The organism is Paracoccus sp. S4493, assembly GCF_000967735.1.
Taxonomy (GTDB): Bacteria; Pseudomonadota; Alphaproteobacteria; order Rhodobacterales; family Rhodobacteraceae; genus Paracoccus; species Paracoccus marcusii.
This window is the reverse complement of sequence record NZ_JXYF01000010.1, coordinates 1-56,948: the sequence shown is the minus strand read 5'-3', so window position 1 is coordinate 56,948 and position 56,948 is coordinate 1. Positions and strand designations below refer to the sequence as shown.

At 66.7% G+C, this 56,948-nt stretch carries 50 protein-coding genes and 1 pseudogene (1 of these 51 running past the window's edge); 22 read left to right on the top strand and 29 right to left on the bottom strand.

Going from position 1 to position 56,948, the window contains the following annotated elements:
* The 4 genes from ppk2 to TW83_RS02740 form a co-directional block, all read right to left on the bottom strand.
* Nucleotides 1-502: the 5' portion of a polyphosphate kinase 2 gene (ppk2, locus tag TW83_RS02755; protein ID WP_045981239.1), read on the bottom strand. Its footprint begins 383 nt before the window's first position; the window shows 502 of its 885 coding nt (coding positions 1-502); the start codon lies at nucleotides 500-502; its stop codon lies off the left edge, out of view.
* A gap of 4 nt (nucleotides 503-506) precedes the next feature.
* Nucleotides 507-1,433, bottom strand: a complete 927-nt coding sequence (gene metA, locus TW83_RS02750) for a homoserine O-succinyltransferase (protein ID WP_045981238.1) — start codon at nucleotides 1,431-1,433, stop codon at nucleotides 507-509.
* Nucleotide 1,434: 1 nt separating this feature from the next.
* Entirely contained in the window at nucleotides 1,435-2,298 is an 864-nt protein-coding gene (locus TW83_RS02745; protein ID WP_045981237.1) for a hypothetical protein, read from the bottom strand.
* Nucleotides 2,299-2,605: 307 nt separating this feature from the next.
* Complete coding sequence (locus TW83_RS02740) at nucleotides 2,606-3,763, bottom strand: outer membrane protein transport protein (RefSeq protein WP_045981236.1); 1,158 nt, start codon at nucleotides 3,761-3,763, stop codon at nucleotides 2,606-2,608.
* Nucleotides 3,764-3,974: 211 nt separating this feature from the next.
* Between TW83_RS02740 and guaB the strand changes: the two genes are divergently transcribed.
* Entirely contained in the window at nucleotides 3,975-5,423 is a 1,449-nt protein-coding gene (gene guaB / locus TW83_RS02735) for an IMP dehydrogenase (RefSeq protein WP_045981235.1), read from the top strand.
* An 88-nt stretch (nucleotides 5,424-5,511) separates the two neighbouring features.
* On the opposite strand, the gene katG is transcribed toward guaB, so the two are convergent.
* The gene (gene katG, locus TW83_RS02730; protein ID WP_045981338.1) at nucleotides 5,512-7,698 is read right to left on the bottom strand and encodes a catalase/peroxidase HPI; all 2,187 of its coding nucleotides are present in this window, start codon (nucleotides 7,696-7,698) and stop codon (nucleotides 5,512-5,514) included.
* A 250-nt stretch (nucleotides 7,699-7,948) separates the two neighbouring features.
* On the opposite strand from katG, the gene TW83_RS02725 reads away from it, so the two are divergent.
* Together TW83_RS02725 and TW83_RS02720 are read left to right on the top strand one after the other, a co-directional pair.
* Entirely contained in the window at nucleotides 7,949-9,097 is a 1,149-nt protein-coding gene (locus TW83_RS02725) for an RsmB/NOP family class I SAM-dependent RNA methyltransferase (RefSeq protein WP_045981234.1), read from the top strand.
* Nucleotides 9,098-9,160: 63 nt separating this feature from the next.
* Entirely contained in the window at nucleotides 9,161-11,275 is a 2,115-nt protein-coding gene (locus TW83_RS02720; RefSeq protein ID WP_045981233.1) for an ATP-binding protein, read from the top strand.
* An 8-nt stretch (nucleotides 11,276-11,283) separates the two neighbouring features.
* Here the strand turns inward: TW83_RS02720 and TW83_RS02715 are convergent, their stop codons facing one another.
* Nucleotides 11,284-11,871, bottom strand: a complete 588-nt coding sequence (locus TW83_RS02715; RefSeq protein ID WP_045981232.1) for a hypothetical protein — start codon at nucleotides 11,869-11,871, stop codon at nucleotides 11,284-11,286.
* Between the two features lie 241 nt (nucleotides 11,872-12,112).
* Between TW83_RS02715 and recA the strand changes: the two genes are divergently transcribed.
* The 4 genes from recA (at nucleotide 12,113) to TW83_RS02695 (ending at nucleotide 17,134) form a co-directional block, all read left to right on the top strand.
* A complete protein-coding gene (gene recA / locus TW83_RS02710; protein WP_045981231.1) occupies nucleotides 12,113-13,192 on the top strand; it encodes a recombinase RecA in 1,080 nt (359 codons plus the stop codon).
* Nucleotides 13,193-13,332: 140 nt separating this feature from the next.
* Complete coding sequence (gene alaS / locus TW83_RS02705) at nucleotides 13,333-15,984, top strand: alanine--tRNA ligase (RefSeq protein ID WP_045981230.1); 2,652 nt, start codon at nucleotides 13,333-13,335, stop codon at nucleotides 15,982-15,984.
* Nucleotides 15,981-16,280 (top strand): DUF1330 domain-containing protein, encoded by a 300-nt coding sequence (locus TW83_RS02700; RefSeq protein WP_045981229.1) that lies wholly within the window; start codon nucleotides 15,981-15,983, stop codon nucleotides 16,278-16,280. Before alaS ends, TW83_RS02700 begins: the two co-directional genes overlap by 4 nt.
* A 59-nt stretch (nucleotides 16,281-16,339) precedes the next feature.
* Nucleotides 16,340-17,134, top strand: coding sequence for a class II glutamine amidotransferase (locus tag TW83_RS02695; RefSeq protein ID WP_045981228.1), 795 nt, complete (start codon nucleotides 16,340-16,342; stop codon nucleotides 17,132-17,134).
* A gap of 3 nt (nucleotides 17,135-17,137) precedes the next feature.
* Here the strand turns inward: TW83_RS02695 and TW83_RS02690 are convergent, their stop codons facing one another.
* Nucleotides 17,138-17,455 (bottom strand): DUF4177 domain-containing protein, encoded by a 318-nt coding sequence (locus tag TW83_RS02690; protein ID WP_045981227.1) that lies wholly within the window; start codon nucleotides 17,453-17,455, stop codon nucleotides 17,138-17,140.
* 29 nt (nucleotides 17,456-17,484) lie between these two features.
* Complete coding sequence (gene gatB, locus TW83_RS02685; RefSeq protein WP_045981226.1) at nucleotides 17,485-18,996, bottom strand: Asp-tRNA(Asn)/Glu-tRNA(Gln) amidotransferase subunit GatB; 1,512 nt, start codon at nucleotides 18,994-18,996, stop codon at nucleotides 17,485-17,487.
* Between the two features lie 277 nt (nucleotides 18,997-19,273).
* Here gatB and TW83_RS02680 point away from each other — a divergent pair, with 277 nt between their 5' ends.
* Nucleotides 19,274-19,885, top strand: a complete 612-nt coding sequence (locus TW83_RS02680; RefSeq protein ID WP_045981225.1) for a transglycosylase SLT domain-containing protein — start codon at nucleotides 19,274-19,276, stop codon at nucleotides 19,883-19,885.
* Between the two features lie 50 nt (nucleotides 19,886-19,935).
* Here TW83_RS02680 and TW83_RS02675 read toward each other — a convergent pair whose 3' ends face one another.
* Complete coding sequence (locus TW83_RS02675; RefSeq protein ID WP_045981224.1) at nucleotides 19,936-21,321, bottom strand: M20/M25/M40 family metallo-hydrolase; 1,386 nt, start codon at nucleotides 21,319-21,321, stop codon at nucleotides 19,936-19,938.
* Between the two features lie 163 nt (nucleotides 21,322-21,484).
* Between TW83_RS02675 and hemA the strand changes: the two genes are divergently transcribed.
* On the top strand, nucleotides 21,485-22,714 hold the full coding sequence (gene hemA, locus TW83_RS02670; protein ID WP_045981223.1) for a 5-aminolevulinate synthase: 1,230 nt from the start codon (nucleotides 21,485-21,487) through the stop codon (nucleotides 22,712-22,714).
* 169 nt (nucleotides 22,715-22,883) lie between these two features.
* Nucleotides 22,884-24,128, top strand: coding sequence for a helix-turn-helix domain-containing protein (locus TW83_RS02665; RefSeq protein WP_239441269.1), 1,245 nt, complete (start codon nucleotides 22,884-22,886; stop codon nucleotides 24,126-24,128).
* Nucleotides 24,129-24,156: 28 nt separating this feature from the next.
* Here the strand turns inward: TW83_RS02665 and TW83_RS02660 are convergent, their stop codons facing one another.
* Nucleotides 24,157-25,203, bottom strand: coding sequence for a membrane dipeptidase (locus TW83_RS02660; RefSeq protein ID WP_045981222.1), 1,047 nt, complete (start codon nucleotides 25,201-25,203; stop codon nucleotides 24,157-24,159).
* Nucleotides 25,204-25,326: 123 nt separating this feature from the next.
* Here TW83_RS02660 and TW83_RS02655 point away from each other — a divergent pair, with 123 nt between their 5' ends.
* Both TW83_RS02655 and parA read left to right on the top strand, forming a co-directional pair.
* Nucleotides 25,327-25,647, top strand: coding sequence for an antibiotic biosynthesis monooxygenase family protein (locus TW83_RS02655; RefSeq protein ID WP_045981336.1), 321 nt, complete (start codon nucleotides 25,327-25,329; stop codon nucleotides 25,645-25,647).
* A gap of 75 nt (nucleotides 25,648-25,722) precedes the next feature.
* On the top strand, nucleotides 25,723-26,355 hold the full coding sequence (parA, locus tag TW83_RS02650; protein ID WP_045981221.1) for a ParA family partition ATPase: 633 nt from the start codon (nucleotides 25,723-25,725) through the stop codon (nucleotides 26,353-26,355).
* A 28-nt stretch (nucleotides 26,356-26,383) separates the two neighbouring features.
* Here the strand turns inward: parA and TW83_RS02645 are convergent, their stop codons facing one another.
* Nucleotides 26,384-26,686, bottom strand: coding sequence for a hypothetical protein (locus TW83_RS02645; RefSeq protein ID WP_052714596.1), 303 nt, complete (start codon nucleotides 26,684-26,686; stop codon nucleotides 26,384-26,386).
* Nucleotides 26,687-26,816: 130 nt separating this feature from the next.
* Complete coding sequence (locus tag TW83_RS02640; protein WP_045981220.1) at nucleotides 26,817-27,011, bottom strand: cation transporter; 195 nt, start codon at nucleotides 27,009-27,011, stop codon at nucleotides 26,817-26,819.
* A gap of 64 nt (nucleotides 27,012-27,075) precedes the next feature.
* Here TW83_RS02640 and TW83_RS02635 point away from each other — a divergent pair, with 64 nt between their 5' ends.
* From TW83_RS02635 to lepA, 4 genes are all read left to right on the top strand, one after another.
* The gene (locus TW83_RS02635; RefSeq protein WP_045981219.1) at nucleotides 27,076-27,777 is read left to right on the top strand and encodes an HAD family hydrolase; all 702 of its coding nucleotides are present in this window, start codon (nucleotides 27,076-27,078) and stop codon (nucleotides 27,775-27,777) included.
* On the top strand, nucleotides 27,774-28,679 hold the full coding sequence (locus tag TW83_RS02630; RefSeq protein ID WP_239441268.1) for a DMT family transporter: 906 nt from the start codon (nucleotides 27,774-27,776) through the stop codon (nucleotides 28,677-28,679). Before TW83_RS02635 ends, TW83_RS02630 begins: the two co-directional genes overlap by 4 nt.
* A gap of 201 nt (nucleotides 28,680-28,880) precedes the next feature.
* Nucleotides 28,881-29,576: a type 1 glutamine amidotransferase domain-containing protein gene (locus tag TW83_RS02625; protein ID WP_045981218.1), complete on the top strand. Its 696-nt coding sequence runs from the start codon at nucleotides 28,881-28,883 to the stop codon at nucleotides 29,574-29,576.
* Between the two features lie 65 nt (nucleotides 29,577-29,641).
* Entirely contained in the window at nucleotides 29,642-31,441 is a 1,800-nt protein-coding gene (gene lepA, locus TW83_RS02620; RefSeq protein WP_045981217.1) for a translation elongation factor 4, read from the top strand.
* Here the strand turns inward: lepA and TW83_RS02615 are convergent, their stop codons facing one another.
* From TW83_RS02615 to guaA, 8 genes are all read right to left on the bottom strand, one after another.
* The gene (locus TW83_RS02615) at nucleotides 31,442-31,828 is read right to left on the bottom strand and encodes a hypothetical protein (RefSeq protein WP_052714594.1); all 387 of its coding nucleotides are present in this window, start codon (nucleotides 31,826-31,828) and stop codon (nucleotides 31,442-31,444) included.
* A 141-nt stretch (nucleotides 31,829-31,969) separates the two neighbouring features.
* Nucleotides 31,970-32,116 (bottom strand): entericidin A/B family lipoprotein, encoded by a 147-nt coding sequence (locus TW83_RS19555; RefSeq protein WP_064503532.1) that lies wholly within the window; start codon nucleotides 32,114-32,116, stop codon nucleotides 31,970-31,972.
* A 63-nt stretch (nucleotides 32,117-32,179) separates the two neighbouring features.
* Nucleotides 32,180-32,563, bottom strand: coding sequence for a D-ribose pyranase (rbsD, locus tag TW83_RS02610; protein WP_045981216.1), 384 nt, complete (start codon nucleotides 32,561-32,563; stop codon nucleotides 32,180-32,182).
* Between the two features lie 9 nt (nucleotides 32,564-32,572).
* A complete protein-coding gene (locus TW83_RS02605) occupies nucleotides 32,573-33,754 on the bottom strand; it encodes a membrane dipeptidase (protein WP_052714593.1) in 1,182 nt (393 codons plus the stop codon).
* A gap of 58 nt (nucleotides 33,755-33,812) precedes the next feature.
* The gene (locus TW83_RS02600) at nucleotides 33,813-35,633 is read right to left on the bottom strand and encodes a M3 family oligoendopeptidase (RefSeq protein ID WP_045981215.1); all 1,821 of its coding nucleotides are present in this window, start codon (nucleotides 35,631-35,633) and stop codon (nucleotides 33,813-33,815) included.
* 70 nt (nucleotides 35,634-35,703) lie between these two features.
* Nucleotides 35,704-36,501: a GNAT family N-acetyltransferase gene (locus TW83_RS02595; protein WP_045981214.1), complete on the bottom strand. Its 798-nt coding sequence runs from the start codon at nucleotides 36,499-36,501 to the stop codon at nucleotides 35,704-35,706.
* 62 nt (nucleotides 36,502-36,563) lie between these two features.
* Nucleotides 36,564-38,084 carry a cryptochrome/photolyase family protein gene (locus tag TW83_RS02590; protein WP_045981213.1) on the bottom strand — a complete coding sequence of 507 codons (1,521 nt, stop codon included), beginning with the start codon at nucleotides 38,082-38,084 and terminating at the stop codon, nucleotides 36,564-36,566.
* A gap of 75 nt (nucleotides 38,085-38,159) precedes the next feature.
* Nucleotides 38,160-39,719, bottom strand: coding sequence for a glutamine-hydrolyzing GMP synthase (gene guaA, locus TW83_RS02585; protein WP_045981212.1), 1,560 nt, complete (start codon nucleotides 39,717-39,719; stop codon nucleotides 38,160-38,162).
* A gap of 123 nt (nucleotides 39,720-39,842) precedes the next feature.
* Between guaA and TW83_RS02580 the strand changes: the two genes are divergently transcribed.
* Nucleotides 39,843-40,355 (top strand): CAP domain-containing protein, encoded by a 513-nt coding sequence (locus TW83_RS02580; RefSeq protein ID WP_052714591.1) that lies wholly within the window; start codon nucleotides 39,843-39,845, stop codon nucleotides 40,353-40,355.
* A gap of 46 nt (nucleotides 40,356-40,401) precedes the next feature.
* Here the strand turns inward: TW83_RS02580 and TW83_RS02575 are convergent, their stop codons facing one another.
* From TW83_RS02575 to proS, 6 genes are all read right to left on the bottom strand, one after another.
* A complete protein-coding gene (locus tag TW83_RS02575; protein WP_045981211.1) occupies nucleotides 40,402-41,736 on the bottom strand; it encodes a branched-chain amino acid ABC transporter permease in 1,335 nt (444 codons plus the stop codon).
* A 12-nt stretch (nucleotides 41,737-41,748) separates the two neighbouring features.
* Nucleotides 41,749-42,756: a branched-chain amino acid ABC transporter permease gene (locus tag TW83_RS02570; RefSeq protein ID WP_045981210.1), complete on the bottom strand. Its 1,008-nt coding sequence runs from the start codon at nucleotides 42,754-42,756 to the stop codon at nucleotides 41,749-41,751.
* 3 nt (nucleotides 42,757-42,759) lie between these two features.
* A complete protein-coding gene (locus TW83_RS02565; RefSeq protein WP_084693643.1) occupies nucleotides 42,760-43,587 on the bottom strand; it encodes an ABC transporter ATP-binding protein in 828 nt (275 codons plus the stop codon).
* Nucleotides 43,584-44,366 carry an ABC transporter ATP-binding protein gene (locus TW83_RS02560; RefSeq protein ID WP_045981209.1) on the bottom strand — a complete coding sequence of 261 codons (783 nt, stop codon included), beginning with the start codon at nucleotides 44,364-44,366 and terminating at the stop codon, nucleotides 43,584-43,586. The genes TW83_RS02565 and TW83_RS02560 overlap by 4 nt, the downstream gene beginning before the upstream one ends.
* A 114-nt stretch (nucleotides 44,367-44,480) precedes the next feature.
* Entirely contained in the window at nucleotides 44,481-45,665 is a 1,185-nt protein-coding gene (locus TW83_RS02555) for an ABC transporter substrate-binding protein (RefSeq protein WP_045981329.1), read from the bottom strand.
* A 445-nt stretch (nucleotides 45,666-46,110) separates the two neighbouring features.
* The gene (gene proS, locus TW83_RS02550) at nucleotides 46,111-47,472 is read right to left on the bottom strand and encodes a proline--tRNA ligase (protein ID WP_045981208.1); all 1,362 of its coding nucleotides are present in this window, start codon (nucleotides 47,470-47,472) and stop codon (nucleotides 46,111-46,113) included.
* 129 nt (nucleotides 47,473-47,601) lie between these two features.
* On the opposite strand from proS, the gene TW83_RS02545 reads away from it, so the two are divergent.
* From TW83_RS02545 to TW83_RS02530, 4 genes are read left to right on the top strand one after another with little or no spacing between them, the layout of a single operon-like run.
* Nucleotides 47,602-48,813 carry an AI-2E family transporter gene (locus TW83_RS02545; RefSeq protein WP_064503533.1) on the top strand — a complete coding sequence of 404 codons (1,212 nt, stop codon included), beginning with the start codon at nucleotides 47,602-47,604 and terminating at the stop codon, nucleotides 48,811-48,813.
* Between the two features lie 4 nt (nucleotides 48,814-48,817).
* Nucleotides 48,818-49,522 (top strand): chromosomal replication initiator DnaA, encoded by a 705-nt coding sequence (locus tag TW83_RS02540; RefSeq protein ID WP_331497796.1) that lies wholly within the window; start codon nucleotides 48,818-48,820, stop codon nucleotides 49,520-49,522.
* A gap of 28 nt (nucleotides 49,523-49,550) precedes the next feature.
* Nucleotides 49,551-51,716 (top strand): RNA degradosome polyphosphate kinase, encoded by a 2,166-nt coding sequence (locus tag TW83_RS02535; RefSeq protein WP_045981326.1) that lies wholly within the window; start codon nucleotides 49,551-49,553, stop codon nucleotides 51,714-51,716.
* A 54-nt stretch (nucleotides 51,717-51,770) separates the two neighbouring features.
* Nucleotides 51,771-53,294 (top strand): Ppx/GppA family phosphatase, encoded by a 1,524-nt coding sequence (locus tag TW83_RS02530; RefSeq protein ID WP_045981207.1) that lies wholly within the window; start codon nucleotides 51,771-51,773, stop codon nucleotides 53,292-53,294.
* Nucleotides 53,295-53,375: 81 nt separating this feature from the next.
* Here TW83_RS02530 and groL read toward each other — a convergent pair whose 3' ends face one another.
* Together groL and TW83_RS02520 are read right to left on the bottom strand one after the other, a co-directional pair.
* The gene (gene groL, locus TW83_RS02525) at nucleotides 53,376-55,022 is read right to left on the bottom strand and encodes a chaperonin GroEL (protein WP_045981206.1); all 1,647 of its coding nucleotides are present in this window, start codon (nucleotides 55,020-55,022) and stop codon (nucleotides 53,376-53,378) included.
* 45 nt (nucleotides 55,023-55,067) lie between these two features.
* Entirely contained in the window at nucleotides 55,068-55,355 is a 288-nt protein-coding gene (locus TW83_RS02520) for a co-chaperone GroES (RefSeq protein WP_045981205.1), read from the bottom strand.
* 183 nt (nucleotides 55,356-55,538) lie between these two features.
* On the opposite strand from TW83_RS02520, the gene TW83_RS02515 reads away from it, so the two are divergent.
* A complete protein-coding gene (locus tag TW83_RS02515) occupies nucleotides 55,539-56,546 on the top strand; it encodes a TraB/GumN family protein (protein ID WP_045981204.1) in 1,008 nt (335 codons plus the stop codon).
* Nucleotides 56,547-56,552: 6 nt separating this feature from the next.
* Here TW83_RS02515 and TW83_RS21065 read toward each other — a convergent pair.
* Nucleotides 56,553-56,948 (bottom strand): annotated as a pseudogene (locus TW83_RS21065) (hypothetical protein); the annotation flags it as partial.

The following is a 56,948-nucleotide window of genomic DNA, read 5'->3' as shown; positions in this document are numbered from 1 at the left end:
GAAAGAACGCCGCGCGCTGCGTGTCGGTCGAAAACCCGAAGACCCGTTCGACCACGCCGCGGTTGTACCAGCTGCGGTCGAACAGGGCGATCTCTCCGGCGCCGGGCAGCCAGTCGACATAGCGCTGGAAATACCACTGGCCCGCCTCGCGCTCGTTCGGCTTGGGCAGGGCCACGATGCTGGCCGACCGGGGGTTCAGGTTTTCGCGCACGCGCTCGATCGTGCCGCCCTTGCCGGCGGCGTCGCGCCCCTCGAACAGGACCACCAGCCGCTTTCCGCTGTCGATCACATCATGCATCATGCGAACCAGCTGCATCTGCAATGCAGCCATCTGCGGTTCGTATTCGGCCTTGGGCATCTCTGCGCTGTAGGGGAAGTCCGGGTCCAGGATGTCCTTGGACGACCCCTTCTGAACCGCCTTGCGGATCGGCGCCGGGGCCTCGTCCTGCAGATAGGCGGTGATCTTGCCCACCAGCGGCAGGTCCGGCAGTTCGGCGCCCATGTGCTCAGCCCTCTCCGATGCGCGACATGTCGTACCATGTCGTCTGATAGATCTCGTTGATCCAGTTACCGTAGAGCAGGTGCGCATGGCTGCGCCAGCGGTTCGCGGGCGCCCGCGTCGGGTCGTCGCCGGGATAATAGTTGGCGGGCACGTTCACCGGTTTCCCCGCCGCGACGTCCCGGTCGTATTCCTCCTTGAGCGTGGTGCTGTCATATTCGAAATGGTTGAAGACATAAAGGGCACGATGCCCCGGATCGGCCAGCAGGCAGGGCCCGACATCGGCGCTGGCCAGCAGGGTGGTCAGCGCCGGGCGGGCGTCCACGTCGTCCTGACGCACCTCGGTCCAGCGGCTGACCGGGACCAGCACCTCGTCCGAGAACCCGCGCAGATAGGGCGAGGCCGGCGCCAGATTGGTGTGCCGGAAACAGCCGAACGCCTTGGCGGGCAGGGGGTGCTTTGGCAGGCCGTGGAAATGCGCCGCCATCGCCATGCCGCCCCAGCAGACCCCGAAGGTCGAATGCACATGGGTCTGCGTCCAGGCAAAGACGCGGGTCAGTTCGTCCCAATAGGTCACGTCCTCGAACGGCAGATGCTCGATTGGTGCGCCAGTGATGACCAGGCCGTCGAACTTCTCTCCGCTGGCCTCGACGTCGCGGAACGGTCGATAGAAGCTTTCCATGTGGTCGGCGGCGGTGTTACGGCTTTCATGGTCCGACATGCGGATCAACTGAAAGTCGATCTGCAGCGGCGTGGCGCCGATCAGCCGGGCGAACTGGTTCTCGGTCTGGATCTTCTTGGGCATCAGGTTCAGCAGCGCGATGCGCAGGGGACGGATGTCCTGGGTCGCGGCACGGCCCGGCGACATGACCATCACCCCTTCCTGGGACAGGATGCGATAGGCGGGCAGGCTTTCGTTCAACGTGATGGGCATGTCAGCTATCCTTGCGCGCGATGGCGGTCGCGATCAGGTCGGTGAAGTCGTCAGGGGTGCGGATCTGCGCCACCTCCTCGGCCAGGATGGTGACGCCGCGCCGGGCCATCGCCTCATAGCGCGGCTGGCGATGCGCCAGCGCCCGGGCATAGGTCCAGCGGATGAAATCGTCGGGGTTCACCTGGTCAGCCTCCAGCCCCTTTTCCACGCGATAGGCGATCCAGGCGCGTTCCAGGAACTGCGGCTGGTAATACATCGGCTTCGGCGCGCGGTCGAAGCGGCGGACCAGTTCGGCGGTATGCGCGTCGCTGCCCTTGATCCAGACCAGCAGAAGGTCGCGCGACAGGGCGGTCAGGACCGGGTCGTCGGGATCGTCCGGATCCACGACCTCGCAGATCGAGCCACCGCTGTCGCAGACGAAATGCGGCGTGCCGTAGATGTCGCCGGCGCGGTCCATGAAATGGCGGGTGTCCAGAAGCGACGCGATCTCGGCCCGGCGATGTTGATCCTGGCGCTGGCAATAGGCGTCGAAGGGCAGTCCCCCGCGCGACGGGCTGCCGGGCTTGCCCAGATAGGTGGACAGCGGCGCCAGGTTGTCGAAGGTGATATTGCTGGCGATATGCACGCTGTCAGACATCAGCAATTCGCGCAGAAACGGGACCTTCATCGCCTCGCGCTTGAAGTTGTCGGCGATGTATTCGCCCATGTAGCGCGTGCCGATCCGGTAATCGACGCTGTAGTGGAACCAGTCGCCCGTGTCCCGCAGCATCGAGGCCAGATAGGTCTTGCCCAGGCCGGACATGCCGAACAGCACGACCCGCTTGCCTGCGGCGGCCCGCCATTCATCCGCGCTGCCATAGATCATCCGATACCCTTTCCCTGGTCGGCCCCTAGGTAATCGCATGCATGCGGCATGGAAAGAGGCCGACCGCACGGGCGTACCACGCCGCGTCGCGCAGGACCCTCTGCGTCCCGCGCAGGCCGGGGGGCCAGCCCCCCGGACCCCCCGCCGTCGCGGCATTCCGCTAGTTCGTTGCGCATCGTCGGCCTGGCCCCCGCGCAGGGGCGTTTGGACGATGTCGCCGCCCACCGCCACAGGGTTGACGTCCAACGAGAAACGGCCCTGTCGCGGAGACAGGGCCGATCGGTGATGAAGAACGGTCAGGCTGCGATCAGAAGCTGTAGCCGATGCGGATGCCGATCCCCAGCAGGTCGCTGTCTTCCATCTGTGCACGGGGTTCGCCGCCGGTCTGGGGACGCGCGTCGCCCAGCTTGGAGTAGTTGATCCCCGTGGTGATCTTCATGTTGTCCATGGTGTAGACGGCGGCCAGCGTCAGGCCGAGGCGACCATTGGTCGGCGCCAGGGGCGAGACCAGATCGTCGTTCTCGGGCTCGTAGACCAGCGCTGCGGAGCCGGACCATGTCTCGTTGAACTTGCGGCCGACGCCGAGCGTATAGGTCGTCGTGTCCTCCAGCGACACGAGGCCGTCCGTGACGTTGAAGCCCAGCGGATCCGTCGCGGTGGGTGCGCGGGAGAAGATGCGCGGGTTCACGGTGAATTCCGACCAGTTGACCCAGCGGATGCTGCCGAAGACCAGCGTGTCCGCAGCGACGCCGGTCTGCGCTTCGAGGGTCAGCGATTCCGGGGTGTCGACGGTCGTGGTGGAACGTCCCAGGATGGTGCCGTTCACGCTCTCGACCGTGTCGAACTGATGTTCGACCTTGGAATTGTAGGTCAGCGAGACGCGACCCGCGATGTCGGGAATCTCATAGGCCGCACCGACCACGAAGCCGACGCCCCAGTCCTGGTCCAACTGCACGTTGTAGCCGCTGATCGGACCATAGGCCGCGCCGCTCAGCGTCACTTCGGCATCGGCGCGCGAGCCGCGCAGGCCGCCATGGAAGGACAGGTTGTTGGGCAGCTTGTAGCGCATCAGGGCGGTCACGGTCGTCGAATCGACGCGCGCGCGGGTGCCGCCCAGCAGGAACGATCCCCCGTCGGCGGCAGGGGTGTAGGTCACGTCCGCGCCGAAGGGCTGTTCGATGATCAATGCGGCCGACAGCGCGTCGTTGAACTGGTGCTTGTAGCCCAGGCCAACGAACCCATAGCCGTTTGCCACGTCACCCGTATCACGCTGCGGGATCGGTGCGCCCACGGGGGGGCTGTCCGGGCCTTCGACGGTCGGGTCGGCGCCGCCGAAGCTGAGTTCCGCGTAATTGCCCTGTTCGAACAGGATGTTCAGTGACTGGGGCGCGCGTTCGATCCCCCCGGCCAGCAATGGCGCGGTTCCCGCCAGCAGCGCGGCCATGCTCGTGATTGCGAATTTCATGTCATCCTCCCTCGGTCGGGCGAACCGCCCCCTGAACCCACCGTAGCGCACGAACGTTATCGATCAATTACCCAAACACGCTGACGTGACGTCCGCGTCATGTCTGCCCGTATGCCGTGTCGTCCGTGCAACGCCCGCGTGCGGGCTGGACAAAGCGGACAGGGCGTGAAAGGGGAAACTGCCAAACGAGATTGCCGCAAGGACACCCCCCATGCAGATTCGTGAGGCCCTCACATTCGACGACGTTCTTCTGGTTCCGGCAGCATCGACGGTGCTTCCCTCGACCGCTGACGTGACCACCCATGTCACCCGGTCGATCCGGATGAACATTCCGCTGCTGTCATCCGCCATGGACACGGTCACCGAAAGCCGCATGGCCATCGCGATGGCGCAGGCCGGCGGCATGGGCGTGATCCACCGCAACCTGACGACCGAGCAGCAGGCTGACGAGGTCCGCCGCGTCAAGCGGTTCGAGAGCGGCATCGTCTACAACCCGATCACCCTGACGCCGGACCAGACCCTGGCCGATGCCAAGGCGCTGCAGGACCGATACAACGTCACCGGCTTTCCGGTCGTCGATGCGGACGGGCGCGTGCTGGGGATCGTGACCAACCGCGACATGCGGTTCGCCAGCGACATGCGCACCCCGGTGCGAGCCATGATGTCGTCGGACAACCTGGCCATCCTGCGCGAACCGGCCGACCGGGCCGAGGCGATCAGCCTGATGAAGGCGCGCCGGATCGAAAAGCTGCTGGTCACCGACGGGTCGGGCAAGCTGACCGGCCTTCTGACGTTGAAGGATACCGAAAAGGCCGTGCTGAACCCGCAGGCCTGCAAGGACGACCTGGGCCGCCTGCGCGTGGCGGCAGCCTCCACCGTGGGCGACGAAGGCTTCGAGCGCAGCTGCGCGCTGATCGAGGCCGGCGTGGACATGGTCGTGATCGACACGGCCCACGGCCATTCCGCAGGCGTCGCGCGCGCAGTCGAACGGGTCAAGGCGTTCCGCGAGGGCGTGCAGGTGGTTGCCGGCAACGTCGCCACGACCGAGGCCACGCGCGCGCTGATCGGCGCAGGCGCGGATGCGGTCAAGGTCGGCATCGGGCCGGGCTCGATCTGCACCACGCGGATCGTGGCGGGCGTGGGAGTGCCGCAGCTGACCGCGATCATGGATGCCGTGGCCGGTGCGGGCGACATCCCGATCATCGCTGACGGCGGGATCAAATTCAGCGGCGATTTCGCCAAGGCCATCGCCGCGGGCGCCAGCTGTGCCATGGTCGGCAGCGCCATCGCCGGCACCGACGAAAGCCCCGGGGAGGTGATCCTGTACCAGGGCCGCAGCTTCAAGTCCTATCGCGGGATGGGCTCGCTGGGCGCGATGGCGCGCGGATCGGCCGACCGCTATTTCCAGAAGGACGCGGCCAGCGACAAGCTGGTCCCCGAGGGGATCGAGGGGCAGGTGCCCTACAAGGGGACGGCCAACGCCGTGGTGCACCAGCTGGTCGGCGGCCTGCGCGCCGCGATGGGCTATACCGGCTGCGCCACAGTCGCCGAGATGCGCACCAACTGCCAGTTCGTCCGCATCACCGGGGCAGGACTGAAGGAAAGCCACGTCCACGACGTGCAGATCACGCGCGAAAGCCCGAACTACCGTCTGGGCTGAATATCGGCCTCACAGCGAAAAGGCGGCCCCCGCAAGGGGGCCGCCTTTGTCATGGTCGGTCGGGGCGCACGGATGCGCCCCTGCCGGATCAGGCCGCGATGTCGAAGCGGTCGGCGTTCATCACCTTGACCCAGGCGGCGACGAAATCACGGACGAACTTCTCGGCGTTGTCGTCCTGAGCATAGACCTCGGCATAGCTGCGCAGGATCGAGTTCGAGCCCACGGTTACGTCCACGCGCGACGCCTGCCAGCGGACGGCGTCAGTCTTGCGGTCGCGGATCTCATAGACCTCGGCGTCGCCTTGGGCTTTGGTCCAGCGGTTGGCCATGTCCGTCAGGTTGACGAAGAAGTCCTGCGTCAGCGCGCCTTCGCGGTCGGTCAGCACGCCCAGCTTGGACCCGCCATGGTTGGCGCCGATCACCCGCAGCCCGCCCAGAAGAACGGTCATCTCGGCCGCGGTCAGGCCCAGCAACTGCGCACGATCCAGCAGCAGTTCCTCGGCGTTGACGGCGAAATCGGCCTTCAGCCAGTTGCGGAACCCGTCATGCACCGGCTCCAGCGCGTCGAAGGATGCCGCGTCGGTCTGCTCGTCGGTCGCGTCGCCGCGGCCGGGGGCAAAGGGCACGGTGATCGCGTGGCCCGCCGCCTGTGCGGCCTTCTCGATGCCGACATTGCCGGCCAGCACGATGACATCGGCCAGGGGGACGCCGGCCTCATCGGCGATGGGCTGCAGGACGGACAGGACGCGGGCCAGACGCTCGGGTTCGTTGCCGGCCCAGTCCTTCTGCGGGGCCAGACGGATGCGGGCGCCGTTGGCACCGCCGCGCAGGTCGGACCCGCGGAAGGTCCGCGCGCTGTCCCAGGCCGTGGCCACCATCTCGGCCACGGTCAGGTCGGTCGCCGCGATCCGCGCCTTGAGGCCCTCGACGTCGTAATCGGTCCGGCCGGCGGGAACCGGGTCCTGCCAGATCAGGTCCTCGGACGGCACGTCGGGCCCGACATAGCGTGCCTTGGGACCCATGTCGCGGTGGGTCAGCTTGAACCAGGCGCGGGCGAAGGCGTCGTCGAAGCTGGCCGGATCGGCGATGAACTTCTCGCAGATGGCGCGATAGACGGGGTCCACCTTCATCGCCATGTCCGCGTCGGTCATGATCGGCATGGTCCGGATCGACGGATCCTCGACATCGGCGGGCATGTCCTCGGGCTTGATGTCCACGGGCTCCCACTGCCAGGCGCCTGCGGGCGACTTGCGCAGCTCCCACTCATGGCCGAACAGCATGTCGAAATAGCCCATGTCCCACTTGGTGGGGTTGCTGGTCCAGGCGCCCTCGATGCCGCTGACCATCTGGTCGCGGCCGATGCCGCGGCGGCCTTCCTGCGCGTTCCAGCCCAGGCCCTGCTCGTGCAGCGCCGCGCCTTCTGGCTCGGCGCCCATGTTCTCGGCCCGGCCGTTGCCGTGGCTCTTGCCGATGGTGTGGCCGCCGGCGGTCAGGGCGACGGTCTCCTCGTCGTTCATGGCCATCCGGGCAAAGGTCTCGCGGATGTGCTGGGCGGTGGCCGCCGGGTCGGGCTGACCGTTCACGCCCTCGGGGTTCACGTAGATCAGGCCCATCTGCACGGCGGCCAGCGGGTTCTCCATCGTGTCGGGCTTGGTCACGTCCGCATAGCGGCTTTCAGACCCCTCCAGGAACTCCTTTTCGGCGCCCCAGTAGATGTCCTTCTCGGGATGCCAGATGTCCTCGCGGCCAAAGGCAAAGCCGAAGGTCTTCAGGCCTGCCTGCTCATAGGCTATGGTCCCGGCCAGCACGATCAGGTCGGCCCAGCTGATCTTGTTGCCGTACTTCTTCTTGATCGGCCACAGCAGGCGGCGGCCCTTGTCAGTGTTGTTGTTGTCGGGCCAGCTGTTCAGCGGCGCGAAACGCTGGTTGCCGGTGCCCGCACCGCCCCGACCGTCGCCAAGGCGATAGGACCCCGCCGCGTGCCAGGTGACGCGCGCGAACATGCCGACATAGCTGCCCCAGTCGGCGGGCCACCACTCCTGGCTGTCGGTCATCAGGGCGCGGATGTCGTTCTTCAGCGCCTCGACGTCCAGCGACTTCAGCTGTTCGCGATAGTTGAATTCGGGGCCAAGCGGGTTCGTCTTGCGGTCATGCTGGTGCAGGATGTCGAAATTCAGCGCACTGGGCCACCAGTCGGTGTTCGACGCTGCGGTCGAGGTATGGCTGCCATGCATCACCGGGCATTTGCCGGCGCTGTTCATCGGGTTGCCGTCCATCATCATCTCCATCTTGCGGGCCATGCGGGCGATCCGGCGGCATGCCGCGGACCGGTCGCATCGCGGCCGATTCGTCATGGCTGGACAGTAGCTTGGTCGACGCATCAGGTAAATTTCGATTATCTGATCGACACCGTCAGGAATGCTGATGGGGCTGGCCCGGTCCTACGTCATCATGATAGGCCGATGACCTGACAGATCAGCCAAGGGCACCCATGACCCATCACACCCTTTCCGGACGGGCGACATCGTGACGCCCGCCGCCCGCATGAGCGCCGCCATCACCGTTCTGGACCAGATCCTTGCCGGCAGCCCCGCGGAACAGGCGCTGTTGCGCTGGTCGCGTGCCAGGCGCTTTGCCGGGTCGGGCGACAGGGCCGCCCTGCGCGATCTGGTCTTCGGTGCCCTGCGACAGCGCGACAGTCTTGCCGCCTTGGGCGGGGGTCTGACGGGGCGGGGGCTGATGATCGGCCATGTCCGCCAATCCGGCCCGTCGCTGGACGCGATCTTCACCGGAGAGGGCCACGCCCCGTCACCCCTGACGGAGGCCGAGGCCGCCGTGGTTCCCCCCGACCCGCTGCCCGACGACCTGCCCGACTGGTTGCGCCCGGCCTGGCGGCAGGCCCTGGGCGATCAGGCCGATGCCGTGGCGCTAGCCATGACGCAGCGTGCGCCGGTCTGGCTGCGCGTGAACGGGTCGCGCGCGACGCCCGAGCAGGCGGCGGCGGTGCTGGCCGCCGACGGGATCACGGTCGAGGCCGCGCCCCAGCTTGCATCGGCCCTGCGGGTCGTGACGGGCGACCGCCTGGTCGCGCGGTCCAGCGCCTATCTGGACGGCCTGGTCGAGCTGCAGGACCTGTCGCCGCAGATGGCCTGCGCGCGGCTGCCATTGGCGCCCGGCCTGAGGGTCCTAGACTATTGCGCGGGGGGCGGCGGCAAGGCGCTGGCCCTGGCTGCGCGGCAGCCGGGCATTCAGGTGTCCGCCCATGACGTGGCCCCGGCCCGCATGGCCGATCTGCCCGCCCGTGCCGCCCGCGCGGGGGCCAAGGTCCAGATCCAGACGCAGCCGCGCGGAACGTTCGACCTGGTGGTCGCCGACGTTCCCTGTTCAGGATCAGGGACATGGCGGCGGACGCCCGACGCGAAATGGCGTCTAACCGCGGCGCAGTTGAGCGACCTCGTAGCGCTGCAGGCCCGCATCTTGGATCAGGTGGCGGCACTGGTCGCGCCCGGCGGTCTGCTGGCCTACATGACCTGTTCCGTTCTTGAGGCCGAGAACGGCGATCAGGTGGACGCGTTCCTGTCGCGCCATCCCGGTTTCCAGCGCGTCGACCAGCACGCATGGACACCCCTGACCGGGGGCGACGGGTTCTTTCTGGCCCAGCTGCGACAGGGTTAACGCAAATTTAAACAAAGCCACGCTATCCTGGGCAGGATCGGACGGAACAAGGGACGATTCGCGATGGCGCATCTTGACGAACAGGCGGGCCTGCCGCGCGGGGCGCTGGCGGCGCTGCCGCTGCTGCTGGCGCCGATGGTGCTGGGGGCGGCCGTGCTGATAGCGCGACCGGGCGCCGCGACCGGAACGGCGGCCGTCCTTGCCTCGACGGTCGCGGTGGCGTGGTACCTGCTGGGGGGCGCGGTCGCCGTGGGTCACCTGGCGCGCGGACTATCGGCCCGCAAGGCCCTGCGCGCCATCAGGGGAGAGGTGGCGACAGCCGCCGACCCGATCTGGATGTGCGATGCCCGCGGCCAGGTGCTGTTCCAGAACGAGGCCGCCCGGACCGAGTTCGAGGACCTGACCGGTCGCCCGGTCCTGTCGCTGATCGCGCGCCTGCGGGCCGATGCCGAAGGGCAGCTGGCCGACCTGACCGCCCGTGCGCTGCGGGTGGGCAATGCCGATCTGGAACTGGCCGAGGGAGAGATCCTGTCGCTGTCCTGCCTGCCCGACGCGCCGCTGCAGATCTGGTCGCTGCACCGCGCCGGGGTCCAGCCTGACGGGTTCGAGCTGGCCCTGGCGATGGAGGAGGACCAGCCCCCCGCCGATGATTTCGACGCCATTCCCGTCGCGCTGCTGCGTCTGGCGACTGATGGCCGCATCTGCCGCGCCAATGCCGCCGCGCGTCACCTGCTGGACGGCATGCTGTCGGACGAGGGCCAGAACCTGGCCGAACTGCTGGAAGGGCCGGGGCGCCCGTTGGCAGACTGGCTTTCCGACATGTGCGCCGGGCGCGCCACCAACGGAACGGAAATGCTGCGCCTGCGCCATCCCGACAGTCGCCAGGGAGAGATGCGCGACCGCTATTTCCAGCTGTCGCTGGCGCGCGACCCGGCAGAGGCTGGCCGCATGATCGCCGTGCTGACCGATGCCAGCGCCCTCAAGACGCTGGAGGCGCAGTTCGTGCAAAGCCAGAAGATGCAGGCCATCGGCCAACTGGCAGGCGGCGTCGCGCATGATTTCAACAACCTGCTGACCGCGATCAGCGGACATTGCGACCTGCTGATGCTCAAACGCGACAAGGGCGATCCGGATTATGCCGACCTGGACCAGATCAGCCAGAACGCCAACCGCGCTGCGGCGCTGGTCGGACAGCTGCTGGCGTTCTCGCGCAAGCAGACGCTGCGGCTGGAGACGCTGGACCTGCGCGACACGCTGGCCGACCTGACCCACCTGCTGAACCGGCTGGTGGGGGAACGGGTGGGCCTGACCATCACCTACGATCCGGCGCTGCGCGCCATCCGCGCCGACAAGCGGCAACTGGAGCAGGTCATCATGAACCTCGTCGTCAACGCCCGCGATGCCATGCCGCAAGGCGGCGACATCACCGTGCGCACCGAAAACCTTCACCTGGCCGAGGCGATGACCCGTGACCAGGTCACGCTGCCCAAGGGCGACTATGTCCGCATCATCGTGCGCGACCACGGCTGCGGCATCGCGCCGGATCATCTTGGCAAGATCTTCGAGCCGTTCTTCACCACCAAGCGCACGGGCGAGGGGACGGGACTGGGCCTGTCGACGGCCTATGGCATCGTCAAGCAGACCGGCGGTTTCATCTTCTGTGACAGCGTGATGAGCGAAGGGACGACCTTCTCGCTCTATTTCCCGGCCCATGCCCGCGCCCAGATCGCGGCGGTTCCCGCCGCGCGTTCGGCCCCCCGGCCCACCCCGCAGCTGCAGACCGGCCCCAAGGCGACCGTGCTGCTGGTCGAGGACGAGGCGCCGGTCCGCGCGTTTGCCGCACGTGCCCTAAAGCTGAAGGGGTATGACGTCCTTGAGGCCGGATCGGGAGAGGCCGCGCTGAGCCTTCTGGAAGGGCGCGACGGTCCGGTCGATATCTTCGTCACCGATGTCGTGATGCCCGGCATGGACGGCCCCACCTGGGTCCGCGAGGGGCGGCGGATGCTGCCTTCCGCCAAGGTCATCTTCATGTCCGGATATACCGAGGACATCTTCGTGGATGGGCAGGTGCCCATCGCCGACGCATCGTTCCTGGCCAAGCCGTTCACGCTGACCGAGCTGACGCAGATGGTCGAGATGCAGCTGACGCGCCCCTCGGGCAGCGACCGGCTGCACTGACGCGCGGATCAGCTGCGGCTGTGCAAGGACGCGTATACGTCCAGGTCGCGGGCCATCGCGTGGCGCAGCTGCGCCTCGGCCGGTTCGGGCAGATGGACGTCGACACTGGGCGGCACGTTGATGCGCGGCAGCTCGATCGCGCAATCAAGTCGCGTCTCCAGGAAATCCACGAAGCTGGCGATGTCCTCGTAGCGGAAGATGCAGTCGACGCGATGATCGCCGTCCGTCAGAAACGCGCTCTGGCTGCCGATTTCGGGGTGCTGGCCTGCGGCGTAACGCGTTGCGAAACCGGAAAAGCTGATGCCGTCCATGGCATGGCGCGGATCGTCATGATCGTCGCGCAGCTTGAAGCGGTACCAGCTGCGCAGCCAGTCCACCGGCTCTCTCATCAGGGCGACCGTGGTGAAATCCGCACCGGTCTGCGCGGAAAGCCACGGGCCGACGAAACGGCGATAGGTGGCGATATCCGTGTGCTTGAGCGCGTCCGGTCGCAGCAGCGACGCCGAGGCCAGCGACTCGAGCGCAACCTCGATCGCCGTCGAGCCGGCCTTGGGCGTGGCGAGAAACACCAGTCTCTGGTCCCAGAATATCAGCATGCCTGTCGTCCGATCATGGTGTTGCAGATGCACGGAGGCGTTGGATAGCGGGCCTGCCAAAGGCTGTAAACGCTTTGTTAACCCTGTCCGCGCGATGCTGGCGAAGACGAATCGACAATCGTCCACAACATCCTTGAAAACCGGTTAAGGATGGCGCATCTAGTGGTGAACAAGACAAGAACATCCGGTCGGTCGAATTGATTGCCCCGCCCGGAGGGCTGTGAAATAACGTGGGGATCACATGGCACAGGCGAGCATCTTCGACATGACGGACAAACGCGCGGCGGACAAGCAGAAGGCGCTGGACAGCGCCCTGGCCCAGATCGAACGGCAGTTCGGCAAGGGCTCGATCATGAAGCTGGGCAAGGACAATCCCGTGGCCGAGATCGAGTCGACATCGACCGGGTCGCTGGGTCTGGACATCGCGTTGGGCATCGGCGGCCTGCCCAAGGGCCGGATCATCGAGATCTTCGGGCCGGAAAGCTCGGGCAAGACGACGCTGACGCTGCATGTCGTGGCCGAGGAGCAGAAGAAGGGCGGCGTCTGCGCCTTCGTCGACGCGGAACACGCGCTGGACCCGCAATATGCCAAGAAGCTGGGCGTGAACCTGGACGAACTGCTGATCAGCCAGCCCGACACGGGCGAGCAGGCGCTGGAGATCGTGGACACGCTGGTGCGGTCGGGCGCGGTCAGCCTGGTCGTGGTCGACTCGGTCGCGGCGCTGACGCCCAAGTCCGAGATCGAGGGCGACATGGGCGACATGCAGATGGGCAGCCAGGCCCGCCTGATGAGCCAGGCCATGCGCAAGCTGACCGCCAGCATCGGGCGTTCGAACTGCATGGTGATCTTCATCAACCAGATCCGCATGAAGATCGGCGTCATGTTCGGCAACCCCGAGACCACAACCGGCGGCAACGCGCTGAAGTTCTATGCCTCGGTTCGCTTGGACATCCGCCGCACCGGCGCGGTTAAGGACCGCGACGAGGTCGTGGGCAACGCCACCCGCGTCAAGGTGGTCAAGAACAAGGTCGCGCCCCCCTTCCGGCAGGTCGAGTTCGACATCATGTACGGAGAGGGCATCAGCAAGGTCGGCGAACTGATCGACCTTGGCGTCAAGGCCGGCGTGGTCGAGAAGTCGGGCGCTTGGTATTCTTATGGTGACGAGCGCATCGGCCAAGGCCGCGAGAACGCCAAGCAGTTCCTGCGCGACCGCCCCGAGGTGGCCTTTGCCATCGAGGACAAGATCCGCGCCAGCCATGGCCTGGAATTTGGCGTCGGCGAAGGGTCGGACAGCGGCGACGACGACTCGCTGACCGAATAAGGTCGCTGCCATCACAACGGACGGGCGCGGGGGAGACCCTGCGCCTTTTCGCATGCCGGTTGCTGGACAGGGCAGCGGCCGGGCGATAGACCATCGGCAGCCCGGCTTGGCCGGAGACACTTTTGCGATGAAGGCCCGCCATGCCCAGTCTGAATGACATCCGCTCGACTTTCCTTGGCTATTTCGAAAGGAACGGCCACCGGGTCGTGGACAGCAGCCCGCTAGTCCCGCGCAACGACCCCACGCTGATGTTCGCGAATTCCGGCATGGTGCAGTTCAAGAACCTGTTCACCGGGGTCGAGACGCGCGACTACAATCGCGCCACCAGCGCGCAGAAATGCGTTCGTGCCGGCGGCAAGCACAACGACCTGGACAATGTGGGCTATACGGCGCGGCACCACACGTTCTTCGAGATGCTGGGAAATTTCAGCTTTGGCGACTATTTCAAGGACCAGGCGATCGCGCATGCCTGGGAGTTGCTGACCCGCGATTTCGCGATCCCCAAGGATCGCCTGCTGGTCACGGTCTATCACATCGACGATGAGGCCGTGCAGATCTGGAAGAAGGTCGCGGGCCTGTCCGACGACCGCATCATCCGTATCCCGACATCGGACAATTTCTGGCAGATGGGCCCGACCGGTCCCTGCGGCCCCTGCACCGAGATCTTCTTCGATCATGGCGACAAGATCCCCGGCGGCCCTCCGGGCAGCCCGGACGAGGATGGCGACCGCTTCATCGAGATCTGGAACCTGGTTTTTATGCAGAACGAGCAGTTCGAGGACGGCTCGATGCGCGCGTTGGACATGCAGTCCATCGACACCGGCATGGGGCTGGAGCGGATCGGCGCGCTGCTGCAGGGCAAGCACGACAACTATGACACCGACCTGATGCGGTCGCTGATCGAGGCCTCGGCCCATGCGACCAGCGCGGATCCCGACGGGCCGGGCAAGGTGCATCACCGGGTGATCGCGGATCACCTGCGGTCGACCAGCTTCCTGATCGCGGACGGGGTGATGCCCTCGAACGAGGGCCGCGGTTACGTGCTGCGCCGGATCATGCGCCGCGCGATGCGCCATGCGCACATGCTGGGCGCGCAGGACCCGGTCATGCACAAGCTGGTGCCCGTATTGGTGCGCCAGATGGGTGCGGCCTATCCGGAGCTGACACGCGCGCAGGCGATGATCGAGGAGACCCTGCGGTCCGAGGAGACGCGGTTCCGCCAGACGCTGGACCGGGGTCTGCGCCTGCTGGACGACGAACTGGCGCGCCTGCCCGAAGGGGCCGACCTGCCGGGCGAGGCCGCGTTCAAGCTGTACGACACGTTCGGATTTCCGCTGGACCTGACCCAGGACGCGCTGCGCGAAAAGGGCCGCGCGGTGCAGACCGAGGGGTTCGACGCGGCGATGGCCGAGCAGAAACGCATGGCCCGTGCCGCATGGTCGGGTTCCGGTGAGGCCGCGGATGCGACCATCTGGTTCGAGCTGGCCGAAAAGCACGGCGTCACCGAGTTCCTGGGCTATGATACCGAGGAGGCCGAGGGCCAGATCACCGCGCTGGTGATCGACGGCGCCGACGCGGCCGAGGCGGGCGAGGGGGCCAAGGTCGCCATCGTGGTGAACCAGTCGCCCTTCTATGCCGAAAGCGGCGGGCAGGTCGGCGATCATGGCCTGATCCGGACCGAAACGGGCGCGGCGCGCGTCACCGACACCAAGAAGGTTGCCGGCGTCTTTATCCATCAGGCCGAGGTCACGATGGGCACCATCAGCCGTGGCCAGGGGGCGCAGCTGTCGGTCGATCACGACCGCCGGTCGGCGATCCGCGCGAACCACTCGGCAACGCACCTGCTGCACGAGGCGCTGCGCGGGGCCCTTGGCGATCACGTCGCGCAGCGGGGCAGCCTGAACGCGCCGGACCGGCTGCGGTTCGACTTCAGCCACAATCATGCGGTCACCGCCGAGCAGCTTGCGGCGATCGAGGCCGAGGTGAACGGCTATGTGCGCCAGAACAGCCCGGTCGAGACCCGGATCATGACGCCTGACGATGCACGCGCCCTGGGGGCGCAGGCGCTGTTCGGAGAGAAATACGGCGACGAGGTTCGCGTCGTGTTGATGGGCGCGCAGCCCGGCAGCGGCAAGGGCGCCGACGGGGCGACCTATTCGCTGGAGCTGTGCGGCGGCACGCATGTCGCGCGGACCGGCGATATAGGGGCGTTCGTGCTGTTGGGCGACGCAGCCTCCAGCGCGGGTGTCCGGCGGATCGAGGCGCTGACCGGACAGGCGGCGCTGGCGCATCTGCGCGATGCGGACAGCCGCCTGGCCGAGATCGCGGGCATCCTCAAGGCGCAGTCCGCCGAGGTGGTGACCCGCGTCCGCGCGCTGGCCGACGAACGCAAGGCGCTGGCCAACGAGGTCGCGCAGCTGAAGCGGCAGCTGGCGATGGGCGGCGGCGACGAGGCCGAGGAGATCGCGGGCGTCAAGTTCATCGCCCGCAAGGTCGAGGGCGTGGGCGGCAAGGAACTGGGTGCGCTGGTCGACGAGATGAAGGCATCCCTGGGCAGCGGCGCCGTTCTGGTGCTGGCCGAGGATGGCGGCAAGGCCACCGTGGCCGCGGGCGTCACGCCCGATCTGACCGGTCGCATCAGCGCCGTGGCGCTGGTGCAGGCTGCGACGGCTGCACTGGGCGGTAAGGGCGGTGGCGGCCGCCCCGACCGGGCACAGGGTGGCGCGCCCTCTCTGGCGGCCGCGGAAACGGCGTTCCAGGACGCCCGCAAGATCATCGAGGACAGCAAATGACAGCGCTTTGGATTGCCCATGTGACCGTGACGGACCCGGACGCCTATGGCCTTTATGCCAAGGCGGCGGGCCCTGCGATCGCCGCCCATGGCGGTGTGTTCCTGGCCCGCGCCGGCCGCTATCACGTGCTGGAGGGGGCGGACCGCGCCCGCCACGTGGTCGCGCGGTTCCCGTCACTTGATGCGGCCGTTGCCTGTTATCACAGCACCGAGTACCAGGCGGCGCTTGCGCATGCCAAAGGGGCCAGCGAACGCGATCTTGTCATCGTGGAAGAGGCCGCACCCCCTACGGAATAGGTGAAACCTTCAGACTTTCGTGCTAGTCCTGTCACAAAAGAGACGTGAAGGGGCAGGGCATGTGTCGTTGGGCCGCCTATCTGGGCGCACCGATCTTTCTGGAGGATATCGTCAGCCGGCCAGCGCATTCGCTGATCCGGCAAAGCCAGGGTGCAATGCGGTGCCATACGCCGGTGAATGCCGACGGCTTCGGCATCGCGTGGTACGGCGAACGTCCCGAACCGGGGCTGTACCGCGATGTCATGCCGGCCTGGTCCGACCCGAACCTGCGCAGCCTTGTGGCGCAGGTGCGGTCCGGCCTGTTCATGGCGCATGTGCGGGCGTCGACGGGGACGGCGACCAGCCGCAACAACTGCCATCCCTTTGCCGTCGGTCGATGGAGCTTCATGCATAATGGCCAGTTCGGCGGCTATGACGCCTTCCGACGTCATGCCGACGTGCTGATCCCGGACGAATACTATCCCCACCGCAAGGGCGCGACCGACAGCGAGGCGCTGTTCCTGGTCGCCCTGGGATGCGGGCTGGACCAGAACCCCAAGGTTGCGATGGAACGGGCGCTTGGGCTGTTGGGCACATTGGCGCGTCAGCGCGGATGCGCACCGCATGTCCGCGCCGCCTGCGCCCTGTCGGACGGAGAGCGGCTGTACGCTTTGCGCTACAGCAGCGACGACCAGGCGCCGTCGCTGTACCATCGGTGGTCGGAAAGCCGTCAGGGTTGGGCCGTCGTGTCCGAACCGCTGGAGAGTGACGAGGCGGACTGGACCGAGGTTCCCCCCGGCAGCTTCTGCACGTTCGAGCGTGGCCGGGTCGAGGTCGTGCCGTTCTGCCCCGAACCGCTCAGCGCGGCCGCCTGACCCTTACGGGCGGTCGGTCATCGCATCGGGGACCGGGGGCGCGGCCTCGGGTGCCTCGGGCTGGGGCAGGCGGCGCAGTTCGGGATCGACGCTGTGCGGGCGGCGGAACACCAGCACATTATGATAAACCGTGGTGCGCCCGGTCAGGCCGCTGCGCTCCTCGCTTGGCAGGACATCGGCACGCACGTATTCCCAGCCCTCGGCCGACATGCGGTTCAGCTCTGCCGTCAGCGACAGGGCATACCGATCGGTCGGCGTCTTTGCCTCGCGGGCCTTCTCCGTCTTGGTCGGCGCGGGGATGACGGAATATTCAAAGCGCATGTCGGCGTCCTGTCGCGATGGGATAAGGGTCACAGAGCCAGTTTCCGGGCGACCATGTCGTTGACGGCGGCGGGATTCGCCTTGCCGCCGGTGGCCTTCAGCACCTGGCCCACGAACCAGCCCGCCAGCTTGGGGTTGGCGCGCGCCTTCTCGACCTGGGCGGGGTTGTCGGCAATGATCTGATCGACCGCGGCCTCGATCGCGCAAAGGTCGGTGACCTGCTTCATGCCGCGTTCCTCGACGATCCGGGCGGGGTCGCCGCCTTCGGTCCACAGGATCTCGAACAGGTCCTTGGCGATCTTGCCGGAAATCGCATCCGATGCGATCAGGTCGATCACGCCGCCCAACTGCGCGGCGGACACCGGAGAGGTCGCGATGGTCAGACCTTCCTTGTTCAGGCGGCCGAACAACTCGTTGATGACCCAGTTCGCGGCCATCTTCCCGTCGCGGCCCGATGCCACGGCCTCGAAGTAGTCGGCGTTCTCGACCTCTGCGGTCAGCACGCCCGCATCGTATTCCGACAGGCCCATGCCCTGCACGAAGCGGGCCTTCTTCTCATCGGGCAGTTCGGGCATGGATGCCGCGATGTCATCCACCCAGGCCTGCTCGATCTCCAGCGGCAGAAGGTCGGGGTCGGGGAAGTAGCGGTAATCATGCGCCTCCTCCTTCGACCGCATCGACCGCGTCTCTCCCTTGTCGGGATCATAAAGGCGCGTCTCCTGGACGATCTTTCCGCCATCCTCCAGGATCGCGATCTGGCGCCGGGCCTCATAGTCGATGGCCGCCTGGATGAAGCGCATCGAGTTCATGTTCTTGATCTCGCAGCGCGTGCCCAGATGGCCGAAATCGCCGGTCTCCTGGAACCGTTCGTAATCGCCGGGCTTGCAAACGCTGACGTTGACGTCGGCACGCAGGTTGCCGTTCTGCATGTTGCCGTCGCAGGTGCCCAGATATCGCAGGATCTGGCGCAGCTTGACGACATAGGCGGCGGCCTCCTCGGGGCCGCGGATGTCGGGGCGGCTGACGATTTCCATCAGGGCGACGCCGGTGCGGTTCAAATCGACGAAGGACATGGTCGGGTCCATGTCGTGGATCGACTTGCCCGCGTCCTGTTCAAGGTGGATGCGCTCGACGCGGACGCGGCGGGCGACGCCGGGGGCCATGTCGACGATGATCTCTCCCTCGCCCACGATGGGGTGGTACAGCTGGCTGATCTGATAGCCCTGCGGCAGGTCGGGATAGAAATAGTTCTTGCGGTCGAACGCGCTGCGCAGGTTGATCTGGGCCTTCAGGCCCAGGCCGGTGCGGACCGCCTGCGCCACGCAGAATTCGTTGATGACCGGCAGCATGCCCGGCATGGCCGCATCGACGAAGGCCACGTTGCTGTTGGGCTCGGACCCGAAACGGGTCGACGCGCCGGAAAACAGCTTGGCGTTCGATGCGACCTGGGCGTGAACCTCCAGCCCGATCACCAGCTCCCAATCGCCTTGCGCGCCTTGGATCACTTTCGGCTGCGGGGCGGTGAAGGTCAGGTCAAGCATGGCGGGCCTCTTTGGCGGCAAACGGTCTGGCGGCGGTTTTAGGGCAAGGCCACGGCATTGTCACGGCCCCGCCCGCCACTGCCGCGCGAATCATCACGGGCGCCGTGCAATGCGTAAAATTCGAATGAACGGCGGTGTTCGTCCAGGGCCGTCGGCGGATTTCCGACCATGTGCCTTTCGCGTCGCGGCAGGTTCCCGCCGAGGCAAATCCTTCTTCTTGCAGGATATTCGACACACGCTATGGCAGAGGACGACGAAACCACCCTTTGAGGTAACCATGCGCGCCGCGCTTTCCCTTGCCGCCCTAGCCCTGGTGGCCGCCTGTTCCACGACCCCGTCGGGTCCGACCGACGCCCAGGTCGAGGCACAGGAGATGGCCCTGGCCCAGGTGCCCCCGATGCGGTGGGGAGAGCGCAATGGCTCTGACGAATGGACCCGCGCCACGATGGAGGCGCTTGACCGTGAAGGCGTGACGATGCTGTCCAGCGTCCCTCATGACATCGCGGAGTTCTGCCCCAACTATCGCCAGCTTGCTCCCACCGGCCGCAAGGCGTTCTGGGCGGGGCTGCTGTCGGCCGTCGCGCGGCATGAAAGCACCTTCAATCCGCAGGCCGCCGGCGGCGGTGGCAAATGGATCGGCCTGATGCAGATCGCGCCGGCGACATGGCGCAACTATGACTGCACCGGCAACATCCGCAACGGCGCCGACAACATGGCCTGCGCGGTCAAGATCGCTGCGCAGCAGGTGGGACGCGACAACGCCGTCGCCCGTGACGACAACGGCTGGCGCGGCGTCGCGCGGGACTGGGCGCCGATGCGCAGCAGCAAGAAGCGCGCGGACATCGCCGCCTGGACCTCCAGCCAAAGCTATTGCAGCGCGCAGGGCTGAGACCGGATCAAGTTGGGGAAAGGGGGCCGGATCGGGCCCCCTTTTTCATGTCAGCGCAGGGCCGACAGGATGCGCGCCCAGGACCGCGCGCCCTTGGCAAAGCTTTCCACGTCGTACTTTTCGTTCGGTGAATGGATGCGGTCGTCGTCGCGGGCAAATCCCACCAGCATCGAATCCATGCCCAGCAGCTCCTTGAAATCGCCCGCGATGGGGATCGACCCGCCGCCGCCGATATAGGCGGCCTCCTGGCCCCATTCCTGCGTCAGCGCATCCTTGGCCTGGCCGAACGCCGGATCGCTGATGTCCATGACGCTGGCGGGCCCGGCGCCGTGGTCGTGGAATTCCACCCGGCAATCGGCGGGAACGAAGCGGCGGACATGATCCTGGAACGCCTGGCGCACCGCCTGCGGGTCCTGGGTGCCCGTCAGGCGGAAGCTGACCTTGGCGCGTGCCGTCGCCGGCAGAACGGTCTTGAACCCCGCGCCTGCATAGCCGCCGGCGATGCCGTTGATCTCGGCCGTGGGCTGGTTCCACACCATCTCCAACGCGGTGCGGCCCCGTTCGCCGATGGGTTGGGACAGTCCCACGCGCGACAGATAGTCGGCGGCGTCGAAATTCAGTGCCTGCCAGTCGCGCGCCAACTCTGGCGACAGATCCGCCACGCCGTCATAGAAGCCGGGCAGGGTGACGCGACCCGTGTCGTCCTTCAGCGCCGCCAGCGCCTGCGCCAGGATCATGATCGGGTTCGCCGCCAGCCCACCGAAGCTGCCGGAATGCAGGTCGCGATCGGCGGCGTGGATCACGACCTCCTGTCCCACCAGCCCGCGCAGCTGGGTGGTGATGGCGGGCCGCCCGTCGGCATAGCGCGCGGTGTCGCAGATCATCGCCAGATCGGCGCGCAGGCTGGCGGCATGTTCGATCAGGAACGGCCGCAACGACGGAGAGCCGGACTCTTCCTCGCCCTCGAACAGCAGGATCAGGTCGGTGGGCAGGGCGCCATGCACGGCCTTCCAGGCGCGGAACGCCTCGACGAAGGTCATCAGCTGGCCCTTGTCGTCAGACGCGCCGCGGGCGCGGATCACGCGCCCTTGGGGCGTATCCTCGATCGCCGGTTCGAAGGGCGGGCGGTCCCACAGGGACAGCGGATCCACCGGCTGCACGTCGTAATGACCATAGAACAGCAGCGGGCGCGCATCGCCCCGGGGGCTGCGGGCGGTGATCATCGGATGGCCGGGCGTGTCGTGGACCTGGGTGTCGAAGCCCAGGTCGCGCAGTTCCTGTGCCAGCCATTCGGCGGCAGTCCGCACATCGCCCGCATGCGCCGGATCGGTCGAGATGGACGGGATCTTCAGAAAACGCATCAGCCGTGCCAGCGCATCCTCCAACCCCTGGTCCAGATGCGTCAGGATGTCCTGCAGCCTTGCGTGTTCGCCCATGATTCCTACCTCTTGCGGTGTCGATTTCAGGTTTCTGCCTGCGCCTTTCGTCGAATTGCGACGTTTTCGGCCTGTTTTTTTCGCGCCTTGACCTCTATCAAGGCAGAAAGCGCGCGGTCGGAGAATGATCGCACCCAGCCAGCTATGCAAGGGATCGCCCGCCATGAAATATGATGTCGCCTTGGACAAGGCCCTTGCACGTCTGCACGAGGAAGGGCGCTATCGCACCTTCATCGACATCGAACGTGCGCAGGGCCGGTTCCCGCAGGCGGTCTGGAATCGCCCCGACGGCGAACGCCAGGAAATCACCGTGTGGTGCGGAAACGACTATCTGGGCATGGGTCAGCACCCGACCGTCCTGGCCGCGATGCACGAGGCGCTGGACGCCACCGGTGCGGGGTCCGGCGGCACGCGCAATATCAGCGGTACCACGGTCTATCACAAGCGCCTGGAATCCGAACTGGCGGACCTGCACGACAAGCAGGCGGCGCTGGTCTTCTCCAGCGCCTACATCGCGAATGACGCGACGCTGTCGACGCTGCCCAAGCTGTTTCCCGGCCTGATCATCTATTCGGACGAGCTGAACCACGCGTCCATGATCGAGGGGATCAAGCGCAATGGCGGCGCCAAGCGCATCTTCCGGCACAACGATCTGGCGCATCTGCGCGAGCTGCTGGCCGCGGACGACCCGGACGCGCCCAAGCTGATCGCCTTCGAATCCATCTATTCGATGGACGGCGATTTCGGTCCGATCGAGGGGTTCTGCGATCTGGCCGACGAGTTCGGCGCGCTGACCTATCTGGACGAGGTTCATGCCGTCGGCATGTACGGCAAGCGGGGCGGCGGCGTCGCGGAACGCGACGGGCTGTCGGATCGCATCGACATCATCAACGGCACTCTGGGCAAGGCGTTCGGCGTGTTCGGCGGCTATATCGCGGCCAGCGACAAGATGTGCGACGCGATCCGGTCCTATGCGCCGGGGTTCATCTTCACCACGTCTTTGCCACCGGCGGTTGCAGCGGGCGCCGCGGCGTCCATCGCGCTGCTGAAGACCACCGAGGGGCAGAAACTGCGCGATGCGCAGCAGCTGCATGCCCGCATCCTGAAGATGCGTCTGAAATCGCTCGGCATGCCGATCATCGACCACGGCAGCCATATCGTGCCCGTCCATGTCGGTCATCCCGTGCATTGCAAGGCGCTGTCCGACATGCTGCTGCGCGATTACGGCATCTACGTGCAGCCGATCAACTTCCCCACGGTCCCGCGCGGGACCGAGCGGCTGCGTTTTACCCCGTCGCCGGTGCACGATCCGAAGCAGATCGATCACCTGGTCCGGGCGATGGATGCACTGTGGTCGCACTGTGCCCTGAATCGCGCGGAATTGAGCGCGTAATGCAATCCACGGGTGAACTGCTCTCGCCTGCGTGATAACCTTTGGCTAAAGAAGCTTTGGTAGCCTTCGATTCGGAGGCAGCCTATAACAAGCGGATGAGGCATAGGCGATGAGCAGGCTGCGGGCACCTGACCCGGCAGAAGATTTCGTGCAAGTCGGGGATACGGCAGTGTTCCTGGACGATGACACGCGGTTGGGCGATCTGATGCGCGGAGAGCGGGCGACGTTGGGCAAGTCCCTTCTGGACGTCCAGCGCGAATTGCGCATCCGTGCCTCCTATGTCGCCGCGATCGAGAACTGCGACGTCTCGGCCTTTGACGCGCCCAGCTTCATCTCGGGCTATGTGCGCTCCTATGCGCGTTATCTGGGCATGGACCCCGACTGGGTCTTTCGGCGGTTCTGTCAGGAATCTGGCTTTCAGCCGACGCATGGCATGGCTCCTGCCGCTGCCGGGCCCAAGCCGGGCCGCCGTCCGTCCGACCCTGCCGAAGCGCTGGCCAATCCCCGCGCCTTGTTCATCCCTCAGGAACGCGGATTCCTGTCCGAGGTCGAGCCGCGGGCCATCGGCGCGATCTTCGTGCTGATGGCGCTGATCGGTGGGCTGGGCTATGGCGGATGGGCCGTCCTGCAGGAGGTCCAGCGCGTCACGCTGACCCCGGGTGACGATCTGCCCACGGTGGTCGCCGAACTGGACCCGACGCATGGCGCGGGGCTGTCAGACCCTGCCATCGACGGCGGACAGGGCAGCGACATCGCGCTGAGCCTGCCCCAGCCCGAGGCGCTGGATCGTCTGTACCGTCCGCAGATCCTCGAGGCACCGGTCCTGACCGCGCGCGACGGGCCCATCGCGGCGATCGATCCGGGTCTGCTGGACAGTTCCGCCACGGTCGAGGATGTGATCGCCTCGGCGGGACAGGTCGCGCAGGTGCCGCTTCCCCAGAATGCACTGGCCCAGCAGGCCGGCGTGGCACAGGTGCCGACCGGAACGCCCGGCGCCATCGGCGCCTTGCAGACCGCCCAGCCCGCCGCCGTGGAAAGCGTCGTGCGCACGCTGGCCCCGGATGCGCCCCCGTTGGAGCTGATGGCGGCGCGTCCGGCCTGGGTGCGCGTGACATCGGCGGACGGCACGGTGCTGCTGGAAAAGATCATGGATGCGGGCGAACGCTTTGCGCTGCCGCCGCTGGAACAGCCGCCCGTGCTGCGGACCGGAAATTCGGGCGCGGTCTATTTCGCGGTCAGCGGCCAGACCTATGGGCCGGCGGCGCCCGGCGCGCAGGTCATCAGCGGGGTGGAACTGTCCCCCGCCAACCTGACCGAGCGTTATGCCCTGGCCGATCCCGCGGCCGACCCCGAACTGGCGCAGATGATCGCGGTGGCGCAGGTCGCGACGCCCGGCCAGACCGAAACCGAGTGAGACACGCAGGGCCGGAACCCTGGCCCGCCTAGCGCCAGGTGCGTTCCAACAGGCCGATCCAGTTGTCGCAGGCGATCTTGCGGATCAGGTCGGGGCCGTAACCGGCATCGTCCATCGCCTTGATCAGCACGGGCAGCGCCGATGCGTCGGGCAGATCACGTGGCATCAGCGCGCCGTCGAAATCGGACCCCAGGGCCACGCCATCTTCCCCCAGGAGCTCCAGCAGGTGATCCAGATGCCGGATCATCATGCCCAGGTCCTCCAACGGCTGGCGCCGCCCGTCAGGCCGCAGGAAGCTGGAGGCGAAGTTCAGTCCGACCAAGCCCTTGCTGTCCGCGATCTGGCGCAGCTGCCGGTCGGTCAGGTTGCGGCTGCTTTCGCTGAGGACATGCACGGCGCTGTGGCTGGCGACGAGGGGCGCGTCCGACAGCCGGGCCACGTCGTCGAAACCGGCCTGGTTCAGGTGCGACAGGTCCAGCATGATGCCAAGCGCGTTGCAATCCGCGACCAGGGCATGACCTTCGGGGGTCAGCGGGCCGCCCATGTCGGGGCTGGCGGGAAAGGCAAAGGGCACGCCCTCGCCGAACTGGGTGGGCCGCGACCAGACCGGCCCAAGCGAGCGCAGCCCCGCCGCGTGCCACAAATGCAGCGCATCACGGTCGCGGATCGCCTCGGCCCCCTCCATGTGCATGATCGCGGCGATCCTCCCGGCCGCAATGGTCGCGCGCAACCCTGCGGCGTCGCGCACGATATCCAGGGTGCCGGTCCGCTCCAGCGCCAGCAATGCCGCCGCCTGTGCGAAAGCCTGGGGCAGGGCCACGTCGGACGCGATCTGGGCGGGCAGGGGCAGCTCGAAGGGCGGGTTCTCCATCGCGTCCATCGCATGGTCGTCGCCCAGCCCTGCCGGTGTCGGTATCCAGATCGCGAAGAAACCGCCGACCATGCCGCCGGCCTGCATCCGGGGCAGGTCCAGATGGCCGGTGCCGTCGCCATGCAGCCAAAGCTGATCGGCATCCGCGCCCGCCGCCACGACGCGCTGCAGGAAATCGTTGTGGCCGTCGAATACCGGGGTCATGGCTGGTCCTTGCTGTTTCGTCCCGGCAGGATGCACATCGTGCAGCGCCCTGCAATGGCACTTTGCGCCAAGGGGCTTGGGGGTTACGCTGGTGGCAGGACCATGCCCATGAAAGGCCAGCCCATGCCCCGCATCACGCCCGATTTCGACGGCCAGACCGTCATCACCACCTTCGAGGTGACCCCTGGTACCGCGCATGACGTGTTGGACCTGCTGACCGAGGCGTGGGCGCAGGTCATCAGCCGACAGCCCGGCTGCCTGGGTGGGGCGATCCATCTGAACGACGCGCAGACCCGTATCGCCACCTATTCGCAGTGGCGCGACCGCCGCGATTACCAGGCGATGCTGCGCGACCCCGAGATGCGTCGCCGGAACCGCGAGATCCACGGAATGTGCAAGTCGTTCGAGCCCGTGATGTACGAGGTTCAGTCCGTGCATCCCTGATGCTGCACATGCAGAAACTTGGTGCAATCGGCCGCGTTGGACCCTAGGCTGGGCCAAACGCGGGGGATTGTCGCAATGTCAGGTCGGATCATCACGGTGGCTCAGCAAAAGGGCGGATCGGGCAAGACGACGCTGGCCGTCAATCTGGCGGTCAGCCTGCATGCGCGGGGTCATTCCGTCGCCCTGGTCGACACCGATCCGCAGGGCAGCCTGGGCCGCTGGTTCATGGAACGCATGTCCGCGGTGGGTGAGGACGAGGCGATGGATTTTTCGACCTCGTCGGCTTGGGGGGCCAGCTACGAATCGGAGAAGCTTAAGCGTCGGTTCGATTACGTCATCATCGACACGCCGCCCAAGATCGACAGCGACCTGCGCCCGGCGCTGCGTGTGGCGGATCTGGTGGTGGTGCCGGTGGCCACCAGCCATGTCGACCTGTGGGCGACCGAGGGGGTTCTGGATCTGGCGCGGCGCGACAAGGCGGATGTGCTGGTGGTCCTGAACCGCACCCTCCCCAACACGCGATTGTCAGTCGAGGTGGCGCAGAAGGCGGCCGAGCTGGGCGCGCAGGTGGCCGACACGCAGGTCGCGAACCGCGTCGTCTATGCCGAGACCCTGGGACTGGGTCTTGGGGCGATCGAACGCCCCAAGGGTCCCGCAATGGCCGAGATGGCCGCGCTGACGGATGAGATCCTGGCCCGCATCGGCTGACCCGACCGGGCCAGCCGGTTCGATCAGATCAGCGACACAACCGTTCGGATTGCGCCGCAAAATTGCGGTAGCGGGCCCAGAAGGCGTTGTCCGCATCACGCTTTGACGTGCGGACCTCTTGGGCGCGATGCGGCTCGCGGAAGAACTGCGCCGCCTGGCGCTGGTCCGACCGGGACAGGGTCTGGTTCGCGACCTGCTGGATGCAGCCGCACAGCGGTGCGTTGCCGCGCGCGCGGTCCGACCGGACGCAGGCGCTGTCGATGGGTCCGGCCATGGCCAGGGGGGTCGTCATGACGATCGCGGCGGCCGCGATCACGAAACGGTTCAGCATGGGACTGTCTCCTCGAAATGCCTCGGACGGCCGCGCGCCGGTTGGTCCGGTTCTTGCCCGCATAGGCCGATCGGGCGATCCTAGCATCAAGCGGCCCGCCGCTCAATCGCGGCGAACCCGGTGATCGGGGTCATGTGGCAAGCAGCGGGCGGGGGGTGAAGCCCGCGGCGGTCAGGGCGGATTGCGCGGTGGCGGGATCCAGCCCCTCGACGGTGACGCGCTTTTCGGGCAGATCGACGGTTGCGCGGCCGCCAGCCCCGGCGACGGCGGCCTCGATCGCGGCCTTGCAGTGGTCGCAGCTCATGTCGGGGACGGAATAGATCATCGGGCGCTCCTGTGCTGGGTCGTTCGATCCTGAAACAGCGCGGCGCCGCCCGCAAGAGGACGACATGACCCTGTTTGACGCCATCGGGCTGGATGCCGACGACACGCTGTGGGAGAACGAGACGTTCTTTCGCGTCACCGAGGCCGAGTTCTGCGCGCTGCTGTCGGACCACGGCGACGCCGAGACCATCGCGGCGCGGCTGTACGACACGGAAAGCGCGAACCTTGCGCGCTACGGTTACGGCATCAAGGGCTTCATGCTGTCGATGGTCCAGACCGCGATCGAGCTGACCGACGGACGCATCGAGGGTCGCCAGATCGCCCGCATCCTGGACCTGGGCGCCGAGATGCTGGCCCATCCCGTGACCCTGCTGCCGGGGGTGGAACAAGCCCTGGACGCGCTGGAGGGACGACGGCTGATCCTGATCACCAAGGGCGACCTGATGGATCAGGAGCGCAAGATCGCAGCCTCCGGCTTGGCCGAGCGATTCGCGGCGGTGCAGATCCTGGCCGACAAGACGCCCGAGGCCTATGCCCGGGTCCTGATGGGGCAGGGGGTGGAGCCGTCGCGGTTCCTGATGGCGGGCAACTCGATGCGCAGCGACGTGATCCCGGTGCTGGATCTGGGCGGGACGGGGGTCTTCATCCCGCATGACCTGACCTGGAGCCATGAACATGCCGAGGCGCCCGATCATCCGCGCCTGCACCAGCTGTCCGACATGGGCGGACTGCCCGCGCTGATCGCCGACCTGGAAGGTGCGGCGTGACCGACAACGGGCGTGCCGCGCTGTTCATGTCGGCATCGATGGCGATGTTCGCGGTCGAGGATGCGTTTCTCAAGGTGCTGACCCGGACGATGCCGGTGTGGCAGTTGCTGGCGATGGTGGGGGTGGTCGCGGGTGTGGTCTTCTGGATGCGTCTGGCGCGGCGGGGAGGGCGTCTTTGGACCGGTGACCTGATCCATCCCATGGCGCTGTTGCGCAATGCCGGAGAGATCGTGGGGGCCGTCTGCTTGGTGACGGCGCTGGCGGTGGGTGATCTGGCGGTGACCTCTGCGATCCTGCAGGTGCTGCCGCTGACGCTGGTGCTGGGCGCGGCGCTGTTTCTGGGCGAAAAGGTCGGCTGGCGCCGTTGGCTGTCGGTGGCGGTCGGGTTCGCGGGGGTGCTGCTGATCCTGCGGCCGGGGACGGCGGCGTTCCAGCCCGCAATGCTGTGGGCGGTGGCGGGCGTCGCGGGGCTGACGCTGCGCGATCTGGCCACGCGGCGCATTCCGCCTGGGGTGGCGTCGGATCAACTGTCGGCCTCTGCCTATGGCGCGATGATTCCGGCGGGGGTGGTGCTGGGCTTGCTGGCCGGGCCCGCGCCGGTGATGCCTGGCCCGATCGAGGTCGTCTTGCTGGCGGGGACGGTGGTGTTCGGCGTCGTGGGCTATGCGACCCTGGTGGCGGCCTCGCGTCTGGGCCAGGCGTCGGTCGTCGCGCCGTTCCGATACACGCGGCTGGCCTTTGCGTTGGTCGTGGCGGCGGTGATCTTTGGCGAGCGGCCCGATGCGGCCACATTGGCGGGGGCGGCGTTGATCGCGCTGGCGGGGGGATATGCGATGTGGCGCGAGGCGGGGCTGCGGCGCAGGCGCCCCGTCGACAGCCTGGTGCGACCCGGTCCCGGCTGAGATCCTGCCCACGCATGGCTTGGGCGGACGAGGCCGCCTGCGGCCCCATCGAGGGGCCTTGGCGGCCGCGCGACCCAGATGGTCGCGCCGGTGCGACATCGCGACCGGGAACCCGGACGCGTCGGGGAACATTTACGTGCCGAACGCCATGGCGCCATCCTGGCATCGTGGTGATTTTTGCATCCCTCAAGGAGGTTTACCATGCCCAAGGCCCTGTTCATCCTGACCTCGCACGACACGCTTGGCGACACCGGCAAACCCACGGGTTTCTATTGGGAGGAGCTGGCCGCCCCCTATTGGATCCTGTCGGACGCGGGCTGGCAGATCGAGCTGGCCAGCATCAAGGGCGGCAAGCCCCCGGCGGACCCCTCCTCGGCCGAGGGCGACGCGATGACCGACGAGGTCCGCCGCCTGCTGGCCGACGAGGCGGTCATGAACAAGCTGGAGAACACCACCAAGGTCGAGGACGTCGAGGTGTCCGGTTGCGACATCGTGTTCCTGCCGGGCGGTCACGGCACGATGTGGGACCTGCCCAATTCGAAGGCGCTGGGCGATCTGCTGGGCCGGGCGTTCGACAAGGGTGCGGTAGTCGGCGCGGTCTGCCACGGGCCGGCGGGCCTGCTGTCGGCGCGTCTCGCCTCGGGTGATCCGCTGGTCCACGGCCGTCGCGTGGCTGGGTTCACCAACAGCGAGGAGGACGCGGTCGGCCTGTCCGACGTCGTCCCGTTCATGCTGGAGGACCAGCTGAAGGCCCAGGGCGGCCATCATCAGAAGGGCCCGGACTGGCAGCCCTTTGCCGTCGCCGATGGCAACCTGGTCACCGGCCAGAACCCTGCCTCGTCGGCCGAGGTCGCGCGCCTGATGCTGAAGGCCGCGGACCTTCCGACCGCGCCCTGACACCAAATAACGCAGGGCCGCGAAACCCTCTTTTCGCGGCCTTTGCGGGGCTGTATAGCCCGCCCATGACCGACCTTGACCTCATCCGCAATTTTTCGATCGTGGCCCATATCGACCACGGGAAATCCACCTTGGCCGACCGGCTGATCCAGTCCACGGGCACTGTCGCGGATCGCGACATGAAGGCCCAGATGCTGGACAGCATGGATATCGAGCGCGAGCGCGGGATCACCATCAAGGCCAACACGGTGCGGATCAGCTATCCGGCCAAGGACGGCCGGACCTATGTCCTGAACCTGATCGATACGCCGGGCCACGTGGACTTTGCCTATGAGGTCAGCCGGTCGATGCGCGCGGTCGAGGGGTCGCTGCTGGTCGTCGACGCCAGCCAGGGCGTCGAGGCGCAGACGCTGGCCAACGTCTATCAGGCGATCGACGCAGGCCACGAGATCGTGCCGGTCCTGAACAAGATCGACCTGCCCGCGGCCGAGCCCGACCGCGTCAAGGAGAACATCGAGGAAGTCATCGGCATCGACGCGCAGGACGCGATTCCGATCAGCGCCAAGACCGGTCTGGGCATCCCGGACGTCCTGGAGGCCATCGTCACGCGCCTGCCCGCGCCCAAGGGCGACCGCGACGCGCCGCTGAAGGCGATGCTGGTGGACAGCTGGTACGACGCCTATCTGGGCGTTGTCGTGATGATCCGCGTGATGGACGGGGTGATCCGCAAGGGCGACCAGATCAAGATGATGCAGACCGGCGCCAGCCACCGCATCGACAAGCTGGCCGTCCTGACGCCGCAGATGGTCGACATCGCCGAACTGGGCCCGGGAGAGATCGGTGTCTTTACCGGCTCGATCAAGCAGGTCCGCGATACGCGCGTGGGCGACACGATCACACAGGAACGCAAGCCCTGTGCCACGGCGTTGCCGGGCTTCAAGCCGGCGCAGCCGGTGGTGTTCTGCGGTCTGTTCCCGGTGGACGCCAATGATTTCGAACCCCTGCGCGACGCCATCGAGAAGCTGGCCCTGAACGACGCCAGCTTCAGCTATGAGATGGAGACGTCGGCGGCCCTGGGGTTCGGCTTCCGCTGCGGGTTCCTGGGGCTTCTGCACCTTGAGGTCATCCGCGACCGGCTTGAGCGCGAATACGATCTGGACCTGATCACCACGGCGCCGTCGGTGGTCTTCAAGCTGCATATGCGCGACGGCGAGGTGCGCGACCTGCACAACCCCGCCGACATGCCGGACCTGACCCATGTCGACCATATCGAGGAGCCGCGCATCAAGGCCACGATCATGGTGCCGGACGAATATCTGGGCGACGTGCTGAAGCTGTGCCAGGACCGCCGCGGCATCCAGCTGGACCTGACATATGCGGGCAGCCGCGCGATGGTCGTCTATGACCTGCCGTTGGCCGAGGTCGTGTTCGACTTCTATGACCGGCTGAAGTCGGTGACTAAGGGCTATGCCAGCTTCGACTATCAGATCAGTGAGTACCGCGAGGATTTCCTGGTCAAGATGTCGATCCTGGTGAACGACGAGCCGGTGGACGCGCTGTCGATCATGGTTCATCGCGACCGTGCCGAAAGCCGTGGCCGCGCGATGGTCGAAAAGCTCAAGGACCTGATCCCGCGGCACATGTTCAAGATCCCGATCCAGGCCGCGATCGGTGCCCGCGTGATCGCGCGCGAGACGCTGTCGGCCATGCGCAAGGACGTGACCGCCAAGTGCTATGGCGGCGACGCCACGCGGAAAAAGAAGCTGCTGGAAAAGCAGAAGGCCGGCAAGAAGAAGATGCGTCAGTTCGGCAAGGTCGAGATTCCGCAGACCGCCTTCATCCAGGCGCTGAAGATGGACAACTGATCATCGATCCCGAATGAAGGGAATGATGATGCGGCAATGGCTGGCCACGGCCTGACCGATCGACAGCGCGCCATCGCGCGGCCCTGATCCGAACTGGGACAGGCCTGCGCCGTGCGCCTGGCGAGCCGGGTCCAACGTGAACAGGATGCCCTGACCTGCCTCGCGCGGCTTGGGACTGGCGCGCCAGATGCGCGTCGCGACCGGCTGGTTCATCACCTGCTGCGCAAGATCGCCGGCAGCGCACCAGTAATCCGTGTCGGTCCGGCCCGCCTCGAACGGGACCGCGATATCGGTCGCATCGACCTGACGGGCCTCCATGCCATTGCGGGCGGTGAAAGCGTGGGCGGGCAGGGGTAGCGCGAGCAGCGCCATCAGGATGATCCGCATGATGGCCTCATCGTTTCTTTAAGGGATACGTTCAAACGGACCAGACCGGCATCGGGTTCCTTATCCAATGTTCCATGCGCATGAGAAAGCCCCCCAGCAGCACGCTGCGGGGGGCCGTCATGTCTTGCCGATCGATCAGGATCACATCCCGGCTTGAGCCTCGGCGCTTTCCTGCTGGACGACCGCGCCCGCGGTCGAGATGTCGCGGCCCGCACCTTGCACGGTTTCGCAGGCGGCCAGCGTCATCATGGCCAGAACGGCGGTCAGGCCCAGGATCTTCTTCTGCATCGCTCAGTCTCCTTGTGGATAAGCATCTGGGCTTGCAACGCAATATCGGCGCATCGGTTCCGTCTAAAACGCCACGCCGGCGTAAAGGGCCACATTGGCATAGGGGGTGCATTCCCCGGTCCGCACGATCGCGCGGGCGTGGCGCGACGCCGCCTTAAAGTCGTCATGCGACAGCATGGTGACCGCTCCGATATCGCGTCGCGCGAATTCGGCCTGCAGGTCGGGGGCGGCTTCGGTCGCCATCGCGGAACGTTCGACGACCAGTTCGGCCAGCACCACGTCCAGCACATCGAAGACGCCCGGAATGCCGCGGGTCAGGGCCAGGTCGATGACCCGGACGCCGGCGGGCACGGGAAGCCCGGCATCGCCGATCACCAGCATGTCGCCGTGGCCGAAGGCGGCGATCAGCCCGGACAGTTCGGCATGCAGCAAGGTCGTGCGTTTCATCGGTTCCTCTCAGTTCTCGGGCAGGGTTTCGGCCAGATAGGCCATCATGTTGCCCCCCATGACCTTCGCGATCTGCACCTCCGACAGGCCCTGGTCAAGCAGGGCCTGGGTCAGTGCCGAAAGATGGGCGGCGTCGAATGGCGTGTCGACCGACCCGTCCCAGTCCGAGCCGAGCGAGACGTGGTCCTCTCCGGCGACCTCGATCGCGGCTGCGATGGCTTGGGCCACGTCGGTGGGCGTCGATCCGCAGACCACGTCCGACCAGAACCCGACGCCGATGATCCCGCCCGCCTGCGCGATGTCCGCGACCAGATCGTCGGGCAGGCTGCGGGGGCTGGGGCAGTGGCGGGTGATGCCGGTGTGGGACAGGACCGGCCGCGCGCCCGGAATGGCCAGCACGTCGCGCACCATCTGCGGGCTGGCATGGGTCACGTCGATGATCATCCCGCGCGCGATCATCGCGTCCGCTACCTGACGCCCGAAATCGGACAGGCCCGCGCCGGTACCGCCCTCTCCGTGCAGGCTGCCGCCCAGTTCGTTGTCGAAGAAATGCGTCAGGCCCATCAACCGGAAGCCCGCGTCATAGAGCACGTCCAGATTGGCCGGATCGCCCTCCAGCGGGTGACCGCCTTCCGATCCCAGCACCGCGCCCAGCACCTGCGCGCCTGCCTGCCGCCGCGCCAAGTGGTCGGCCAGATCGGCGCGGCTGCGGATCACCCGCAGCCGGTCAGGTGCGCGATCCGCGACGTCCTGCAACGCCTGCGCCTGCACCAGCGCCCGTTCGCGCAGGGAGAACCAGCTGCGCGGCGGGCGCAGCTGTCCGATGAACAGGGGCGTGATGTTGTCGCCGGTATCGGTGGCGTTGTGGTCATAGTTCTGGCCGCGGGGGCTTTTCGTGACGGTGGTGAAGACCTGCACCGCCATGTTCCCGTCCAGCAGGCGCGGAACGTCGGTATGACCCCGATCCGCACGGTCCAGCAGGTCGCGGTCCCACAACAACGCATCGGAATGCCAGTCGCCGATCACCAGCCGGTCATGCAGGGCCTGCGCCTCTGTCGTGACCGGCCAGCCTTCTGCCGGCATGGTGACGGGGTTCATCCCGCGTTCGACATAGGCCGGGGCGAAGGTCAGAAACCCCGCCACGCCCATCGCCAGGGCCACGCCCGTCCCCAGCAGCACCCGTTTCCACATCGCTCCTCCGATCCGTTGCGCACAGTCTAGCGCGACGGACCGGGGACGCCAGACGGGATCACGCCTCCAGCGCCTCCAGCTGGTCGATCAGGCTCTCGATCATGGACAGGCCCTTGTCCCAGAAGGCCGGGTCGGACGCATCCAGGCCGAACGGTGCCAGCAGTTCGCGGTGATGCTTGGAGCCGCCGGCCTTCAGCAGGTCGAAATACTTGTCCTGAAAGTCCGGCAGGCCGTCCTCGTAGGCGGCATAGAGCGCGTTCACCAGCCCGTCGCCGAAGGCATAGGCATAGACATAGAAGGGCGAATGCACGAAATGCGGGACATAGGTCCAGAACGTCTCGTATCCCGGCATGTATTCGAAGACCGGGCCCAGGCTTTCATGCTGGACGGCCATCCACAGTGCGTTGATGTCGTCGGGGGTCAGCTCTCCCTCGGCGCGGGCGGCGTGCAGGCGGCATTCGAAATCATAGAACGCGATCTGACGGACGACCGTGTTGATCATGTCCTCGACCTTGCCCGCCAGCAGGGCCTTCTTCTGCGCGGGGTCGGTGGTCTTGGCCAGCAGCGCGCGGAAGGTCAGCATCTCACCGAAGACGGACGCGGTTTCCGCTAGGGTCAGCGGCGTCGAGGACAGCAGCTCTCCCTGACGGGCCGCCAGACGCTGATGAACGCCGTGGCCCAGTTCGTGCGCCAAGGTCATCACGTCGCGCGGTTTGCCCAGATAGTTTAGCAGGATATAGGGATGCGCGGTCGAGACAGTCGGGTGCGCGAACGCGCCCGGCGCCTTGCCCGGCTTGACGCCCGCGTCGATCCAGCCCTTGTCGAAGAACGGCTCGGCCAGTTCGGCCAGTTCCGGCGAGAAGCCGGCATAGGCGTCCAGAACCGTCGACCGCGCCTCGGGCCAGTCGATCACACGGGGCGCGTCGGTCGGCAGCGGCGCGTTCCGGTCCCAGACCTGCAGCTTGTCCAGCCCCAGCCATTTCGCCTTCAGCGCGTAATAGCGGTGCGACAGGCGGGGATAGGCGGCGGTGACGGCATTGCGCAGCGCCTCGACCACCTCGGGTTCGACATGGTTCGACAGGTGACGGCCGTATTGCGGCGTGGGCATCTTGCGCCACTTGTCCTCGATCGCCATTTCCTTGGCCAGCGTGTTGTGGATGCGCGTGAACAGCCCGACATTCGCGGTGAAGACCTTGGCCAGCGCATGGGCGGCGGCCTCGCGGCGTGCCCGGTCGTGGTCGGTCAGCAGGTTCAGCGTGGCCTCCAGGCCCAGGGTCTCTCCGTCGACGTCAAAGGTCAGGGCTGCGGTCGTCTCGTCGAACAGGCGGTTCCAGGCGGCGGCGCCGACGACCGAAGTGTCGTGCAGGAACTGCTCCAGCTCGTCCGACAGTTGGTGGGGTCGCATCGCGCGCATCCGGTCGAAGACCGGCTTGTAGCGGGCAGGACCGTCGGCGGCGGTGAACATGGATTCGTAGGTCGCATCGGGGATGCGGTTGAACTCCAGCGAGAAGAAGATGATCGGCGTCGTCAGATCGGTGATGCGCGCCTGCAGGTCGCCCATCTGCTTGGCACGGACCGGGTCGGTGGTGTTCTGGTAATAGCGCAGCCCGATATAGGACATGACGCGCCCGGCCAGGATATTGATTTGCTCGAACGCCTCGACCGCCTCCAGCATCTGCGCGGGCGTCAGGTCGGCCAGCTTGCCCTGGTATTCGGCGGCAAAGGCCTGCGCCTGCGTCTCGATGCGCGCGATGTCCGCGGTCAGTTCGGGGCTGTCAGGGGCGGTATAGAGGTCGCTGAGATCCCATTCGGGCAGGGTGCCGAAATCGCCCTTGGCGCGCGCCGGATCGGTTGCATCGAAGACGGTGTTGCCTGCCATGGTGGGTCCTTTCAAAATGCTTCGGCGTCAGATGTGGACCCTGCCGGGCAGCGCCGCAAGGGGCGCGCCGTCACAGGGCCGTAAAGGCTCCGGCATGGGTGACGGCGCTGCCCCGGGTCAGGCTGCCGTGGATCTGCAGGCCAGGCCCCGCATAGGGGGATGCCAGATCCGCGGGGACGAAACCCGATCCGGCATAGACCGTGGGATCGCCCAGGACCACGACCGGCCCCGTCGCGGCGCGCAGTGCGGCATCGATCAGCGCCCGACCGATGCCGCGCCGCTGCATGGCCGGATGGACGGCCAGCGGCGCCAAGGCGAATGCCGGTTCCGGCGCCTGCAGGGGCGACAGGGCGACAAGGCCGACCGGCACGCCTTCGACATGGGCCACCAGCGCGTGGGACAGATCGCCATCGGCCCGCAGTGCGCGCAGCAGGTGGGCCTCGGCCGAGCCATCGAATGCGCGTACCAGCAAGGCGTGCAGGGCTGCGTGATCCGACGGGACTTCGGGGCGGATCATGACCTGCGCGGCGTGGCGATGGAAATCGCGGCCCATGTCGCGGCTGCGCAGGCCCCAGGGGCTGGATGCCGTGCGGGCCTGATGCGCCGCGAACGCGTCGTCATCGGCAAAGACCTCGGACAGGGTCCAGACCATCGGGTCGTCGGATTGCGCGATGTCAAAGCACAGACATCCCGGCTCGGCGCGGCTGGCATCGGCATGATCCTGCAGCAGGTCCAGCGCGGTCAGCATCTGCGCCGTGTCGTGACAGATCAGGCGTCCGTGCAGGGCGACGGGGGCAGGCGACAGGGGCACCGGCGTGCCAGAGGGGTCCAGGGCGGGGGTATGGGCATGGCCGCAGGCGCAATCCATCGGCAGGTCCTTTCGCTAATCGGCGGGCAGCGTGGCGGCACGGCAGCCCCGCGTCAAGCGGCTCAGACCGGATCGCCCGCATCTAGGCGGTCCAAGAACGCGGCCGCGTCGCTGCGGATCTGGCGGCGCTTGTCGGCGTCCATCCGGTCCCAGGTCGCATAAGCGCGCCCGATGCGGGGGTTCGACTGGAACCTGTCGCGATGACGCACCATGAAATCCCAATAGAGCACGTTGAACGGGCAGGCGCCGGGGCCGGTCTTCTGCGTCACCTTATAGGCGCATCCGCCGCAATAATCCGACATCTTGGCGATGTAGTTGCCCGAACTGACATAGGGCTTGGACCCGACCACGCCGCCATCCGCGAACTGGCTCATCCCGATGACGTTGGGTGCCTCGACCCATTCATAGGCATCGACATAGACGGCCAGATACCATTCATGGACCTGCGCCGGATCGATCCCCGCCAGCAGGGCGAAGTTTCCCGTCACCATCAGCCGCTGGATATGATGCGCATAGGCGTGATCGCGGGTCTGTCCCACCGCCTGCGCCATGCAGTTCATCCGCGTGGGCGCACCCCAATAGACCGGCGGCAGGGCGCGGTCATGCCCCAGCACGTTGCGCGCGGTATAGTCCGGCCCTTTCAGGAAATAAATGCCACGCATGTATTCGCGCCAGCCGATGATCTGGCGGATGAAGCCTTCGGCCGAATTCAGGCGGACCTTGCCCGCGGCATGGGCGTCGGCGGCGGCCTGGCACACCTCCATCGGGGACAGCAGGCCTGCGTTAATATAGGGCGACAGGATCGAATGATGCAGGAACGGATCGTCCTGCAGCATCGCGTCCTGATAGGGGCCGAATTCGTCCAGCGAATGGTCGATGAAATGCGCCAAGACCTGCAGCGCGCCGGCCCGGTCGGTGGCATAGCCAAAGGGCCGCAGACGGCCGAAATTGTCGGGAAACCGTGCCTCGACCAGGTCCAGAACCTGGGCGGTCACCGCGTCCGGTTCGAACCGGGGCGGGGGGATGCGCAGCAGGTCGGCCTGGGCGGGCTTGCGGTTGTCGTGGTCGAAGTTCCACTTGCCGCCCATCGGTTGGTCGCCCTCCATCAGCAGCCCGGTCTTGCGGCGCATCTCGCGATAGAACCACTCCATCCGCAATTCCTTGCGGCCGTCGGCCCAGGCCTCGAACTCCGGCTGGCTGCAGATGAAGCGGTTGTCGGGCAGCTGCGTGACGGGCACGGGCAGGTCGTCCAGCGCGGCGATCAGGCGCCATTCCCCGGACCGCGTGGCGATCACGCGCTCGGCGCCATGCGCCGCGGCATGCCGCAGCAGCTCTCCGGGAATGGACTGGGTGTTGTCGGGATCGTCCAGCGTCGCATAGGCGACGCGGTGGCCGGCCTCGCGCAGACGGTCCGCGAACTTGCGCATCGCGGCGAACAGGAAGGCGATCTTCTGCGGGTGGTGGGGGACATAGCTGGCCTCGGACATCACCTCGGCCATCACGATCAGATCGTCGGGGCGCGCCTCGCGCAGCGCTGACAGGTCAGGTGACAGCTGGTCGCCCAGCACCAGGATCAGACGCATTCCACACCCCCAGAATGACAAGGACGCGCAGGTTGCCCTGCGCGTTCCCGACATGTCATGCGACGCGGTGCCGCGTCATTCCCATTCGATCGTGCCCGGAGGCTTGGACGTGATGTCATAGGTGCAACGGTTGATGCCATTGACCTCGTTGATGATCCGCGTCGCGGTCTCGCCCAGGAAGTCGTGGGTGAAGGGATAATAGTCCGCCGTCATCCCGTCGACCGAGGTCACGGCCCGCAGCGCGCAGGCGAAATCATAGGTCCGGCCGTCGCCCATGACGCCAACCGTGCGCACCGGCAGGATCGCCACGAAGGCCTGCCAGATCTCGTCGTACAGACCGTGCTTGCGGATCTGGTCGATGAAGACCGCGTCGGCCTTACGCAGGATCTCCAGCTTTTCGCGGGTGATCTCTCCGGGGCAGCGGATGGCCAGACCGGGGCCGGGGAAGGGGTGGCGACCGATGAAGCTCTCGGGCAGGCCCAGTTCGCGGCCCAGCTCGCGGACTTCGTCCTTGAACAGTTCGCGCAGGGGTTCCACCAGCTTCAGGCCCATCTTCTCGGGCAGGCCGCCCACGTTGTGGTGCGACTTGATCGTGACCGACGGGCCGCCGCTGAAGCTGACGCTCTCGATCACGTCCGGGTACAGCGTCCCCTGCGCCAGGAAATCGGCGCCCTCGATCTGGCTGGCGTATTTCTGGAACACGTCGATGAACAGCCGACCGATGGTCTTGCGCTTGACCTCTGGGTCGCTGACGCCTTCCAGCGATCCCAGGAACAGGTCGGCCTCGTTCGCATGGATCAGCGGGATGTTGTAGTTGTCGCGGAACATCTTGACGACGTCCTCGCCCTCGTTCAGCCGCAGCAACCCGTGATCGACGAAGACGCAGGTCAGCTGGTCGCCGATCGCCTCGTGGATCAGGACTGCCGCCACCGACGAATCCACGCCCCCCGACAGGCCGCAGATGACCTTGCGGTCGCCCACGGTCTCGCGGATCTTGCGGATCGCCTCGTCCTTGTAGCTGGCCATGGTCCAGTCGCCGGTGAAGCCCGCCAGCCGGACGAAGTTCTCCAGCATGGTGCGGCCGTTCGGCGTGTGATGCACCTCGGGGTGGAACTGGACGGCATAGAAATGGCGCGCCTCGTCCGCGATCATCGCCATGGGCGCGTTGGGCGAGGTGCCGATGACCTCGAAGCCCGGCGCAAGGCTGGTGACGCGGTCGCCATGGCTCATCCAGACCTCTTCGCGGCCTGTGTGGAACAGGCCGGCAAAGATGCCGTCGGACTTGTGGCCCGGCGCGGGCGCGATGAACGCGCGGCCGTATTCGGCGTGGTGCCCGGCCTCGACCCGGCCGCCCAGCTGCTCCATCATGACCTGCTGGCCATAGCAGATGCCAAAGACGGGCACGCCCATGTCGAACACGGCCTGGGGCGCGCGCGGGCTGCCGTCGGTCGTGACGCTGGCGGGGCCGCCCGACAGGATGATCGCCTGCGGCGCCATCTGGCGCAGCGTGTCGTCGGTCACCGTGTTGAACGGGTGGATTTCGCAATAGACGTTCAGTTCACGCAGGCGACGCGCGATCAGCTGCGTCACTTGGCTGCCGAAGTCGATGATCAGAAGGCGCTGGTGCTGGGTCATGGGTGCGCTTTAAGCGCGGTTTCAGCACCTTGCAAGCATTTCGGCGCCGCGGCGGGCGGGAACCGACGAAACCCGCGCGCGTTCGGGGTCAATCACCCCGATCCGTGCAAAAGGTATGTCCCGATGAAGCGCTTGTCCCTTGCCGCCACCTGCGTTCTGGCCCTGTCTGCCTGCCAGATGCCGATTCCCGGCCTGACGGCCCCGCAGGCCCCCGCCGATCAGGCGCTGGCCACAGAATGCCGCGGAGAGGTCGACGCGGGGCTGCGCCTGTCCGCCGCCGTCAACGCCGCCCGCGCGGCCGAGGGCAAGAACGCACTGGCCAGCAGTGCGGAACTGGACCGCATCGCGCTGGCCCATGCCTGCGACATGGCGCGAATGGGCCGCGCTGACGTGGCCGGGTCGAACGGGTCGAACGTCGTCGACCGCGCGCGGTCCGTGGGCTATCCGACCTGCGGCGTGGTCCAGCTGGTCGGCGCCGGCGGCACGCCCGAAGGAACGGTCAACGCGTGGCTTGTCCCCGGCCCGCAGCGGGAACAGGTCCTGGGACAGCTCAGCTATCAAATCGGCAGCGGAGTCGTGCGCGGCGCGGACGGGCGGCTGTGGCACAGCACGGTCCTGGGCAACAACTGCCGCTGAACGGACAAGGGGCGCGGTGTGATCCGCGCCCCTTTCCCATGTTGCCCTATTTTTCGGGCAGCAGGCCCCGTGGCGCAAAGCGCAGCACCAGCAGCAGCACCGCCCCCATCGCGATGAAGCGCATGTGCGGCGCGCTGTCCAGCAGGTGCGCCTTGACCGGCCCGTCGGCCATCGGCCCGGTCAGCATCGCGATTAGGGCAGGGCCCCAGACCTCGGCCTTGATCCACAGGAACCAGATGGTGACGGCCCCCAGCACTGCACCCCAGTTGTTGCCGGACCCGCCAACGATCACCATCACCCAGATCAGGAAGGTATAGCGCAGCGGGTTATAGCTGGTCGGCGCCAAGAGCCCGTCCAGAGTGACCATCATCGCGCCCGCGACCCCAATGACCGCCGACCCCAGGATGAACACCTGCAGGTGGCGGCGGGTCACGTCCTTGCCCATCGCCTCGGCTGCGGTCTCGTTGTCGCGGATGGCGCGCATCATGCGGCCCCAGGGCGATTTCAGCGCCAGTTCGGCCAGCAGGATGATGACCAGCAGCACGACCAGGAACAGCGACATGTAGGAAAGTTTGACCCAGATGCCTGACGCCTCGGCCGCGGGGAAGCCCCAACTGGCGGCAAAGTCGACGAAATCAGGGTTGCGCTGCAGGGCCACCTCCTGCGCGACGGGGCGCGGGATCGAGGTGATGTTCTTGACCCCGCGGGCCAGCCAGTCCTCGTTCTTCATCACGGCCACGATGATCTCGCCGATGCCAAGCGTGGCGATGGCCAGGTAATCGGACCGTAGGCCCAGGGCGACCGTGCCGATGGCCCAGGCCGCGGCAGCCGCGAACACGCCGCCCACCACCCAGGACAGCAGCACCGGCAGGCCGAGGCCGCCGATATTGCCGTTGCGGGCCGGGTTGTTCGCCTCGATCGCGATGACCGCGGGATCGAACAGCCATCGATAGGCTACAAAGCCGCCGATCAGCACGACCGCGGTCAGGATGCCGCTGCGGGTGCGCGTCCAGGCCAGCTTGGCCATGGCCAGCGTCCCCACGCCCACGGCCAGCGCCAGCATCAGCCGCGTGCCACCCGCGGCCCATGCTCCTTCGACCGGGGGCAGCGACACTAGGACGGGGGCCAGCGCGCCCATCGCCAGAAAGCCCACCACGCCCACGTTGAACAGGCCCGCATAGCCCCATTGCATGTTGACGCCCAGGGCGGTGATCGCGGACAGCAGCCCCATGTTCAGGATCGCCAGCGACGTGTTCCAGCTGCCCGAGAACATGCTGTTCCGGACCGTGCCCTCCAGCACGAACAGGATGGCCAGCACCGCGAACAGGATTGGCGCGCGCCAGGGGCTGGCGGATGTCGCGGCTTGACGGTTGGTTGCCATGATCTTTTTCCCTCAGACCGATTTGCCGCGGAACAGGCCGGTGGGCCTGAACAGCAGGACGACGATCAGGATCACGAAGCTGACCGCGAATTTGTATTCCGTGCCCAGAAGCTGCATCAGCCCGCCGGGTTCGTACCAAGGCGCCAAATAGCCCACGACCTTGACCCACGGATAGGTCACCGCCACCTCGGAGAACGCGACCAGGAACCCGCCCGCGATGGCGCCAAGCGGATTGCCCAGGCCCCCGACGATCGCGGCAGCAAAGATCGGCAGCAGGATCTGGAAATAGTTGAAGGCCTTAAATGACTTGTCCAACCCGTAAAGCGTGCCCGCGATGGTCGCCAGCGCGGCCGCGATGATCCAGGTCAGGCGCACGACGCGTTCCGGGTCGATGCCCGACAGCAGGGCCAGATCCTCGTTGTCGGAATAGGCGCGCATGGCCTTGCCCGACTTCGTGCGGTTCAGGAACCAGAACAGCGCGATCATCACGATCAGCGCCACCCCTACGGTCAGTGCCTGGGTCGAGCGCAGCGCCAGGCCTTCCTCCAGCCCGGTCATCTCGCGGAAATCGCGGACCGCGATCAGGAAGCGCGCGCCGTCGTCAAAGCGGATCTCGTCCACGCCGATCAGGATGCGGGTCAGGCCGTTCATCACGAACATCACGCCGACCGATGCCATCACCAGGATGATCGGCGCGGCCTTCTGCCGGCGATAGAATTTATAGACTGCGCGGTCGGTGCCCAGCACCAGCAGCGCCGTCAGCGCGATGCCAAGAGGAAGGGCGATCAGCGCCGTGGGCAGCGGGCCTGCGCTGATGCCCAGGGATTGCAGCCCCCAGGTCAGCAGGATCACGATGCCCGTGCCAAAGGCCATGGTGTCGCCATGCGCGAAGTTCGAAAACCGCAGGATGCCATAGATCAGCGTGACGCCCAGGGCGCCAAGCGCCAGCTGCGCGCCATAGGCGGCGGCCGGGATGAAGACGAAGTTCAGAAAGACCACGAGGGCGTTCAGGATATCCACGGCTCAGCCCCCCAGGAAGGTGCGACGCACCTCGTCGTTCTGCATCAGGTCGGCCCCGGTGCCGGTATGGGCGTTCGCGCCCTGCACCAGCACATAGGCCTTGTCGGCGATCATCATCGCCTGACGTGCGTTCTGTTCGACCATCAGGACGGGCAGCCCGCCCCGCGCGATGGCGATGATGCGGTCGAACAGCTCGTCCATGACGATGGGGCTGACGCCCGCGGTGGGTTCGTCCAGCATCAGCACCTTGGGTCGGGTCATCAGCGCACGACCGACGGCGACCTGCTGGCGTTGACCGCCCGACAGTTCGCCCGCGGCCTGGCGGCGCTTGGCGGCGACGGCGGGGAACAGGTCATAGACCTGCTCCATCGTCGCGCGGATGTCGTCGCGGCGGATATAGGCGCCCATCTCCAGGTTCTCCTCGACCGTCATGGACGGGAAGATGTTGTTGACCTGCGGGACGAACCCCATGCCCGCCTTGACCCGGTCCTGGGGGTTCAGCGCGGTGATGTCCTGACCGTTCAACCGCACCGATCCCTGGCGCAGGTTCAACATGCCGAATATGGCCTTCATGGCCGTGGATTTGCCCGCGCCGTTGGGGCCGACGATCACCGCGATCTGGCCCTGTTCGACCGCGATGGTGCAGTCGTGCAGGATGTCGGCGCCCTTGCCGTACCCGCCGGTCATCGCCTCGCCGATCAGAAATGGATCGCCCGCGCGACCGGCGCCCACCGGTCCGGACCGCCGTGTGCCGTCGATCTGGCCCATCCCCTTGATGTTCACCACCGAGGCGTCGCGGTTGCCGCGATTGCCAAAGCCTGCGTCGCTCATGCGCCCACCATGTCCTTGTTCTTCAGGCCGGTGCCCAGATAGGCCTCGATCACCGCCTCGTTCTTCATGATGTCCTGGGCGCTGCCCTTGGCAAGAACCTTGCCCTCGGCCATCACGATCACCGGGTCGCACAGCTTGCCGATGAAATCCATGTCATGCTCGATCACGCAGAAGGTATAGCCGCGTTCCTTGTTCAGACGGATGATCGCGTCGGCGATGGTCATCAGCAGGGTGCGGTTCACGCCCGCGCCGACCTCGTCCAGGAAGACGATCTTGGCGTCGACCATCATCGTGCGGCCCAGCTCCAGCAGCTTCTTCTGGCCGCCGGACAGGTTGCCGGCCTTCTCATGGGTCAGGTGGCGGATGGTCAGGAAGTCCAGAACCTCATCCGCCTTGCGCTTCAGTTCGGCCTCCTCGCGCTCGATCCGGCCGCGCTGGAACCAGGTCTTCCAGATCGTCTCTCCGGATTGCGCGCCGGGGACCATCATCAGGTTCTCGCGCACGGTCATCGAGCTGAACTCATGCGCCAGCTGGAAGGTGCGCAGCAGGCCCTTGTGAAACAGCTCGTGCGGCGGCAGGCCGCTGATGTCCTCGCCGTCCATGAAGACGCGACCCGAGGTCGGGGGCAGCACACCCGCGATCACGTTGAACAGCGTCGACTTGCCCGCGCCGTTCGGCCCGATCAGCCCGGTGATCGAGCCGGTCTCGATCGTCAGGCTGGCGCCGTCCACGGCGCGAAAGCCGCCGAAATGTCTGTGAAGATCCTCGACACGGATCATGCGTCACCTTCCCTGTCTTCACATTCCTGGTGAAGATGTGCCGTCAAGCGGCTGTTATCTTTGCAAAACGGCCCGGCACCAAGATGGTGCCGGGCCGCCTGTTCCGGTCTGCGATCAGCGATAGCCGACCACTTCCAGCTTGCCGTCGGTGAACTGGATCTCGCGGAAGGTGCCGGCGGATTCGCCCGGACCCACCAGCTCGACCGAGGTGCCGCCGACATAATCGACGTCGCCGCCGCCGTTGATGATCTCCAGCGCCTTGGCCAGTTCGCCGGGCAGGATTTCCTCGCCGGGGCCGTTTGCCACGTCCATGATGTGCTCCTTGTAGGCCGCCGGGTCCGACGACTTGGCCTTGGCCATCGCCAGCAGCATCAGCGCCGCCGCGTCATAGGCCTCGGCCGAAAAGGCGCCCGAGCCGTCAAAGCCCGCGGTCTCGGCCATCGCCAGATAGGCCTCGCGGCCTTCGCCCTCGGCTGCGGGGTTCTGACCGAAGCTGCCCTCGATCTCCGACCCGAAGTTGTCCTCCAGCGCCTGGCCGACCATGCCGTCCGGGAACACGAAGGTCTCGAAGGCGCCGCTGTCCAGCGCGCCGCGCACGATGCCCGAACCGCCCTGGTCGACATAGCCCACCACGACCAGCGCATCGCCGCCCGCGGCCGACAGGGCCGCGATCTCGGCCGAATAGTCGGCCTTGCCGTCGTCATGCGCGCTGTTGACGGTCACGGTGCCGCCATTGGCGGTGAAGGCCGCGGCAAAGCTGTCCGCCAGGCCCTTGCCATAGTCATTGTTCGTGTAGGTCACGGCGACGGTTTCGATGCCGCGGTCGGCGATGATCTGGGCCATCACCTCGCCTTGGCGGGCATCCGACGGGGCGGTGCGGAAGAACAGGCCGTCATCCTCGATGTCGGTCAGCGCGGGCGAGGTGGCCGACGGAGAGATCATCACGATGCCGTTCGCCTTGGCGACGTTCTCCAGCGAGGCGATGGTCTCGCCCGAGCACATGCCGCCGATCAGACCCTTGATGCCTTCGGATGCGATCAGACGCTCCACCGTCGCGGTCGCCGCGGCGGCGTCGATGCAGGTGCTGTCGCCCGTGACCGCCACAACGGTCGACCCGTCCAGCAGAAGGCCGGAATCGCTGACCTCCTTCATGGCCATCTCGGCGCCCTGCTGCATTGCGGGTGCCATCGATTCCAGCGGACCGGTGAAGCCGAGCGAGATGCCCAGCTTGATTTCTTCGGCGCCCGCGGCACCGGCCATCAGCGCCCCGGCGGCGGTCGCGAGAAGAAGCTTTTTCATGTGGAAGTCTCCCAGTTGGAACATTGTCCTGCGCGTCAGGTTAGAAGCGCAACATTCAAAAAGAAAGTGCGTTGTCGCGCGTATTTGCATGGTTTTTGGACAGGTTGACGTGTGACGCAGGGGCAACTTTGGACCGCCTGATCGACGCTCGCTTCAACACGGCTTTGGGACGATCGGCCGTCGCCCTGGTCATCCCGTTCCGAAGGGTTCCGCCAGCGTTTCATGGTGTTTCAGGGATGTCGGACGTCATCGCCGGTGTCGCAGAGCATCCGCCTAACTTGTGCAGCGGTTACGTCCCTGAAAATGCCATGTTCGAACCTGACATCCGCACTGGTCATCCTGTCAACCATGCCCCCGATGGCGGACCAACGCGTAGGGGCAATGCACGGGTGGTCGGTCGCCACGGCGCTTGCGATGAAGCGCGGCGGCGACCGTCCGTCGCGGCCTACTTGTCCGCGACCGTCACGCCCAACACGGGCTGATAGATCTGCGCAACCCGGGCGATGGCCTCCTGCGGAGAGACTTCCTCGGTCTGGCCGGTGCGGCGGCTGGTCAGCTCAACCTTGTTGCTGGTCAGGCCGCGCGGACCGACCGTGATGCGCCAGGGAAGGCCGATTAGGTCCATTGAGGCGAACTTTGCCCCGGCGCGTTCGTCCCGGTCGTCGTACAACGGGTCCAGGCCGCGGGCCTGCAGTTCGGCATAGATCGCGTCGCAGGCGGCGTCGGTGGAATTGTCGCCCTGCTTGAGGTTGACGATGCCGACGTGGAAGGGGGTTACGCCCTCGGGCCAGATGATGCCCTTGTCGTCGTGGTTCGCCTCGATGATCGCGCCCAGCAGGCGCGACACGCCGATGCCGTGGCTGCCCATGTGCACGGGAACCTGCGCACCGTCCGAGTTGCGGACCATCGCGCCCATCGGTTCGGAATACTTGGTCCCGAAATAGAAGATCTGGCCGACCTCGATGCCGCGCGCGGTGCGGCGGCGTTCCTCGGGGACCTGGGCATAGACGGCCTCGTCATGCGTCTCGTCGGTGCGGGCATAGCGGCTGGTGAACTCCTCCAGCACGGCCTGGCATTCCTCGACGCTGTCATAGTCGATGTCCCGGTCGCCAAAGGTCAGGTCGGTGATCTGGCTGTCATAGAACACCTCGGATTCCCCGGTCTCGGCCAGGACCAGGAATTCGTGGGTGTAATCGCCGCCGATCGGGCCGCCATCGGCGCGCATCGGGATCGCCTGCAGGCCCATCCGCTCATAGCTGCGCAGATAGCTGACCAGGTGGCGGTTGTAGGCGTGCAGCGCGTCTTCCTTGGTCAGGTCGAAATTGTAGCCGTCCTTCATCAGGAACTCGCGCCCGCGCATCACGCCGAAGCGCGGACGGATCTCGTCGCGGAACTTCCACTGGATGTGGTACAGCGTCAGCGGCAGATCCTTGTAGCTGCTGACATGGCTGCGGAAGATGTCGGTGATCATCTCCTCGTTCGTGGGGCCGTACAGCAGGTCGCGCTTGTTGCGGTCCTTGATGCGCAGCATCTCCTCGCCATAGTCGTCATAGCGGCCGCTCTCGCGCCACAGGTCGGCGGGCTGCAGCGTGGGCATCAGCATCGGGATGTGACCGGCGCGGGCCTGCTCCTCGTGCACGATCTGCTCGATGCGCCGCAGCACCTTGAAGCCCAACGGCAGCCAGGAATAGATGCCCGCCGTCTGCTGCTTGATCATGCCCGCGCGCAGCATCAGCCGGTGGCTGACGATCTGCGCCTCTTTGGGGTCTTCCTTCAGCACGGGCAGGAAATAGCGCGACAGACGCATGGCACGGGTCCTTCAAAGCGGTTCGGTCCGCAGCGTTACCGGATCGGTCCGGCCTTGCCAAGCATCGCGCTTGCAACCAGACGCACGGGGCGGCACATTCGCCGCAGGTTTCTGGACAAGGGTCGAACCATGCGCATCCCCGTACGCAAGCAGGTCATGTGGTGGGGCATCGCGGCGCTGACGTTGCTGGTGACGCTGTGGCTGCTGGGGCAGGCCGTCCTGCCGTTCATCCTGGGGGCTGGCATCGCCTATCTGCTGGACCCGCTTGCCGACCGTCTGGAACGCGCGGGCCTGTCGCGCACCATGTCCGTGGTGGTGATCACCTTTGCGGTCGTGCTGGCCTTCGTCGCCATCGTTCTGCTGGTCATGCCGATCCTGGTGCGCCAGGCCACCGCCCTGATCGAGACCGCGCCGGAGATGATCAGCCAGGCGCGGGGTTTCCTGGACACGCGCTTTCCCAACCTGATCCCGCAGGGCGACGGGCTGCAGCAGACGCTGACCGACCTGCAGGCGACGATGGGCGATCAGGCCGCACGGCTGGCATCGACCGTCCTGGGATCGGTCACCGGCGTCCTGGGGACCGTGGCGCTGCTGGTCATCGTGCCGGTGGTCGCGTTCTATCTGCTGCTGGACTGGGATCACCTGGTCGCGGCCATCGACGACCTGCTGCCGCGCGAACATGCAGCGACCATCCGCCAGCTTGCTGCCGAGATCGACGACGCGCTGTCCGGATTCCTGCGCGGGCAGGGGGTCGTGATCGCCATCCTGGGGACGTGGTACGCGCTGGCGCTGATGCTGGTGGGCCTGCCCTTCGGCTTCTTCATCGGGATCATGGCGGCGGTCCTGTCCTTCATCCCGTATGTCGGGGTGCTGATCGGTGGCGCGACGGCCATCGGCGTGGCGTTGTTCAGCTTCTGGGGCGATCCGCTGTGGATCGGTGCGGTCGTCGCGATCTTTGCCCTGGGCCAGATCGTCGAGGGCAACTATCTGCAACCCAAGATCGTCGGCGGCCATGTCGGCCTGCATCCGGTCTGGCTGCTTCTGGCGCTGTCGGTCTTCGGCGCGCTGTTCGGCTTTGTCGGTCTGGTCATGGCGGTGCCGATGGCGGCGGCGCTGGGGGTGCTGGCGCGGTTCCTGATCGCGCGCTATCGCGAAAGCTCGCTGTTCACCGGGCAGGCATTGCCGGCGGAACCATCGCAGCCGATCCTGGTCGAGATGGTGCCCGCAGGCACCGTGGCCGCACGGATGCGCACCGCGCGGATGGATGCCGACCGCGCTCGCAGCCAGCAGCAGATCGAGGCCATGCAGGAAAACCTGGCGCGCCGCGACCTGCAAGGCTGACGGGTTGAGCCTGTTTCCGCCCTCGCGCCAGCTGACGCTGGACCTGACCACGCCACCCGCCCATGCGCGGGCGGATTTCCTGCCCGCGCCTGCCAACCATGCCGCGCTCAAGGCGCTGGACCGCCCCCAGGACTGGCCGGCGGGCCGGATGCTGCTGATCGGGCCCGAGGGGTCGGGCAAGACCCATCTGGCGGCCTTCTGGGCGGCCGAGAACGGCGCGCGCCGCATCAGCGCCTCGGCCCTGCGCCCCGATGCCGCCGATCTGCTGGCCGCCGACGGCGGTGCCGTGGTGGTCGAGGATGCCGATCACGCGGGCTTTGCCGCGGGGGCCGAACAGGCGCTGTTCCATCTGTGGAACCTGTGCGGACCCCGCGACTGCCTGCTGCTGCTGACCGCACGGACGCCGCCGCGGGACTGGGGACTGGTGCTGCCCGATCTGCGGTCGCGCATGGACGCGATGCCGCAGGTGCGGCTTGGGTCGCCGGACGAGGCGCTGATGGCCGCGGTACTGGTCAAGCTGTTCGCGGATCGCCAGCTGGCCGTGCCTGCGGGGCTGATCGACTGGCTGGTGCTGCACATGGATCGCGACCTGGGCCTGGCGCGTCGGCTGGTCGCGGCGATGGACCATGCCGCCATGGCGCAGAAGGGCCCGGTGACCCGCCGGATCGCGGCCGACCTGCTGGACAAGCTGTCCGAGGGTGACGCATGATCGCGTCCACGCCAGCCGCCGGACGATCATGACCCAAGCCGATTTTCTTCGCACGCCGTTCCCCGAACCCAAGACCCTTCCAGAGGGTGTTCCCGAAGGCGCCGCACGGTTCTTCAACCGCGAGCTGTCCTGGCTGTCGTTCAACTGGCGCGTCCTGGACGAGGCGCGCAATCCGCGCGTGCCGCTGCTGGAGCGCCTGCGCTTCGTGTCGATCAGCGCCACGAACCTTGACGAGTTCTACACCGTCCGCGTGGCCGGCCTGCGCGAACTGGTGCGCGAGGGCAGCACCACGCCCTCGGATGACGGCCTGACACCGGCGGAACAGCTGGCCCTGATCAATGCCGACGCGCGCCGCCTGATGGGCGCGCAGCAGGGCGTCTGGAACACGCTGCGCAAGGAGATGGAGCAGGCGGGCATCGTCATCCTGTCCCGCCAGCGCCTGACCCGTGCCGAGGAAGAGTTCCTGAACGGCCATTTCCAGAACCTGGTCTTTCCGGTCCTGTCGCCCTTGGCCATCGACCCCGCCCACCCGTTCCCGTTCATCCCGAACGCGGGCTTTTCGCTGGCGCTGGAGCTGGCGCGAGAGACCGATGGCCGCAAGATGCAGGCCCTGCTGCCGATCCCCGCGCAGCTGCCGCGGTTCGTGCCCCTGCCGGGCGGGCAGCGTTTCCTGAGGCTGGAGGATCTGCTGCTGATGCATCTGTCCAGCCTGTTTCCCGGCTATCGCGATACGGGCCATTGCAGCTTCCGCGTGCTGCGCGACAGCGATCTGGAGGTCGAGGAGGAGGCCGAGGACCTGGTCCGCGAGTTCGAGACCGCGCTGAAGCGGCGCCGTCGCGGCAGCGTCATCCGTCTGAAGATCACCGCCGGCGCCCCCGACCGCCTGCGCCGCCTGATCATGGAGGAGCTGGAGGTCAGCCCCGACGAGGTGATCGAGGTCGAGGGCCTGCTGGGCATGGCCGATCTGCGCGAACTGGTGCTGGACAGCCGCCGCGACCTGATGTGGCCCGCCTTCACCCCCCGTGTCCCCGAGCGGATCCAGGACCATGACGGCGACATGTTCGCGGCGATCCGCCAGAAGGACATGCTGCTGCATCACCCCTACGAGACCTTCGACATGGTCGTGCGCTATCTGGCACAGGCGGCGCGCGACCCGGACGTGCTGGCGATCAAGCAGACGCTGTACCGCACCAGCCGCGACAGCCCCATCGTCGATGCGCTGTGCGAGGCGGCCGAGGCCGGCAAGTCGGTGACCGCGCTGGTCGAACTCAAGGCCCGCTTCGACGAGGCCGCCAACATCCGCCAGTCGCGCCGGCTGGAACGGTCGGGCGCGCATGTCGTCTATGGCTTCGTGAACTACAAGACCCACGCCAAGATCAGCACCATCGTGCGACGCGAGGGCGAGGGCCTGGTGACCTATACCCACTACGGGACCGGGAACTATCACCCGATCACCGCGCGCATCTATACCGACCTGTCGCTGTTCACCTGCAACCCAGCGCTTGGCCGGGACGCGACAAAGGTCTTCAACTATCTGTCCGGTTATGTGCAGCCTGCGGGGCTGGAGAACCTGTCGATCTCTCCGATCGACCTGAAGTCGCGGCTTATCGACCTGATCGGCCGCGAGGCCGAATATGCACGCCAGGGCCGCCCCGGCGCGATCTGGGCCAAGATGAACTCGCTGATCGAGAAGGACGTGATCGAGGCGCTGTATGCCGCCAGCGCCGCAGGCGTCCGCATCAGCCTGATCGTTCGCGGCATCTGCGGAATCAGGCCCGGGATCAAGGGGTTGTCAGAGAATATTCGTGTGAAGTCGATCGTCGGGCGTTATCTGGAACACAGCCGGATCGTGTGTTTCGGGTCCGGCCATGGCATGCCGTCGCCCAAGGCGCGGGTCTTCATCAGTTCGGCCGACTGGATGGACCGCAACCTGAACCGCCGGGTCGAGACGCTGGTCGAATGCGTGAACGACACGGTCAAGGCGCAGATCGTCAACCAGGTCATGGCCGCCAACATGGCCGACGAGGCGCAAAGCTGGTTGTTGCAGCCGGATGGCCGTTTCCTGCGTTACCTGCCCGAGGGGCGTGACGATCTGTTCAACTGTCATCGCTTCTTCATGGAAAATCCGTCCCTGTCGGGACGGGGAACGGCGGGCGCGCGTGACGTGCCGGCCCTGACCCATTCGGCGGATTGACGGTTTGGCCCCGCCGGGCCACTTAACGGGCGACCAAGGACAAGGGGCTGCAAGATGAACGGCGTACGCACGACAAGCGGCCAGACGATCGACCCATTCGGCGGCAAGTTCCGCAAGCTGCCCAAGCGGTCCCTAAAGCGGATCGGCGTGGTGGATGTCGGATCGAACTCGATCCGGCTGGTGGTGTTCGACGGGGCGGCGCGCTCGCCCGCCTATTTCTACAACGAAAAGGTCATGGCGGGTCTGGGCCAGGACATGGCCCGCACCGGCCGCCTGAACCCCGAGGGGATCAAGCGCGGCTTTTCCGCGCTGGCCCGTTTTGCGGCGCTGGCCCGCAGCATGGACATCGCGCCGCTGACCTGCGTCGCGACTGCCGCCGTGCGCGAGGCCGAGGACGGCCCCGCCTTCCAGCGCCGCGTCGAGAAGGAGACCGGCCTGAAGCTGCACGTGATCGACGGAGAGGAGGAGGCCCGGCTGTCTGCGCAGGGCGTCCTGCTGGGCTGGCCTGACGCCAAGGGGCTGGTTTGCGACATCGGCGGCAACTCCATGGAACTGGCGGAGGTCGCAGACGGCAAGGTCGGGCGGCGCGTGACGTCGCAGCTTGGCCCGTTCCGCCTGCAGCAGGTCGCCCCCGATCAGCTGCGCGCGCATATCACCACGATCCTGCAGGGGCTGGCCGAAAAGCTGGGCACCGATCACGACCGGATCTATCTTGTCGGCGGGTCGTGGCGCGCCATCGCGCGGCTGGACATGGAGCGCGTGGGCTATCCCATGACCGTCCTGCACGAATACCGCATGACCCCCGACGCGGTCGCCGACACCGTCGCCTGGATCGGCAAGCACGACCTGGGCACTTTGCGTGCCAAGGTCGGCATCTCCGCCTCGCGGATCGAACTGGTGCCGCTGGCCTCGCAGGTCCTGTCGCAGATGATCGAGGTGTTCGGTCCCAAGGAGCTGGCGGTCTCCAGCTATGGCATCCGCGAAGGGCTGCTCTACGAGCACATGTCGACGACGCTGCGCAAGCGCGACCCTCTGATCGAGGCGGCGCGCTTCACCGAAAAGCAGATGGCCCGCCTGCCGGGTTTCGGCAAGAAGCTTTACCAGTTCCTGCTGCCGCTGTTCCCGAACCTGACGCCCGAACGTGACCGCCTGATGCGGGCGGCCTGCCTGCTGCACGACACCGCATGGCGCGCCCACCCCGATTACCGGGCCGAAGCCTGCTTCGACAACGTCACGCGCGCCAACATGGCGGCGCTGAGCCACCCCGAGCGGATATTCCTGGGGCTGGCGCTGCTGCACCGCTACAAGAACAACCGCGCGGAATCGCAGATGGCGCCGCTGTTCGCGCTGCTGGATGACGACGAGATCCGCGCGGCCGAGATCCTGGGCAAGGCAATGCGCTTTGGCGCGATGTTCGCGATCGACGATCCGTCCGATGCGGCCAGTCTGCGCCTGACCCCGGCCGGCACGCTGGAGCTGCGCCTGACATCCACCGGCCGTCACCTGATGGGCGAGGTCGCGCAGTCGCGCTTTCTGTCGCTGTGCAAGTCGATCGGCGTCGTCGGCATCGTCAAGTAGACGGGCCATCGGCACTGTCGGACGCGAAAAGGGCGCCCCGCGGGGCGCCCTTTCCTGTTCTGCCAAGGGGCAGGGGGATGATTACATCATCCCGCCCATGCCGCCCATGTCGGGCATGCCGCCGCCGGCACCGCCCTGGCCCTTGGGCTCGGGCTTCTCGGCGATCATGGCTTCGGTCGTGATCAGCAGGCCGGCCACCGACGAGGCGTCTTCCAGCGCGGTGCGGACGACCTTTGCGGGGTCGATCACGCCGAACTTGAACATGTCGCCATATTCCTCGGTCTGGGCGTTGAAGCCGAACGACTTGTCGGACGACTCGCGGACCTTGCCGGCCACGACGGCGCCGTCGACGCCTGCGTTTTCGGCGATCTGGCGCATCGGGGCCTCCAGCGCGCGGCGGACGATGGCGATGCCTGCGTCCTGGTCGCTGTTTGCGCCGGTCAGGCCTTCCAGAACCTTGCCGCCCTGCACCAGAGCCACGCCGCCGCCGACGACAACGCCTTCCTGGACAGCTGCACGGGTCGCGTTCAGCGCGTCATCGACGCGGTCCTTGCGCTCTTTGACCTCGATTTCGGACATGCCGCCGACGCGGATCACGGCAACACCGCCGGCCAGTTTGGCCACGCGCTCCTGCAGCTTCTCCTTGTCGTAGTCCGAGGTGGTTTCCTCGATCTGCTGACGGATCTGGCTGACGCGTGCCTCGATCTCGGCCTTGTCACCGGCGCCATCGACGATGGTGGTGGTGTCCTTGTTGATCGTGATCTTCTTGGCGCGGCCCAGCATGTCGATGCCGACATTCTCCAGCTTCATGCCCAGGTCTTCGCTGATGACCTGACCGCCGGTCAGGATCGCCAGATCCTGCAGCATCGCCTTGCGACGATCACCAAAGCCCGGTGCCTTGACGGCAGCGATCTTCAGGCCGCCGCGCAGCTTGTTGACGACCAGCGTGGCCAGAGCCTCGCCCTCGACGTCTTCCGAGATGATGACCAGCGGCTTGCCCGACTGGATGACGGCTTCCAGCAGCGGCACCATCGGCTGCAGCGACGACAGCTTCTTCTCGTGCAGCAGGATGTAGGCGTCTTCCAGATCGGCGACCATCTTGTCGGGGTTGGTCACGAAGTAGGGCGACAGGTAGCCGCGGTCGAACTGCATGCCTTCGACGACTTCGACCTCGGTCTCCATCCCCTTGTTCTCTTCGACGGTGATGACACCCTCGTTGCCGACCTTCTGCATCGCGTCGGCGATCTGACGACCGATCGAGGCTTCGCCGTTGGCCGAGATGGTGCCGACCTGGGCGACTTCGTCGCTGTCGTTCACCGGGCGCGAGGCGGCCTTGATGGCCTCGACGACCTTCGAGGTGGCCAGGTCGATGCCGCGCTTCAGGTCCATCGGGTTCATGCCGGCGGCGACCGCCTTCATGCCTTCCTTGACGATGGCCTGAGCCAGGACCGTCGCGGTGGTGGTGCCGTCACCGGCCTCGTCGTTGGTGCGCGAAGCGACTTCGCGGACCATCTGGGCGCCCATGTTCTCGAACTTGTCGGACAGTTCGATCTCTTTGGCGACCGACACGCCGTCCTTGGTGATGCGGGGCGCACCGAAGGACTTGTCGATGACCACGTTGCGGCCCTTGGGACCAAGCGTGACCTTGACGGCATCGGCCAGGATGTTGACGCCGCGCAGCATGCGGTCGCGCGCGTCGGTGCCGAACTTGACTTCTTTAGCAGCCATGGAAAATCTCCTGAATGTTGGGGGAAGGAAGCGTCTTGGGGCCGATCAGCTCAGCACGCCCAGGATGTCGCTTTCCTTCATGATCAGCAGCTCTTCGCCGTCGACCGTGACTTCGGTGCCCGACCATTTGCCGAACAGGACGCGGTCGCCAGCCGAAACCGACGGTGCGATCAGTTCGCCCGAATCCTTGCGCGCGCCTTCGCCCACGGAAATGATCTCGCCCTCGGCGGGCTTTTCCTTGGCGTTGTCGGGGATGATCAGGCCGCCCTTTGTCTTCTCTTCCGATTGGACGCGACGGACCAGCACGCGGTCATGCAGCGGTTTGAATGCCATTGTCGAACACTCCTTGATTCAGGTTGCAGTGTTGCTTTGTTGGCACTCACCGGGTGCGAGTGCCAATGACGGCTAGATAGGCAAATCGCCTAACCCTGTCAACGGGTCATCGCGGTCTGGTGTCTGGCGGCAGGGGGCCAAACATGACAGTCTGGCGGCATTGACTGACCAGCAAGGATACCCATGCGACTGACGATTGCCGCCGCCCTGTTCGCCCTGTCGGGACATGGCGCGATGGCCGCCTGCACCGGCCAGAACCTGTTCGACACCATGCCCGCCGAACGCGCCGCGGCGATCGAGGCCGCCAGCCGCGACGTCCCCTTTCGCCAGGGCCTGCTGTACCAGGCCGTGCGCGACGATCAGCGCATCACGCTGGTGGGCACCTATCACTTCGGCGACGCGCGCCATCAACCGATGATCGAGCGTGTCCGCCCGCTGATAGATCAGGCCCATGCGCTCTATGTCGAGGCCGCCCCCGCCGAGGAGGCCCGCCTGACCAAGGCGCTGACCGAGGATCCGACCCTGATGGTCGATCCCGACGGGCCCACCCTGCCGGAACGCCTGTCGCCCGACGAATGGGATGCGCTGTCGCAGGCCATGTCGGATCGCGGCACGCCGGGTGTCATCACCGCCCGGATGCGGCCCTGGTATGTCGCGCTGATGCTGGGCGTCTCTCCCTGCATGGTCCGCACCATGGCCGAGCAGGGAGGAGAGTCCGGCGGCCTGGACCACCTGCTGGTGGCCGAGGCGCAGGACGCGGGCACGCCCGTCCGCTCGCTGGAGCCGTGGGACACCATCTTCGGCCTGTTCGAGGGCCTGACGCCCGAACAGGAGCTGGACATGATCCGCGCAAGCCTGCCGGCGGCCAGCTATGCCGACGATTACGCAGTGACGCTGACGGATGCCTATTTCGACGGGGATGTCTGGAAGATCTGGGAATTCGGGCGTTTCGACGCCTATGCCAATTCCGGATTGTCCAGGGAAGAGGTCGATCGCCAGATGGACCTGGCCCAGACCCGGCTGATGGACGATCGCAACCGCGCCTGGATCGCACCGCTGCTGGAGGGTGCCGCCGAGGCCGGGGATGAGGGAATCGTCGCAGCCTTCGGTGCGCTGCACCTGCCCGGAGAGGCGGGGGTCCTGTCGCTGCTGCAGGACGAGGGCTTCACGATCACCCGTCTGGACGGGTGACCGGATCTATTGGCCGTTCAGGACGCCAAGCGCGTGGGCACGGCCCTGTTTCTGATAGGTGATGCGGCTGTCGCCGATCTCGCTGATGGTGCCGCCGTTGATGCGGTCGCCGATGCGCAGCGTCAGCACGCGACCGTTGGACAGGCGGACCAATGCCCGGCTTGCCCGGCCCGCGCCGATCGTGCCGATGATTTGGGTGCTGCTCAGCTGGATCCCGTCCTTGACAGTGGCGCTGGCGGCGGCATTGCCGATGGCGTTCTGCGGGACGGCGGCCATGACCTCGGGCTCGCTGTCGACCTCGGGCGGGCGGTACTGCTGGTTGCGCGACGCTGCGGCCTGCGCCTCGGCCTGGGCCTGGGCGCGGGCGCGGGCTTCGGCCTGGGCGCGGGCCTGAGCCTCGGC

Bases quoted from the DNA above. Each gene is read 5' to 3' on its own strand.
- TW83_RS02520 (WP_045981205.1), bottom strand. From the start codon at position 55,355: ATGGCATTCAAACCGCTGCATGACCGCGTGCTGGTCCGTCGCGTCCAA.
- alaS (WP_045981230.1), top strand. From the start codon at position 13,333: ATGCCCAGTCTGAATGACATCCGCTCGACTTTCCTTGGCTATTTCGAA.
- parA (WP_045981221.1), top strand. From the start codon at position 25,723: ATGTCAGGTCGGATCATCACGGTGGCTCAGCAAAAGGGCGGATCGGGC.
- TW83_RS02720 (WP_045981233.1), top strand. From the start codon at position 9,161: ATGGCGCATCTTGACGAACAGGCGGGCCTGCCGCGCGGGGCGCTGGCG.
- TW83_RS02555 (WP_045981329.1), bottom strand. From the start codon at position 45,665: ATGAAAAAGCTTCTTCTCGCGACCGCCGCCGGGGCGCTGATGGCCGGT.
- TW83_RS02560 (WP_045981209.1), bottom strand. From the start codon at position 44,366: ATGATCCGTGTCGAGGATCTTCACAGACATTTCGGCGGCTTTCGCGCC.
- TW83_RS02715 (WP_045981232.1), bottom strand. From the start codon at position 11,871: ATGCTGATATTCTGGGACCAGAGACTGGTGTTTCTCGCCACGCCCAAG.
- TW83_RS02660 (WP_045981222.1), bottom strand. From the start codon at position 25,203: ATGACCCCGGTATTCGACGGCCACAACGATTTCCTGCAGCGCGTCGTG.
- TW83_RS02695 (WP_045981228.1), top strand. From the start codon at position 16,340: ATGTGTCGTTGGGCCGCCTATCTGGGCGCACCGATCTTTCTGGAGGAT.
- proS (WP_045981208.1), bottom strand. From the start codon at position 47,472: ATGCGTCTGTCGCGCTATTTCCTGCCCGTGCTGAAGGAAGACCCCAAA.
- TW83_RS02605 (WP_052714593.1), bottom strand. From the start codon at position 33,754: ATGTGGAAACGGGTGCTGCTGGGGACGGGCGTGGCCCTGGCGATGGGC.
- TW83_RS02700 (WP_045981229.1), top strand. From the start codon at position 15,981: ATGACAGCGCTTTGGATTGCCCATGTGACCGTGACGGACCCGGACGCC.
- TW83_RS02530 (WP_045981207.1), top strand. From the start codon at position 51,771: ATGAACGGCGTACGCACGACAAGCGGCCAGACGATCGACCCATTCGGC.
- TW83_RS02680 (WP_045981225.1), top strand. From the start codon at position 19,274: ATGCGCGCCGCGCTTTCCCTTGCCGCCCTAGCCCTGGTGGCCGCCTGT.
- lepA (WP_045981217.1), top strand. From the start codon at position 29,642: ATGACCGACCTTGACCTCATCCGCAATTTTTCGATCGTGGCCCATATC.
- guaA (WP_045981212.1), bottom strand. From the start codon at position 39,719: ATGACCCAGCACCAGCGCCTTCTGATCATCGACTTCGGCAGCCAAGTG.
- TW83_RS02690 (WP_045981227.1), bottom strand. From the start codon at position 17,455: ATGCGCTTTGAATATTCCGTCATCCCCGCGCCGACCAAGACGGAGAAG.
- katG (WP_045981338.1), bottom strand. From the start codon at position 7,698: ATGGACGGCAACCCGATGAACAGCGCCGGCAAATGCCCGGTGATGCAT.
- hemA (WP_045981223.1), top strand. From the start codon at position 21,485: ATGAAATATGATGTCGCCTTGGACAAGGCCCTTGCACGTCTGCACGAG.
- TW83_RS02740 (WP_045981236.1), bottom strand. From the start codon at position 3,763: ATGAAATTCGCAATCACGAGCATGGCCGCGCTGCTGGCGGGAACCGCG.
- TW83_RS02615 (WP_052714594.1), bottom strand. From the start codon at position 31,828: ATGCGGATCATCCTGATGGCGCTGCTCGCGCTACCCCTGCCCGCCCAC.
- TW83_RS02745 (WP_045981237.1), bottom strand. From the start codon at position 2,298: ATGATCTATGGCAGCGCGGATGAATGGCGGGCCGCCGCAGGCAAGCGG.
- TW83_RS02580 (WP_052714591.1), top strand. From the start codon at position 39,843: ATGAAGCGCTTGTCCCTTGCCGCCACCTGCGTTCTGGCCCTGTCTGCC.
- TW83_RS02645 (WP_052714596.1), bottom strand. From the start codon at position 26,686: ATGCTGAACCGTTTCGTGATCGCGGCCGCCGCGATCGTCATGACGACC.
- TW83_RS02545 (WP_064503533.1), top strand. From the start codon at position 47,602: ATGCGCATCCCCGTACGCAAGCAGGTCATGTGGTGGGGCATCGCGGCG.
- TW83_RS02590 (WP_045981213.1), bottom strand. From the start codon at position 38,084: ATGCGTCTGATCCTGGTGCTGGGCGACCAGCTGTCACCTGACCTGTCA.
- TW83_RS02635 (WP_045981219.1), top strand. From the start codon at position 27,076: ATGACCCTGTTTGACGCCATCGGGCTGGATGCCGACGACACGCTGTGG.
- groL (WP_045981206.1), bottom strand. From the start codon at position 55,022: ATGGCTGCTAAAGAAGTCAAGTTCGGCACCGACGCGCGCGACCGCATG.
- TW83_RS02655 (WP_045981336.1), top strand. From the start codon at position 25,327: ATGCCCCGCATCACGCCCGATTTCGACGGCCAGACCGTCATCACCACC.
- rbsD (WP_045981216.1), bottom strand. From the start codon at position 32,563: ATGAAACGCACGACCTTGCTGCATGCCGAACTGTCCGGGCTGATCGCC.
- TW83_RS02675 (WP_045981224.1), bottom strand. From the start codon at position 21,321: ATGGGCGAACACGCAAGGCTGCAGGACATCCTGACGCATCTGGACCAG.
- guaB (WP_045981235.1), top strand. From the start codon at position 3,975: ATGCAGATTCGTGAGGCCCTCACATTCGACGACGTTCTTCTGGTTCCG.
- gatB (WP_045981226.1), bottom strand. From the start codon at position 18,996: ATGCTTGACCTGACCTTCACCGCCCCGCAGCCGAAAGTGATCCAAGGC.
- TW83_RS02600 (WP_045981215.1), bottom strand. From the start codon at position 35,633: ATGGCAGGCAACACCGTCTTCGATGCAACCGATCCGGCGCGCGCCAAG.
- TW83_RS02565 (WP_084693643.1), bottom strand. From the start codon at position 43,587: ATGAGCGACGCAGGCTTTGGCAATCGCGGCAACCGCGACGCCTCGGTG.
- TW83_RS02595 (WP_045981214.1), bottom strand. From the start codon at position 36,501: ATGGATTGCGCCTGCGGCCATGCCCATACCCCCGCCCTGGACCCCTCT.
- TW83_RS02515 (WP_045981204.1), top strand. From the start codon at position 55,539: ATGCGACTGACGATTGCCGCCGCCCTGTTCGCCCTGTCGGGACATGGC.
- metA (WP_045981238.1), bottom strand. From the start codon at position 1,433: ATGCCCATCACGTTGAACGAAAGCCTGCCCGCCTATCGCATCCTGTCC.
- TW83_RS19555 (WP_064503532.1), bottom strand. From the start codon at position 32,116: ATGCAGAAGAAGATCCTGGGCCTGACCGCCGTTCTGGCCATGATGACG.
- TW83_RS02625 (WP_045981218.1), top strand. From the start codon at position 28,881: ATGCCCAAGGCCCTGTTCATCCTGACCTCGCACGACACGCTTGGCGAC.
- recA (WP_045981231.1), top strand. From the start codon at position 12,113: ATGGCACAGGCGAGCATCTTCGACATGACGGACAAACGCGCGGCGGAC.
- TW83_RS02535 (WP_045981326.1), top strand. From the start codon at position 49,551: ATGACCCAAGCCGATTTTCTTCGCACGCCGTTCCCCGAACCCAAGACC.
- TW83_RS02640 (WP_045981220.1), bottom strand. From the start codon at position 27,011: ATGATCTATTCCGTCCCCGACATGAGCTGCGACCACTGCAAGGCCGCG.
- TW83_RS02575 (WP_045981211.1), bottom strand. From the start codon at position 41,736: ATGGCAACCAACCGTCAAGCCGCGACATCCGCCAGCCCCTGGCGCGCG.